This is a genomic window from Streptomyces sp. NPDC005794, from assembly GCF_042871445.1.
Lineage (GTDB): Bacteria > Actinomycetota > Actinomycetes > Streptomycetales > Streptomycetaceae > Streptomyces.
Window position 1 is genome coordinate 56,220 of record NZ_JBIAIN010000017.1, and the last position, 55,650, is coordinate 111,869.

Consider the following 55,650-nt stretch of genomic DNA (forward strand, 5'->3'; position numbering starts at 1 on the left):
CACCACTGCAAACCTTCCGGTAGTCGTCATCGGCGCCGGCCCTGCCGGGCTCGCAGCCGCCGCCCACCTCGTCGAGCGAGGCATCGAACCACTGGTCCTGGAAGCCGGGTCCTCCGCGGCCACCGCGGTGCGCGACTGGTCGCACGTACGGCTCTTCTCCACCTGGAATGAACTGACCGACCCCGCCGCCGAGAAGCTCCTGGCGCCGACCGGCTGGACCAAGCCCGCCGCGGAGATCTACCCCACTGGCGAAGACTGGGTCGAGCAGTACCTCCAGCCGCTCGCCGATGCCTTCGGGGACAAGGTCCGCTACGGCGCCACCGTCACCGGAGTCTCCCGCCTCGGCCGCGACCGGATCGTCGACGCCGACCGGGACCAGCAGCCCTTCACCATCCGCATCGAGCTCGCCGACGGCGCCGAGGAACGAATCATGGGCCGTGCCGTGATCGACGCGTCCGGCACCTGGTCCACCCCCAGCCCTATCGGCGCCGACGGCCTCCCCGCTCTGGGCGAACACTCCGCCTCCGCCCGCATCTCCTACCGCATCCCTGACCTCAAGGATCGTGCAGTCCGGGCCCGGTACGCAGGAAAGCGCACCGCCGTCATCGGTTCGGGGGCCTCCGCGTTCACCGCGCTGGCCACCCTCGCCGACCTCGCAAAGCACGAACCGGGCACGCACTCCGTGTGGGTCCTGCGCCGCGGCATCAGCGGCTCCACCTTCGGCGGTGGCAGCGCCGACCAGCTTCCCGCCCGAGGCGCCCTGGGCCTGGCCGCCAAAGCCGCCGTCGACGACGGGTACGCCGACGCCGTCACCGGCTTCCGCACCGAAGTCATCGAGCACACCGACAACGACCGCCTGACCCTCGTCGGTGAGGACGGCCGGCGACTCGACCCGGTGGACGAAGTCATCGTCCTGACGGGCCTGCGCCCCGACCTGTCCTTCCTGTCCGAGCTCCGCCTCGCTCTGGACGAGCGCCTGCAGGCGCCGGTGGAGCTCGCACCGCTCATCGACCCGAACCAGCACTCCTGCGGCACCGTGTACCCGCACGGCCACCGCGAACTGTCCCACCCCGAAAAGGGCGTCTACCTCGTCGGCATGAAGTCCTACGGCCGCGCCCCCACCTTCCTCGCCATGACCGGCTACGAACAGGTCCGCTCCGTCACCGCCGCCATCGCCGGCGACACCGAGTCCGCCGACCGCGTCGAACTCACCCTCCCCGAAACCGGAGTCTGCGGAGGCGCCGGACTCTTCGACGACCCTGCCGCCGGCCAGACCGACGAGGGCGGCTGCTGCGCTCCGGCACCCGCCCTCGTACAGATCGGCACCGGCATCTCCGTGCCGGTCGCAGCCGCCGAGGACACGGCGTCCGGTGGGTGCTGCGGGTCCTGAAACAGGGCGCCCCGGTCACTCCCGGCCCGGGCGCTTCCGCTCCGATTCTGGAGGAACGTCATGTCACGCATACAACTCGCCTTGCGCGTCCCCGACCTCCAAGCATCGATCGCCTTCTACAGCAAGCTCTTCGGCACCGAGCCGGCCAAACTGCGCGACGGGTACGCCAACTTCGCCATCGCCGACCCACCGCTCAAGCTGGTCCTCGTCCAGGGCACACCGGGCGCGGACACACGCATGGACCACCTCGGCGTCGAAGTCGCCAGCACCGAAGAAGTCCACTCCGCCACGACCCGCCTCCAGGACCAAGGGCTGGCGACCGACATCGAGAACGACACCACCTGCTGCTACGCCCGCCAGGACAAGGTGTGGGTCCACGGCCCCGGCAAGGAACCGTGGGAGATCTACGTCGTCAAGGCGGACGCCGACTCCATGGCCAAGCAGAAGAACAGCACCTGCTGCGCAGGCCCCGTCACCGAAGCAGGCCCGCCGGCGCCCGTCGAGGCTGGTGGCTGCTGCCCGTGACCAAGCTCGACGCCCACGGGGCCGCGACCGGAACAGGGGACCGGTCGCGGCCCCGCGCCGTGCTTCCCGCTCTGTGCGCCACACAGATCACCAGCTGGGGCATCATCTACTACGCCTTCCCCGTCCTGAACCCAGCCATCACCGCAGATACCGGCTGGCCCGCAGGCGCCACGACAGCCGCGTTCTCCGCAGCCCTGCTCATCTCTGCCTTCGCCGGGATCCGAGTCGGCCGGATCATCGACCACCGCGGCCCGCGCACCGTCATGACCGCTGGTTCCGTCCTCGGCGTGGCCAGCCTCCTCGTCATTGCCGCCGCCCCCAACCTGCCGGTGTTCTTCATCGGCTGGCTGCTGGCAGGACTGGCCATGGCGGCCACCTTCTATCAGCCTGCCTTCGCCGCACTGACCCGTTGGTGGGCACCCGACCACGTTCGCGCCCTTACCGTCGTCACCCTCGCCGGTGGACTGGCTTCGACCGTCTTCGCACCCCTGACGGCCATGCTCGCCGACCACCTGACCTGGCGGGCCACGTATGCCGTCCTCGCTCTCATCCTCGCCACAGTGACCGTGCCCGCCCACGCCCTGGCACTGAGAGCACCCTGGCCCGAGGCTCCGCCCGCACCAGCTCACGCCGGCGAATCCGCGACCGCCGTGTCGCGCAGCCGGCCATTCTGGATGCTGGCCACCGCACTGACCCTCTCCGCGTTCGCTGTCTACGCGGTCGTCGTCGCCCTGGTACCGCTTCTACTGGAGCGCGGGTACTCCACCAACCAAGCCGCCTGGGCGCTTGGCCTGGGCGGCGCGGGCCAAACCCTTGGCCGCACCTTGTACGCGACACTCGCCCGCCACACCAGGGTCATCGCGCGCACCACCACACTGATCGCGCTCAGCGGCGTCACCACAGCCACCCTCGCCTTCACGCCCGGCCCCTACGCCCTGTTGGTCGCCTTGTCGGTCGCGGCCGGGATGGTTCGCGGCAACCTCACCCTGCTGCAGGCGACCGCCATCACCGACCGCTGGGGCACCACCCACTACGGCCGCCTGTCCGGACTCCTCGCAGCACCTGCGACCACGGCCTCAGCCCTCGCCCCATTCGCCGGCGCGGCGCTGGCCTCACCACTCGGCGGATACCCGCTCCTGTTCGCACTGCTTGCCGCTGTTTCAGGACTTGCCGCTCTGATTGGACTGAGCACGGGCGCTGGCCATAGCCCTCTCCACCTCCGCTGCTAGGGCTTCCTCCATGCGTGGGCTGCGCCAGCACCGCCACACGCGCGGGGGCAACCGGCCAAGGGGGCGACTGCCCTGAGCCCAACTCTTGATCACCCGGCTGTTGCGCCGTCAGCTTCCTTGCCAGTCAGAAAAGTTGCGCAGCCGAACCCCGCCACCCTTAGCTTTTTCCGTGATATTTTCACGCGTGTGATTAAGGATGAGGTCGCGCACATCCGCGACGCCACCGCGCAGCTCTGCGAGCCCCTTCACGACGCTTTCGCGTGGGCCGTCCAACATCAGCGGGCCCAGTTACCCGAGATGGACGGGCCCTCCTACGGCTGGATCCGCACGCACATGACCCGCGCCTTCGTCCACTACCGTCTTGGGTCAGCGGTAGCCAGGTTGGGAAACTGGAAGCTCAGCGGTAATCACCGCAGGAACGGCGAGCTGTGGCTGACGAACGACGAGTACTGCACTCGGCTGCTCCACGCCTTCAGAGACGACCACGTCCCCGCCCCCGGCCCGAACCATCAGCGGCGAGCCTTCTACCAGAACCGCCCGCTGACAAAGTTCGGCCAGTCGACCCTGATGGGCCCGGAAGACAACGACCTGCTTATCCTCTGGCGTATCGATGCCGAGGGAGCGCCGTTGTTCCGCGTAGTACGGACCATCGGAACGTGGAGGTTCGGCAAGGAGCAGCGCGCCGACCTCGATTTTCCACTGCTCGCCAGCGCGTCCGACCTGCGAGACCTTCACTTCGAACCGCAAGATGAAGGTCTGGAACTCGAACTTCCGGATGAGGAGACAAACGATGCCGACGGCACTGGAGGCTTCCCCTGGTGAGCGGCTGCGGACGCTCCGCGACCTCCTCGGGCTCACTGGTGCCGATCTCCACCGTCTGACGGGAATCAGCCAGAGCTGGACGTCGCAGGTTGAGACAGGCGCACGTGAGCCGGCCGAGGACCGGCTTCGCACGATCGCTGAAGCCACCGACACACCCATGAGCTTCTTCTACGCACAGCCCTCCTCCGTGCCCCTGGACTCGTTGCGCTTTCGCAAGATGGCAAGTGCGAGCCGGACCGTCACACGCCGGATCAGTGCGTTCTACGGAGAGAGCTTCCGCGTGACGGAGGAGATCACCGGCAACGCCGGGTACCCAGCACCTCCGCTCCCGTTCGCCAGTTCACCGGACCTCTCCGAGAAGGACATCGAGGAGCTAGCCGCTCAGACGCGCGAAGCTCTGCGCCTGGCGCCGGACAAGCCCATCCCGCATCTAACTCGCGCGCTTGAGCGCGCCGGCATCTCTGTCGCACCCATCGTGCTACCCGACCCAACGGGCGACGCAGTCAGCCCGACCAACAAGCACTTCGGCGTCTCATATTGGGCAGGCATCGGAGAGACCGCGCTGATCGCGTACTTCCCCGGCGCGCAGGGCGATCGGGACCGCTTCACCCTCGCCCATGAACTCGGCCACCTGGTGCTTCATACCTTCCGGCCGCGTGCAGCAGACCCGGAAGGAGAAGCAAACCGGTTCGCTGGCGCCCTACTCGTCCCCTACGAAAGGGCGCGAGATGAAATCACTGACCGGCTGACCCTGGAGGGGTTCGCACGCCGAAAGCAGGCATGGGGAGTGTCCATCCAGGCGCTGATCCTTCGCGGTGCCGCAGTGGGAAACATCGACGACAGCCGGAAACGATCTTTGTACGTCCAGCTGACTCAGCGAGGCTGGCGGAAGGAGGAGCCCGTTTCAGTGGGGCAAGAAGCTCCCCTCCTCCTGTGGCGCCTCCTACAACGCCAGTACGGGGACAAACCGTACCTCCGCGCGTCCGACCATCTGGCGATCCACCCCACGATTCTGCGGTCCATCGCCCCACAACCAGTCTCGAACGCTTCATCCACAGGGCCCGACCAGCCAAGGGCTGATGGAAAGGTAGTCGCCTTCAAGCCACGGACAAGCCGGCGAAACGGCGACCTGCGCAGCACGGCACCCTGATCACCGCAACGCCGTACGAGAGAGTGAAGTCGTCGCTGGGCGCCCTCTCGCCACGCCGGACCAATAAGCCCCCAACCCCTCTCATGCGTGAGCGATGCGTGAGCGATGCGTGAGCGGACGGTCCAGCACAAGGCGTCACGAGCCGGACCGACTACGAAGCCGCGTGGCGCTGACCAGGCCGGACAGCACCACGCGGCAGGCTCAGGCACTACCCGGCAAGGATTCGATCCCACTCCTAAAGCGGGTGTCGCAGGTTCGAATCCTGCCGGGGGCACAAGGTCAAAGGCCACCTAGGAACGTTCCTAGGTGGCCTTTGACATCTGCTTCCGACATCAACGGCGGGTCAATCACGGCCGGGCGCGCCTCTTGAGCAGCCTGTCCATGTGGCTGATGGCTTCGCGCCGGGTGTCCTGGACGACGTGTTTGCAGACGTCCATCGTGATGCTGATCTGGCTGCGGCCGAGGATCTCCATCACGACGCGAGGAGCGACCCCGGCCGCAGTGAGGATCGTGGCGCAGTCGTGGCGAGCATCGTGCAGGCGGATCACCCGGAGGCCGGCTGCTTCGGCAACCAAGGTGAAGGAGCGGTGGACGTTCCGCGGCCCCACCGGGCGCCCGGTCCGTAGGGCCATACAAGTGCCCGTGCTGCCGGCTCATGACTCTGAAGACATCGGCCCCCCTCTGACCCCACACCTCACCGCCCCGCAGTCCACGGGATACGGCTCAGTGGAACAGCGCGTACAGGCGGTCTCCAGCAACATGACCGAGAAAGCGGCCGACGTGTTCCGGTGTCCGGACCACCAATGGTGAGGTCTCTGGCCGGTGCGCTCCCGGTGGAGGATGCGTTCCTCGGTCCGTACGAGCTGACCGCCCCAGCCAGCGGCAGGGCAGGGCAGGGGAATCAGAACACGCGATCGCGTCGGATGTGATGGGGGATGAGGTCCAAGAACACGTGCGACGCGCGTGGGTGAAACGCGTCGCTGACAAGACCACGCTGAGCGTCCAGGACAGTCGGTGTTCGCCAACGACACTGCGCGCGGCCGGTCCGGACGACGTCGCAGACTCGGAGCGCAGGAAAGCCACACCGAGACCGTGCGCCACCTGGTCCGGGATCGTGGTGACGCCGGACACCTCCATCAGGACGCGCGGCCGTCTCCGCAGTCCGGTATCGCGCTCACCCCGTGCAGTCCGGTATCGCGCTCACCTCGTCGCCTCCGGCGCGATCTCCCCGATCAGGCCCTCCACCAGCACCCTGGTCTCGTCCCGGATCGGGCGGACGGCCGCCACTCCCTGGCCGGCCGGGTCGTCCAGCTTCCAGTCGAGGTACCGCTTGCCCGGGAAGACCGGGCAGGTGTCGCCGCAGCCCATGGTGATGCACACGTCGGACTCACGGACGGCGTCGGCGGTGAGGATCTTCGGGGTCTCGGCGGAGATGTCGATGCCGACCTCGGCCATCGCTGCGACGGCGGCGGGATTGACGGAGGCACCGGGGTCCGAGCCGGCGGAGCGGACCTCGACGCGATCCCCCGCCAGGTGGGCCAGCCAGGCGGCTGCCATCTGGGAACGGCCGGCGTTGTGGACGCAGACGAACAGGACGGACGGCTTGCCGGAGGACTCGGCCATGGTGATCGTTCTCTCTCGTCGCACGGCGGGGCCAGCAGCCCATGACTTCAGCCCCTGCTGATATCAGCAGATGGTGATGTGACAGTATCCGCGCATGCTGCCTTCAGTCGATCCTGATCTGATCCGGGTGCTGGGCGATCCGCTCCGCCTCCGGATCGTGACCCTGCTGGCGCGCGAGACCCTCTGCACGACCCACCTGGTCGAGGAGACCGGCGCGAAGCAGACCAACCTCTCCAACCACATGAAGCTCCTGCGTGAGGCCGGTGTGGTGGAGACCGAGCCCTGCGGCCGCTTCACCTACTACAAGCTGCGCCCCGAGGCCCTCGCCGGCCTCTCCGAGCAGTTCGCGGCACTGGCCGAGTCCGCCCGCACCGCGGCCGAGAACAAGAGGGCCTGCCCGTGACCACCGAGCGCACCACTACGACACCCACTGCCGACCGGGCCGGGGGCGGGGACGACTCGATCGTCAGGAAGCTCTCCACCCTCGATCGCTATCTCGCGGTGTGGATCCTGCTCGCCATGGCCGTCGGCCTGGGAGTGGGCCGGCTGATCCCCGGGATGAACGACGCGCTGGCGAAGATCGAGGTCGGCGGCATCTCCCTGCCCATCGCGCTCGGTCTGCTGGTCATGATGTACCCGGTCCTGGCCAAGGTCCGCTACGACCAGCTCGACACCGTCACCGGCGACCGCAAGCTGATGGTGTCCTCACTGGTCATCAACTGGATCGTCGGACCCGCGGTCATGTTCGCCCTCGCGTGGATCTTCCTTCCCGACCTGCCCGAGTACCGCACCGGCCTGATCGTCGTCGGGCTGGCCCGCTGCATCGCGATGGTCATCATCTGGAACGATCTCGCCTGCGGAGACCGCGAAGCCGCAGCCGTGCTCGTCGCGCTCAACTCCGTGTTCCAGGTGATCGCGTTCGGTGTGCTGGGCTGGTTCTACCTCGACCTGCTGCCGCAGTGGCTCGGCCTGGGCGACGGACAGGGCCTCGACGTGCCCGTGTGGCACATCGCGCTGAACGTCGTCGTCTTCCTCGGCATCCCGCTGCTGGCCGGATTCCTCACCCGCCGCCTCGGCGAGAAGAAGATGGGCCGCGAGTCCTACGAAGCGACGTTCCTGCCGAAGATCGGGCCCTGGGCGCTGTACGGACTGCTCTTCACGATCGTCATCCTCTTCGCGCTCCAGGGGAAGACCATCACCTCGCAGCCGCTGGACGTCGTGCGCATCGCACTGCCGCTGCTCGTCTACTTCGCGATCATGTTCTTCGGCACCTTCCTCCTCGGCAAGGCCCTGGGTCTGGCCTACGACCGCACCGCGACCCTGGCCTTCACCGCCGCGGGCAACAACTTCGAGCTGGCCATCGCCGTCGCCATCGCCACCTTCGGCGTCACCTCGGGCCAGGCACTCTCCGGCGTGGTCGGCCCGCTCATCGAGGTCCCCGTCCTGATCGGCCTGGTGTACGTCGCGCTGGCCTGGCGCAAGAAGTTCACCCCCGCGGCACCGACCGCCTCAGGAGGGAACGCCTGATACGCGTTCCGTCGGCCCTCAGGCTGCGCACCCGACGTCAGCCACTCAGGTCGAGCATGGCTGACATGGCCGCCACGACGGACGGGGCGACCCGGTAGTAGACCCAGGTCCCGCGCCGCTCGGAGGTCAGCAGTCCGGCCTCGCGCAGCTTCTTCAGGTGGTGGGAGACGGTCGGCTGGGAGACGCCGACGTCGGAGATGTCGCACACGCACGCCTCACCGCCCGGGTGGGAGGCGACCTTGGAGAACAGGCGCAGCCGCACCGGGTCGGACAGCGCCTTGAACATCACGGCCATCTTCTCCGCGTCGCCCTGCGACAGCTCCCCGGCGGTGATCGGCGGGCAGCAGGGCACCACCGTTCCGGCGTCCGGAACCGACAGCTCGACCATTCCTGAATTCGACATGCGTCTATGTTGACATCCATCGATGCCGAGTGCCAGGCTTCATATATAGACAGCAATCGAAACAGCAACCCCTACCGGTCACCCGTTCCGAACGACGTCACCGCCATGACCGGCTACGAACAGGTCCGCTCCGTCGCCACCGGCCAGGCCGACGAAGGTGGCTGCTGCGGGTCCTGAACCGCCGCTTCCCCGGCCTGCCCGGCCGGGGTACCTCCACCCCGTGTCAGGAGGATCGTCATGTCCCGAGTACAACTCGCCCTGCGCGTCCCCGACCTCACCGCCTCGGTCGCCTTCTACAGCAAGCTCTTCGCCACCGAACCGGCCAAGCTGCGCGACGGATACGCCAACTTCGCCATCACCGATCCACCGCTGAAACTCGTCCTCGTCCAGGGCACACCGGATGTGGACACGCACATGGACCACCTCGGCGTGGAAGTCGCCACCACCGAAGCCGTGCACGCGGCCACCACCCGCCTCGCGGACGGAGGGCTGACGACCGACGTCGAGAACGACACCACCTGCTGTTACGCCCTCCAGGACAAGGTCTGGGTCCACGGCCCCGGCCGGGAACCGTGGGAGGTGTACGTCGTCAAGGCGGACGCCGACTCGATGGCCGGGCAGAACGGGCAGACCGAGCAGACCGGGCAGACCGGGCAGACCGGGCAGAAGGACGGCAGCTGCTGTCCGTGACCGGGCTCGACGCCCGCGCGCCGCGACCGGAACAGGGGACCGGTCGCGGCCGCCGCACCGTCACCCCGCACCGCCGTCCCGCCCCCGCTCCCCCAGGACCTCGCCGATCACATGCCGGGCCGTCTCCGCCATCACCGGGTTCGACGTCCGGTAGTACGACAACTCCATGAGCGCGACGGACAGGGCCCAGCCCCGGCCCCGTGCCCACTCCGCAGCGTCCGCCCCCACCCGCGTACGGAAGACCCGCCTCGCCCCGGCCGGCAGCAGGTACCAGCCCGCGAGCAGGTCGACCGCGGGGTCGGCCAGGCCCATGCAGCCGAAGTCGATGACCGCGCCGGGCCGGCCGTCCGAGACCAGGACGTTGCCGGGCTGGAGATCTCCGTGGACCCATACGGCCGGGCCCTGCGGGGCGGGGGCGCGCAGGGCGTCCGACCACACGGCTGACGCCGCCCCGGTGTCGATGACGCCGTGCAGCGTGTCCAGAGCGCCCCGGGTGGCCGCGTCGCGTGCGGCCAGTGGTTCGCTGCGGAAGGCGGGCGGACCGCCGGTGGTGTCGACGCCGCGCAGCGCGAGGACGAACTCCGCGATGCCGGCGGCGAACGCGGCGCTGCCCGAACCGACGGCCGGGTTGTCCCCGTCGATCCAGCAGCAGACCGACCAGGACCAGGGGTAGCCCTCGCCGGGCACGCCCTCGGCCAGCGGGACGGGGACGGCGAGAGGGAGGTGCGGGGCGAGACGGGGCAGCCAGTGCCGTTCCGCCGCCACGTCCTTCGAGCCGCCCTCGACGCGGGGCAGCCGCACCACCAGGTCCGCCCCCAGCCGGTAGATGGCGTTGACGGTCCCGTGGGAGCCGACCCGCTCCACGGGGAGACCCGCCCAGGCGGGGAACTGTGCGGCGAGCAGGCGTCGTACGAGCGCCGCGTCGGTCTTCGTCTCGTCGGCGTGCATCGGCCCATGCAAGCCGAACCCGGCACGGGCTGTCGAGCGAAATCCACTGGGACACCCCTGTCCGCTGCGGCAGGATTCGCGCCATGCCCCTCATACTCCCGCCGCGTCTCACCGCCTCCGCCCGGACCCTCCGCGACACCGCCCGGCAGCGGGGTCTGCGGACCGTGGAGCTGCCGGACCACGAGGTGCCCGAGGAACTGCGCGGCGGGAGCGCGCACCTGCACGCCGGTCCTTCCTTCGCCGACGCCGTGGCCCCGGCGCTGGGCATCGCACCGCTCGAAGCCCCCGCCGACTGGCTGGCCCGGCTGCCCATCGCGTTCGTCCGGCGTGAGATCCGCGCGGTGCCCATCCGCGAGGCGTACGGGCTGCGCCGCCCCGCCTTCGTCAAGTCACCCAACGACAAGGGCATTCCGGCCCTGGTCTACGCGGACGGGTCCCGGCTGCCGGGGCCGGACGCGGTCGATCCGGAGACGGTGGTGCTGGTCAGCGATGTCGTCGTGTTCGATGAGGAGTACCGGCTGTATCTGCTCGACGGGCAGGTCCACACCGGCAGCCGGTACGCCGCCTCCGGACGGCTGCACCTGGCTCCGCTGTCCCCTGCGGCGCACGCGTTCGGTACGGAGCTGCTCGCCGCCGCCGGGCACACCCTGCCGTCCGCGATCGTCGTCGACGTCGGGCTCACCGATGTCGGGCAGTGGGCGGTCATCGAGGCCAATGCCGCCTGGGCCGGCGGCTGTTACGAATCGTCCCCGGACCGTGCGCTGGATGTGGTGCTCAGGGCCGCCGGCCCCGCCGCACACCTGACGGAACGGGACAGCGCGTTCGTCCGGTGCGTCAGCGGCAGGAGGCCTTCAGCTGCGCCGCCGCGTGGCCGGCGCTAGGGGCGCAGTTCCTCGGGGCACGGGGTGCCCGGCTGCAGCTGGTACGGCGCCGCCAGGCGGTAGACCCCCGGGCGCGGTGCGAGGAGCTCGGTCCACTCGTCGCCGTCGCCGTCCTCCTCCACCCTGATCAGACAGCCGTGGGCGTTGGTGAAGTCCTTCGGCGCGCTCTCGTCCTCCGCCGAACGCAGCTTGGACGACTCCGTCTCCTGGGGCCGCTCCACGCCCTTGCCCTCGTCGTCCACGACGGCGAGCCACCGGGAGTACGGGATCCGGATCAGGACGCGGCCCGCCGACTGCACGTGGATCGTCAGCTCGTCGTCGCCGGCCCTCTCCACCGTCGCGGGCGGGTCCGCGAGCGGCACCGGGTCCAGGACCCGGAACAGCTTCCAGTTGGCGTCGCTCCAGACCGCCTTCAGATACGGCTGCCCCTTCTCGACGAGCGCCGCCTCCTGCTCGCCACCGGAGTCCGGCTTCCCGGTCGGCAGCACCACGTAGTGCACGGCCCAGCGGTCCAGCCACTCGCGGTAGTTCACTGCGTCGAGGGTGTCGTCGTAGAAGAGCGGGTTGCGCTTCAGGTCGGCCTGCCGGTTCCAGCCACGGGCCAGGTTCACGTACGGCGCGAGCGCCGAGGCCTCGCGGTGGCTGCTGGCGGGCACCACCTCGACCCGGCCCCGCTCCGCCCCGGCCTTCTGGAGCTGGTTGACGAGCGGGGCCAGTTCGCGGTTCCAGGACGCGGTGGGGGCGGTACGGACGATGTCGTCGACGCCCTTGAAGCCGATCCAGAAGTTCAGCCCCGCGAAGACGATGACCAGGGCGTACCAGCGCCGGGTGCGCGGCGCCGTGTACGGGAGCGCGGCGAGCAGGACGACACCGGCGAACAGCATCGCCATGCGCGACACGTTCGAGCCGATCTGCGAGTCGACCACATACGTCAGCAGCGTCCCCATGCCGTAGACCGCGGCGGCGGTCCGCACCGTATGCCAGTCGCGGGGCACCAGGAAGAAGACAAACACGGCGTACAGGAAGGGCAGCGACAGGGTTCCGAGTGCCATCGGCTGGGTGCCCGAGAACGGGAACAGCCAGGCGGACAGGACCACCACCGCGACGGGGGCCAGTCCCAGCGCGTACGCCCCGGGGCGCCGTTTATGCAGGAAGAGCGCCGCGGCGACCACGCCGAGGAACAGCCCGGCGACCGGGCTGCCCGCCGTCGCGAGTCCGGCCAGCGGCGCGGCGACGCCGGCCTTCGCCCACCGCTTGTAGCGCCAGCGGTGGGGCCAGCAGAAGACGGCGGCGACGGCGCCGAGCGCGAACATCATGCCGAGCCCGAACGTCACCCGGCCGGACAGGGCGTTGCACAGGTACGCGAAGACTCCGGCGAGCGCGCACGCGAGGGGGTTACGTACGGCGGGCACCCGCACCAGGATCAGGGCGGTGAGCGCCGAGGACACCGTACCGGCGACCATCATCGTCGTACGGACGCCGAGCACCGACATCAGATAGGGCGACACCACGCTGTACGAGACCGGGTGCATGCCTCCGTACCAGGCGAGGTTGTACGCCGTACCGGGGTGGCGGCCGACGAACTCCGCCCAGGCGTCCTGAGCGGCGATGTCGCCGCCGCTGTTCGCGAAGAAGAAGAACCACAGGAGGTGCACGGCCGCGGCGACCGCGGTCGTGAGAAGGACCGGGTGACGCCGGAGACGGCTCCGTATCGAACCGTCGGTGCCGCCGTTGTCTCCGGCGGCCTGGGCCGGGATCCGGACGGATGCGCGTTCGGCGGGCGGGCCGGTGTTCGCGCTCGTCGGCTCAGCGGTGGTCACTGCGACTCTCCCCGTCCTTGCCCGGGCCTGCCGAACCGTCCATGTGCCGCACGGGCCTCATCCGTACCCGGAAGGACGCGTCCGGGCGCCCGTCCGTTGCTTTCGGGACGCTAGCACGCAGCATTTTGTCCGCGCTGCCCAATCGACGGACGGCCCTGTCCCTGCCCCCGCGTGCGCGGGGGCAGGGGCCGGACCTGTCAGGTGATGCGGGTGAGCTTGTCGCCGAAGGACGGCTCGGCCAACGCGTCGCCCAGCGTGACCGCGACCTCCACCTGGCTCGCACCTTCTCCGACGGTCATCGTGCCGACCCTCGTGCCCGCCGCTGCCACGTTCGGAATCACCTTGCCGTCGTCGGTCAGTTCGAGCTTGACCGTGAGGCCGGGCCAGCCGACCGCCTTCACGTCCTCGGCCACGACCACCTCGGTGGTGTGGCCGAAGCCGTCGTCGACGACGCCGACGACCTGTCCCTTCTTCACGACGGTCCGGGTCTCCAGCAGATCCTGCGTGGCGACCACGGCCTCCTTGCTCACCGCGTTGACCGTGTCGATGATCGGCGGCTTGTGCTGGCCGAGAATCGCGCCGACGATGAGCTGGTCGGTGTCTCCGACCTTCTTGTGCGCCGCGAAGAGCAGGTTGCCGCCGGCCTTGGTGGTGGAGCCCGTCTTGATGCCGAGCGCGCCGTCGTACGGAACGAGGGTGTTGTAGTTCCGGTGGTCGTGCCCCGACGGGTCCGTCCAGGACGGCAGCTTGGTGATGTCCATCAGCGCCGGGATCTCGACCAGCTTCTCACCCAGCTTCACCTGGTCCTCGGCGGAGCTCACCGTGGTCGCGTTCAGCCCGGACGGGTCGGTGTAGGTGGTCTTCGTCATGCCGAGTTCCTTGGCGGTGTCGTTCATCTTCTTGACGAACGCCTCCTCGGAACCCGCGTCCCAGCGGGCGAGCAGCCTGGCGATGTTGTTCGCCGAAGGGATCATGATGGCCGAGAGTGCCTCCCGCTCCGTGAGCGTGTCACCGGCCTTGATCGTGTTGAGGGTCGACTCGCCGACCGAGTCCAGCTTGCCTTCCGCCTCCGCCTTGGCGTCGACCTTGACGGCCGGCCCGTCCTCGCCCTGCTTCAGCGGGTGCCCCTTGAGCACGACGTACGCGGTCATCGCCTTGGCCACGCTGCCGATCGGCACCGCCTCCTGCTCACCGAACGAGTCGACCGTGCCGAGACCTGTGGCCGCCATGAAGCCCTGGCCCTCGTCCGGCCACGGCAGGGAGGGCTTGCTTCCCTCGAAGTCGTACGTCTGCTTCGCCGTCAGTTCGAGGACCGGCTCGGGAAGCGAGCGCGAAGCCTGTGCGATCGCAAAGATGACCAGGAGGAGGAGTACCAGCGGCGTCCAGATCTTGACCCGCCGGACCGCGGTGCGGACCGGGGTCTCCGGGGGCGGCGGGGTGTTCGTCAGCTCGGCGAGCAGGTCGAGCGGCGGCCGGGGCGGCATGGGCTGCTGCCTGGTCCGCTCGGCCTCGGCGAAACCGGCCCCGGGGCTCGCGGGCGTACCGGGCCCTGCCGCGACGTCCGGGGTGACCGTGGGACCGACCACGGCCGCGGGGCGGACGTCGTCCGAGCGCAGCGGCACGAACGTGCTGGTCCGCTCGGCGGGAGTCTCGGTGGCTCCGGAGGCTCCGGCCGCCCATGAGGCGGGCTTCCGCCCCTCCTCCTTCGTCTCCTCCTTCGCCTTCGCCTTCGGCGGGAGCTTCAGCGCGGTCGTCGGCTGGTCGACCCGTTCGGCACGCGGAGCCTTGAAGACGGCGGTCGGATGATCGATTCCTCGCCCGTCGGACGCGGGGCCCGCATCCTCTGCCGGGGAAGCCTCCTCGCGGGTCTTCGGGACGCGGGGAGCGTCGTCGTCGGAGGCGCTGACGGCCGGTGCGTCGTCCTCGGCGCCGGCGGTCTCGTCGGTACCGCGACCGGCCGGGGTCTTGGCGTCGCCGCCGGCCGGGGGCGCGTCGTCGTCGTCGACCGCCGGGTCGTCGTCGGCCGACACCCCGTCGGCGTCGTCCGACGTCCTGCCGTCGGTGCTCTTCGCCTTCTCGTCGGCGACAGCCGGGCCGTCACCGACGTCGCCGGACGCGTCGCCGTCACCGTCGGACGGCTTGCCCACGCCTTCGGTCGCACCGCTCTGACCTGCGGCTTCGTCGTCGGGATCGGTCTCCACCCATGCCGCGACGACGGCGCGCAGCCGGGCGTCGGCCGGGGGCGCCTCGGCGTCCGAGCCGGAGCCGGACTCGGAGCCAGGCTCGGGCTTCGACCCGGACTTCGCATCAGACTTCGGCTCGGGGCCGGAATCGGAGTCAGCAGCGCCTCGGGGCCGCTCGTCGGGCTCGGCATCCGTATCCGCGCCGGCCTCGGCAGCGGAATCCGTACCGGCCTCGGCGTCCGTGGTGCCGGCCTTGTCCGCAGCCGCGCCGGGCCCGGGCGTGCCCGTCCCGGGTGCCGTGGTGCCCGCCCCGGGTGCCGTCGTGCCCGCGCCGGGCGCCGTGACGCCCTTCCCGGTCACGCCCTCCGCCTCCTCGGCCCCCTCAGAGGGCTTGGAGGCCCTCTGAGCGCCCTCTGCGCCCTCCGAGGCGCCGGAGGCGCCCTCGGGTGCGTCGGCCGCCGTGGAGGGCGGCACACGGAAGACCGCGGTCTCGCTGTCCGTCCCGCCGTCCGTCGCGGTGCCCGACACGCTCGTATTCGTGCCCGCCGCAGCGGACGATTCACGGAACACGGCGAGACGCGGATCGCGTTCCTCAGCCGTCCCCGACGACTTCCGCTGCTCCGATTTGCCGGGGGACTCGCCCGCCACCGATACCTCCTTGTTGCGCCGCGGGGACATGCCCGCACTGCCCGAACCATCTACCAGTGTCCTGTGTGAACCCTTGACCGAGCCGCTAGACGAGAACGACATACCTAACGGTTCCCTCACAAAGCACCCAGGCACCCTCGACAGACCATTGTGAGAGGGGTCACCCTGTCACTCATCCACGCGGGGAGGCATGGATGGGCAGGAGCCGCAGAACAATTCCGGAGGAGCTTCTGCTGCTCGCTCTGGACCCGACCACGGGTACCACAGCGCAGCCGCAGTCGCTCGACCTCGGCCTGGCCGGGGCACAGCTAGTGGAGCTGGCTCTGGCAGGACGGATAGCCCCTGACGGGGATCGTATCGCCGTGGTGATGCCACGGCCGACAGGAGATCCGACTCTGGACTCCGCACTGGAACTGCTGCGCCGTCGTGGCAGTCCGGTTCGGGCTGTCCACTGGATCGGCGGGCCCCGATTGGGACTTCGCCAGATCTATCTCGCTCATCTGGAGCGGTGCGGCATGGTTCATGCCGTGGCGGGCCAGATGTGCGGGGTGCTGCCGACGACTCGCTACCAGGCGACGGACACGGCGATCAGCCGGGACATCAGAACCCGGCTGGACAGTGCGATCCGCACCGGCGTACCGCCGGACCCGCGGACCGCGGCGCTCGCCGCACTGGCCCACGCGGTCGGACTCGGCAAGCACCTGTACCCCGGGAACGAGGGGCGCTCGTCGCGCTCCCGGCTCCGGGACCTGATCAGACACGACCCGATGGGCGGTCTCGTGGCGCATGCCGTGATGGACGTCCAGAACGGTGTGGCCGTCCAGCCACGCCGTAACCAGCAGACGGCGAGCGTGCCGTTGCAGCCGCAAGCGCAGACGCCTCGCGGCAGCATGGCGCACACCTCCGTCCACTGACAGCACGACCGCGCGGACACTTGCGCGGAGCACCGAATACCGCCGCACCGACGTCCCCATGACCCGGTTCGGGAGCCGCACCAGGCGCGGGGCAGCCGGATCCACCGGCTGCCCCGCGCTCTTGCGTGCCGTCATTGCGTGTAGTCATTTCCCAGCGCGCCCGGGCGCTCGGGTGGCAATCTGCTGAACAGCAGATACGCACAGCTACAAAAGCTGTATAGCCGGAGGTGCCGTTTCCGTGCCGACCAACGTCAATCCCACCGTCAGGCGACGCCGGTTGGGTCAGGAATTGCGCCGCCTCCGCGAGATCAAGGGCATGACGGCCGAGGAGGTGGCGGAGCGGCTGCTGGTCTCGCAGTCGAAGATCAGCCGCCTGGAGAACGGCCGCCGCTCCATCAGCCAGCGCGACGTACGCGATCTCTGCGGGGTGTACGAGGTCGAGGACCACCGCATCGTCGACTCGCTGATGCAGATGGCCAAGGACTCCCGCCAGCAGGGCTGGTGGCACGCCTTCGGCGACATCCCGTACAGCGTGTACATCGGGCTGGAAACCGATGCCGAATCCCTCCGGGTGTACGAACCCCAGGTCGTCCCCGGACTGCTGCAGACCCGGAGTTACGCGGAGGCTCTGATCAACGGCGCACTGCCCGAGACGCCGCCGTCCGACATCGAGAAGCGGGTGAACGTCCGGGCCCGCCGCCAGGACCGTGTCAACGCCCCCGAGCACCCCCTGCGTCTGTGGGCCGTCATCGACGAGTCCGCGCTGCGCCGGCTCGTCGGTGGCAAGCAGGTCATGCTCGAACAGCTCGAGCACCTCATCGAGCAGTCCCAGCTGCCCCATGTCACCGTGCAGGTGCTGCCCTTCGACATGGGTGCGCACCCCGGGATCAACGGCCAGTACGCCATTCTGGAATTCCCCGACGCAGCGGACTCCAGCGTCGTGTACATCGAAGGGGTCACCAGCGACCTCTACCTGGAGAAGGCGAACGACGTGCAGCGCTACAGCGTCATGTACGAGCATCTGCGGGCCCAGGCGTTGAACGTGGACCAGACCCGCCAGTTCATCGGTGACATCGCCAAGGGCTACACCCGCTGAAAAATCAGGCTATGTGAGGTGGGGGCGGCAAGATACACCGCCACCACCTCACGGCGGAAGACCCGCATGGAATAAGCCATCCGGTCGAGTGAACGGCCTCACCACCAAGCGATGTTGGCGAGTAGCGTCGATCACGCCAACAGGAACGAATTTGGTGCCACTCACATCAACTCTCTGAACCGGAGTGAACATGGCTATTCTTCAGGGTGCTACGGAAAACTGGACGAAGTCGTCGTACTCCGGCGGCAACGGGGCGTGCGTCGAAGTGAAGTCGCCCGTCACGCAGGCCATCGCCGTGCGTGACTCGAAGGCTCCCGAAGGCCCCTCGCTCTCCTTCGTGTCCGGAGCGTGGAACACCTTCGTGCGCGACGTCGCGTCGGGTTCGGTCAACGCCTGACCGGTACGCCGACTCGCACGCGCCGCACCACGTCCGGTCATCGCGCACGACCGCCAGGAGCCCTCTCGTCCGGTCCGCCGTCCTGGCCGAGGGGGCTCGGCCCGCCACCGGACCCGGCGCGGCCGATCGACGTACCGCACACCTCACGACCTCAGCAGTCAGCACCGACAGCGCGCTCGGCGCCATCAGTGCGTACGCATCACGTCGTGCAGCTTTCCCCCTTTTCCGGCCGCACGGGACCCGCATCCCGTGCGGTCGTTCTGCGTTCTCGGGCCTGCCTGCCTTGCACCGTTCGCTGCACAGCCTGACGAAGTGCCCGCTCATCGTGTGGCCGTGGTCACGTTCACGACAACGCCCCGCAGGGTCAAGAACATGTAAAATCGTTCGCCTTACTGATCTGCGTTCACATCCCTGACCGAGAAAACCTTGACCGTGAACCCGGACAGGCGGTTCAATCCCCGAAGCCCCCGTTCCCGCACGGGGCACCGCTGAACGGCCGTACCGACGAAGTGCGTTCCCGTTCACAAGGCGGACCCCTGGAGGGGGCACATGAACAGTCTCGACTGGGCCGTGCTCATCGGATACTTCGGTGTGATGGTCGCGATCGGACTCTGGTCGCACAAGCGCGTGGACAACGTGAGCGACTTCTTCACGGCCGGCGGCAAGATGCCGTGGTGGCTTTCGGGCATCTCGCACCACATGTCCGGTTACAGCGCGGTGATGTTCACCGGCTACGCCGGAATCGCGTATCAGTACGGCGTCACGTCCTTCGTGACCTGGTCGCTGCCGATCGCGATCGGCATCGGCATCGGCGCGAAGCTCTTCGCGCCACGGCTCAACCGGCTGCGCTCGCGACTGCACGTCGCCTCGCCGCTGGAGTATCTGAAGGACCGCTACAACGTCCCGACCCAGCAGGCCCTGGCCTGGTCCGGTCTGCTGCTGAAGATCGTGGACGTCGGCGCCAAGTGGGCGGCCATCGCCACGCTGCTCTCCGTCTTCACCGGTATCACCCTCACCCAGGGCATCTTCATCACCGGCATCATCACGGCCGTCTACTGCACGGTCGGCGGGCTGTGGGCCGACGCGCTCACCGAGCTCGGGCAGTTCATCATCCAGCTCTTCGCCGGTGTGGCCATGCTGGTGATCGTCATGAGCAAGCTCGGCGGCTTCAGCTCGCTGTGGACGGTCTGGGACAAGCTGCCGGAGGGCCACACGGAGCCGACGGCCGGCCCCTACACGGTGACCTTCCTCCTGGCGTACCTCTTCATCAAGACCTTCGAGTACAACGGCGGCATGTGGAACCAGGCCCAGCGCTACATGGCCACGGACTCCGCACGCTCCGCGACCCGTTCGGCCCGGCTGTCCGCCGTCCTCTGGCTGGTCTGGCCGGTCGTGCTCTTCTTCCCGATGTGGGTGGCCCCGCTGCTCGTCGAGGCCAAGAAGCCGGACGCCTCGGACAGTTACGCCCTGATGACCGAGCAGCTGCTGCCGCACGGGCTGCTGGGTCTGGTCGTCGTCGGTTTCTTCTCGCACACGATGGCCATGTGCTCCTCCGACGCCAACGCCATCTCGGCGGTCTTCACCCGCGACATCGCGCCGGTCTTCTCCAAGGCTGCCCGCACCTGGAGCAACCGCAGCGGACTCATGGCCGCGCGGCTGTCCACGCTCGCGTTCCTCGGCCTGTCCATGGCGCTGGCGACCCAGATCAACTCGCCGACGTTCAAGGACATCATCTCGGTCGTCATCAAGTGGGTGGCCGGGCTGATGGGCCCGATCGCCATCCCGTTCATGCTGGGCCTGCTGCGCAGGTTCCGCCGGTCCGGCCCGACGGCGGCGCTCGCCAGCTGGGCGGCGGGGCTCCTCGCCTTCTTCTTCACCAACTACAACCTCGACGGTTCGGTGAAGACGGACGTCGCCCTGCAGTACCAGGTGGCCCTGCCGCTGGCGATCTCCCTCGTGCTCTACATCGTCATCGGGTTCATCAAGCCCGAGGACACCCCGGAGCGCGACGCGCTCATCGAGAAGATCAACACGGACGACGGGGGCCCCGACGGCGGAGCCGCGGCGGCAGCCGTGCCCGCGCAGAAGCGCGGGCCGGAATCCACGGGAGTTCCGGAGGGCGTGAAGGACTGACCGCCCGCACACGGGGCGTACGGACGGCGGGCGGGCGCGGCGGCGCCCGCCCGCTTCCCTGTCCCGCTCAGCGCCCCTCAGTCCCGCGGATAGCGGGCCAGCCAGCCGGGGGCGGCCGCGCTCGGACTGTGCAGGGTCGGCCCCTGGGTCATCTCCATCGCGAAGTCGTCGGAGAGTTCCAGGAGCGTCGAGCGTCCCTCCAGTTCCGCCACCCAGGCCGGCGGCAGCGCCGTCTCGCCGTGCAGCGCCCCGAGAAGGGCCCCGCAGACGGCCCCTGTGGCCGCCGACGGCCCGGAGTGGTTCACGGCGAGCCGCAGCCCGTGGCGCACGTCCTCGCCGACCAGCGCGCAGTACAGCCCCACGGCGAGGACCTCCTCCGCGGAGTCGGTGTCACCGAGCGCCTCGATGAGGGCGGGCCCGGGGATCCCCTGCCGTACGGAGCCGAGGGCCTGCCGGAGCGCCTCGGTGACCTGCTCGTTGCCCGGACGTTCGGCAAGCAGGGCGAGCGCGTGCTGGACCGAGCCGTCCAGGGTCTCGCCGCGGGCCAGCCCGTGCACCAGGAGGGCGAGAGCTCCGGCCGCGAGCTGGGCGGTGGCATGGCCGTGGGTGTGGGCGGCGCACTCGACGGCCAGCTGGAGGACGAGCTGGGGCTCCCAGCCGACGAGCAGCCCGAAGGGCGCGGAGCGGGTGAGCGCGGCGGAGTCCCGCGCCGCAGGGTTCTTGGGCACGGCGAGCGTTCCCATCGTGGCGTCACCGAAGCCGGCCAGGCACTCCCGGGTGGGAGCGCGGCGGGTGTACAGCCACTCCTCCCTTGCCAGCCAGCCGTTGTCCTTACGGCGCTCGTCGGGCCCCCAGGCACTCTGGGTGGCCGCCCAGCGCAGATGGGCACGGTGTACGTCGGTGGGCGGATGCCAGGCGCCGGTGTCCCGGCGGACCTGGGCCCGGATGAGTCCGTCGACGGTGAAGAGCGTGAGCTGGGTGACGGCGGTGACGGCGCCCCGTCCGCCCTGTACGGGAATGAAGTCGGCCACCCCGTCGACGCCGTGGGCGGCGCGTATCGCCTCCAGGGTGAGCCCCGAGACACCCGCCCCGAGAGCGTCCCCGATGGCTCCGCCGAGCAGGGATCCCCGTACCCGGCCGCGGAAGTCCTGCTGCTGGGCACGGCCCCAGACAGCTGTGGTCCCTGTGCTCACCGTGCCCCTTCCGTCCGGCCCACCGTCTGCGACTGCGCAAGCACTGTAATCGAACGGGAAGAGCCGTCTCAGGGCCGGAACAGTATGTACGGACTGGTACGCGAGAGCACTTGTGCGCGGCATTCCTCATGGTTTCCGGCCCCTCTTTCCGGCCACGTCCCACGGACGTTCCGGAACCGCCCGGTGCCCCCGCGGCCGGGAGGGCCGCCCCGGCCACGGGAGGCGAGGTCAGCCGAACATGCCGGGCCGGTAGTCACCCGCCGGCTGCTGGACGATCACGTTCAGCCGGTTGTACGCGTTGATGACGGCGATCAGGGCCACGAGGGCGACGAGCTGGTCCTCGTCGAAGTGCTCGGCGGCCTTCCCCCACACCTCGTCCGGTACTCCGCCCGCCGCGTCGGCGATGCGGGTGCCCTGCTCGGTCAGCTCCAGGGCGGCGCGCTCGGCGTCGGTGAAGACGGTGGCCTCGCGCCACACGGCGATCAGGTGGAGACGGAGCGCCGTCTCACCCGCCTCCGTGGCGTCCTTGGTGTGCATGTCGGTGCAGAAGCCGCACCCGTTGATCTGGCTGGCCCGGATCTTGACCAGTTCCTGCGTCGCGGCGGGCAGGCCCGAGTCGGTGACCACCTTCCCGGCCGAGTTGATGTGCCTCAGGAAGGTGGCGGCGGCCTTGTTGCCGAAGAGGTTGAGACGAGCGTTCATCGTGCACTCCCATGCCGTTGCTGTGGTGCGGTCAGCGGTTACACCCCTTCGACGGAACGGGCCGGTCGGGATGTGACACGGGTGCGTGTGATCCAGGTCTCCCGGCCGGTCGTTCGTGACCCACAGGTCCACTGAAGGCGTGACGCCATGTGACGCCACCACCCCGCAGGACGCTCGGCAGGCGCCCCGGCCCTTCACCCGTCGGTGTCCAGGGCCGGATAGTCCGTGTAGCCCGTCGCCCCGCCCACGTACATCAGGTACGCGTCCCGGACCTGGTTCACCGGGGCGCCCGTGCGCATGCGGCGGACCAGGTCGGGGTTGGCCAGGAAGGGCCGGCCGAGCGCGATCACGTCGGCTCCGGCGGCCAGCAGCCGCTCGCCGTGGGCGAGACCGCCGTCGTCCGGGATGCCGTCCTTCGGCAGCACGGGGTTGGCGATCAGCGTGCCCGGCCAGTCCTTCCTGATCCGCTGGAAGACGGGGTCCTCCGGGTCGGCGTACCCGACGTGCAGATAGGCGGGACCACGGTCGGCCAGCGCGGCGAGGAGCGCCGGGTAGATCTCCTCCGTGTCACCCTCCTCGATGCCGTTGACCGTGTTGCCCGGCGAGACGCGCAGGCCGACCCGCTCGGGACCGATCTCCGCCGCCACGGCCTCGACCACCTCCACGACGAAGCGGATGCGGTGGGTCACGGGCCCGCCGTAGGCGTCGGTCCGCCGGTTGGTCCCCTGGGCCAGGAACTGGTGGAGGAGGTGGCCGTTGGCGCTGTGCACCTCGACTCCCTCGAAGCCCGCCTCGATCGCGTTGCGGGCCGCGGAGGCGAAGTCCGCCACGGTGCCGCTGATGTCCTCCACGGTCATCTCGCGGGGCACGACCGAGGGCACGCGCCCGGCCGGGGTGTGGATCGTCTCGGGCAGTGCGATCGGCGAGGGGGCGACCGGCGTCAGTCCGCTGGTGTCGGGATGGCCGGCGCGCCCGCCGTGCTGGATCTGGAGGAACATCCGCCCGCCCTCCGCACGGACCGCGTCGGTGACCCGGCGCCACCCGGCGACGTGGGCCGGGCTGTGGATCGCGGTGATGTTCGGGTACGTCTGCCCCACGGCGTTCGGCGTGGACGCCTCGGCGATGATCAGCCCCGCCGAGGCGCGCTGGGCGTAGTAGGTGGCCATGAGCGGGGTCGGGACGCCGTCGGCGGTGGCACGGTTCCGGGTCAGCGGTGCCATCACGAGGCGGTGGGGAAGGGTGAGGGGACCGAGCGCGACGGCCTCGAAGAGCTTCGGGGAGGAAGCGGGTGCGTTCGTCATGCCGGAACGATAAGAATTGACACTGATGTCAGGTTCAAGTCCGGAGGCGAGGAATTCCATGCGGATCGGCGAGCTTGCCCGGCGTACGGGCGTGAGCGAGCGCTCCCTGCGCTACTACGAGACCCAGGAACTGCTGACGGCCGACCGTACCCCCGGCGGCCACCGCGACTACCCGGAGGGCGCGGTCGACCGTGTGATCCGCATCCAGGAGTTCTACGCCGCCGGGCTGTGCAGCTCGAAGATCGCCGAGCTGCTGCCCTGCGTACGGGACGCGGACGGCGGCCCCTCGGAGATCGCCACCCCGCGTCTGGTCAGCGACCTGTCCTTGGAGCGCGACCGCATCGACCGGAAGATCGACGAGCTGCGCCGCTCCCGGGAGGTACTGGACGACGTGATCTCCACGGCGGCGGGCGGGACCGCGAGCGGCAGCTGAACCGGGCACCTCGCGAGTCGGGTGAAGAATCACGACACAAGGTGTCCGGTTTCACGTCGAACATGGTGTCACCGGTCGTCACCGATGACATACGTGGGTGGACCGGAGCGCACAGGCAGACAGACACCTCGAGGGGATTCATGTCCGACACATCGAAACCGGCACTCCACGGAAAGATCGCACTGGTCGCAGGCGCCACCCGGGGCGCCGGGCGCGGCATCGCGGTCCAGCTCGGCGCGGCGGGTGCGACCGTCTACGTCACCGGCCGCACGACCCGGGAACGGCGCTCGGAGTACGACAGGCCCGAGACGATCGAGGAGACCGCGGAGCTCGTCACCGCGGCGGGCGGAACCGGCATCGCGGTGCCGACCGACCACCTGGTGCCCGAGCAGGTCCGCGCGCTGACCGAGCGCATCGACGCCGAGCAGGGGCGGCTCGACGTGCTCGTCAACGACGTCTGGGGCGGCGAGCGGCTCTTCGCGTTCGACAAACCGGTCTGGGAGCACGACCTCGACGACGGACTGCGGATGCTCCGGCTGGGCGTGGAGACGCACGCGATCACCAGCCACTTCGCGCTGCCCCTGCTGGTGCGGCGGCCGGGCGGGCTCGTGGTCGAGATGACCGACGGGACGTCCGCGTACAACGGAGTGAACTATCGCAACTCCTACTTCTACGACCTGGTCAAGAACAGCGTGCTGCGCATGGCGTTCGTCCTCGCGCACGAGCTGGAGCCGCACGGCGGGACGGCGGTGGCGCTCACCCCGGGCTGGCTCCGCTCGGAGATGATGCTCGACTCCTTCGGCGTGACCGAGGAGAACTGGCGCGACGCGCTGGCCGAGGTGCCGCACTTCTGCATCTCGGAAAGCCCCTCGTACGTCGGACGCGCGGTCGCCGCCCTGGCCGGTGACGCCGACCTCGCACGCCGGAACGGCCGGTCGCTGTCCAGCGGGCAGCTCGCCCGGGAGTACGGCTTCACCGACCTCGACGGCTCCCGCCCCGACTGCTGGCGTTACCTGGTCGAGGTCGACGACGCCGGCAAGCCGGCCGACGCGACGGGGTACCGGTGACGGACCGCGTACGCCGGCCGGCGGGGCCTCAGCCCTCCAGCACCGGCAGCAGTTCCGGCAGGTGGCCGTCCGATGCCGCCGCGGCCGTGACGCGTTCCTCCGGGACCTCGCCGTACAGCGTCGTACGCGGCTTCGCCGGCCGGCCCGCGAGGTCGGCGATGGCGACGAGGTCCCGGATCGAGCGGTACGAGCCGTAACCGGAGCCCGCCATACGGGAGATGGTCTCCTCCATGAGGGTCCCGCCGAGGTCGTTGGCACCCGAGCGCAGCATCTCCGCCGCGCCCTCCGCGCCGAGCTTCACCCAGCTGGTCTGGATGTTGGTGATGTGCGGGTGGAGCAGGAGGCGGGCCATCGCGGTGACGGCCCGGTTGTCACGGTCGGTGGGGCCCGGGCGGGCGATGCCCGCCAGGTAGACCGGGGCGTTGGTGTGGATGAAGGGCAGGGTGACGAACTCGCTGAAGCCGCCGGTCTCCTGCTGGAGGCGGGCCAGCGTCCTGAAGTGGCCGAGCCAGTGCCGGGGCTGGTCGACATGGCCGTACATCATCGTGGACGAGGAGCGCAGGCCCGTCTCGTGCGCCGTCCTGATGACCTCCAGCCAGTCGGCCGTCGGCAGCTTGCCCTTGGTGAGGATCCAGCGGACCTCGTCGTCCAGGATCTCCGCGGCGGTGCCGGGGATCGAGTCGAGCCCGGCGTCCTTGGCGGCGGCCAGCCAGTCGCGGATGGACATGCCGGTGCGGGTCGCGCCGTTGACGACCTCCATCGGTGAGAAGGCGTGGACGTGCATGCCGGGGACGCGTTCCTTCACCGCCCGCGCGATGTCGAAGTACGCGGTGCCGGGCAGGTCCGGGTGGATGCCGCCCTGCATGCAGACCTCGACCGCGCCGACGTCCCAGGCCTGGGCCGCGCGGTCGGCGACCTGGTCCAGGGAGAGGGTGTAGGCGTCGGCGTCCGTACGCCTCTGGGCGAAGGCGCAGAAACGGCAGCCGGTGTAGCAGACGTTGGTGAAGTTGATGTTCCTGGTGACGATGTAGGTGACGTCGTCACCGACCACGTCACGGCGCAGGGTGTCCGCGATCCGGCAGAGCTCGTCCAGCGCCGGTCCGTCCGCGTGGAGCAGGGCGAGGGCCTGGTCGTCGGTGAGCTTCGTGGGGTCGTCGGCGGCCTGGCTCAGGGCCTGGCGTACGTCGGTGTCGATGCGGGACGGCACCATGCCGGGGGCGGCGGCCTCGCGCAGCGCCTCCCAGTCGCCGTACACCGCGTCGAAGTCGTCGCGCCGGTCGGCCGTGCGGCCCTCGGTGTCGATGGTGCGGTGCAGGTCGGTGCGGCCCGAGGCGTTGAAGCCCTCGTCGGGCTCCTGCCAGGGCAGTCCGGCCGGGATCGCGCCCTCCTTGGCCAGGCCCGTCTCCGGGTCGGCGAGCGCCCGCACGTGCGGGAGGAGGCGGGGGTCGAGCCAGGGCTCGCCGCGCTGGATGAACTCCGGGTAGATGGTGAGGCGTTCGCGCAGCTGGAAGCCGGACTCCGCGGTACGGGCCGCGAGCTCGTCGATGTGCGGCCAGGGACGCTCGGGGTTCACATGGTCCGGGGTGAGGGGCGAGACGCCGCCCCAGTCGTCGATGCCCGCGCCGATCAGCAGGGCGTATTCGGCGTCGACGAGATTCGGCGGGGCCTGGATGCGCGCCGAGGGGCCGAGGATGTGGCGGGCGACCGCGATCGCGGCGGCCAGCTCCTCCAGTTCGGCGTCCGGCATCCCGCGCATCGCGGTGTCCGGCTTGGCGCGGAAGTTCTGGACGATGACTTCCTGGATGCCGTGATAGGCGCGGGCCGTCCTGCGCAGCTCGAAGAGGGAGTCGGCACGCTCCTCGTACGACTCGCCGATGCCGATCAGAATGCCTGTGGTGAACGGCACGTTGGACCGGCCCGCGTCCTCCAGCACCCGCAGCCGGACGGCCGGCTCCTTGTCCGGGGACCCGTAGTGCGGGCCGCCCTTCTCCGACCACAGCCGGGTCGCCGTCGTCTCCAGCATCATGCCCATGGACGGGGCGACGGGCTTCAGCCTCTGGAGGTCCGTCCACGTCATCACGCCGGGGTTCAGGTGCGGCAGCAGCCCCGTCTCCTCCAGCACCCGGATCGCCATGGCGCGTACGTACGCCAGGGTGTCGTCGTACCCCTCGGCCTCCAGCCACTCCCGGGCCTCCGGCCAGCGGTCCTCGGGACGGTCGCCGAGCGTGAACAGGGCTTCCTTGCAGCCCATTTCGGCGCCCTCGCGTGCGATGTCGAGGATCTCGTCCGGCGACAGGAACATCCCGTGGCCCGCACGCTTGAGCTTGCCGGGCACGGTGACGAAGGTGCAGTAGTGGCAGGTGTCACGGCAGAGCCGGGTCAGCGGGATGAAGACCTTGCGGGAGTACGTGATCACTCCCGGTCGGCCCGCGGCGTCGAGGCCCGCGTCCCGGACCCGCGCCGCGGACGCGGTGAGGTCGGTCAGGTCCTCCCCCCGCGCCTGGAGCAGGACGGCGGCCTCGGCCACGTCGAGGGCGACACCGTCGCGGGCCCGCCGGAGGGCGCGCCGCATGGCGTTGGTCGTGGGGCGCTGAGGATCGGTCATGATTTGAGCATACGAGCGCGTCGATCCTCACGACCTGGGGCAGGTCGTTACGGACCAGGGCCTCTTCCCGGCGTAACCGCCCTCCACACACTGGCGCCTTGGCCGTTATGTCCCGCTTGCCCCGTAACCTCGGGGAGGTGATGGAAACGATCGTCTTCGACATCGGAGAAACCCTCGTCCGCGACGACCGGCACTGGTCCTCGTGGGCCAACTGGCTCGGGGTCCCGCCGCACACGGTCAGCGCACTGGTCGGCGCCGCCGTCGTACAGGGCCGCGACTGCGCCGACGCCCTGCGCGTCCTGCGCCCCGACATGGACGTCAGCGAGGCGTACCACGCCCGTGCGGCGGCCGGGCGCGGCGAGCACCTGGACGAGACGGACCTCTACCCCGACGTGCGCCCCGCCCTGGCCGAACTGCGCGCGCTCGGACTGCGGGTCGTCGTCGCGGGCGACCGGACGGCCCGGGCCGGAGAGCTGCTGCGGGCCCTGGACCTGCCGGCCGATCTGGTCGTCACCTCGGAGGAGTGGGGCGTCGCCAAGCCGGACCGGGAGTTCTTCACCCGTGTGCTGGAGGTGTCGGGCGCGTCGCCGGAGGCCACTCTGTACGTGGGCGACCATCCCGCCGACGACCTGTTCCCGGCGAAGTCCTCGGGGCTGCGGGCGGCCCACATCCGCCGTGGACCGTACGGTCATTGGTGGGCCGACCACCCGGACGTCGTGGAGACGGCGGACTGGCGCATCAGCGCCCTGACCGAACTTCCGGCGCTGCTGGGCGGGCGGCGGAAGGTGCTCACCGGCCCTCCGGAACAGCCCGCCCCTCCCGAGCGGTCTCCCGCCGCGTGCGAGCAGCCAGGGACCTGAACCGCCGAGAACCCCACGCCTCTACGCGTCGGGGTCGCTCAGCGAGAGCCTCAGCCGGTCGCTCGCGCGCTTCATGTGCTCGGCCATCGCCGCGTCCGCCCCCTCCGGGTCCCCCGCCCGGATCGCGTCGAGCACGGCCCCGTGCTCGTGCAGCGTCCCGCTGACCGTGCCCTCGATGTCCCCCGCCCGCTCCATCCACACCTGGAGCAGTGCCCGGATGGAGTGCAGGATGTCGCTGAGCACCGTGTTGCGCGCGATGTTCGCGGTCTCCAGGTGGAAGGCGATATCGGCGTCGACGAACGCCTTGACGTCCGTCCCCGCCTCCCGCATCCGCTCCAGGTGCGACTCCAGCCGCTCGACGTCCTCCTCGGACGCCCGGTCCGCGGCCAGCCGCGCCGACATGCCCTCCATGAAGGTGCGGACCTCGACCAGGTCCTGCGTACGGCGCTGACCGAGCATCAGACCCCAGTTGATGGCCCGCGGCAGGAACTCCGAGGTCCCCTCGCGGACGTACGAGCCCGAACCCGGCCTGATCTCGATGATGCCCAGGACGTCCAGCGCCGACAGCGCCCCGCGCACGCTGGAGCGCGCGACGCCGAGGGCGTCGGCGAGCTGCCGCTCGGCGGGCAGGCGCGTCCCCGGCTTCAGGTTTCCCTCGGACAGGTGATCAAGGAGTCGCTTGGCCACCTCACTGACCGAGGACTCCCGTACGACGGGGCGCAGAAGTGACGTGAAATCGGGCGCTTCGGGCTGCGTGGACACGCTGACCAGTACATCAGACGGGGCGGCGGAACCCCGGAGCGGGCGGACGATAACGCGCTCATCGGTCCAGGAGAAGAGCTCAGGGGAGCGACCTACGTCACTTTGGTAAATTGGTGACCAATTTAGGTTCCAGGGCTAGCTTGGAGTTGTTCACCGGCTGGAAACACGAGCTTCAACGGTTCGACTTCGCCTGCCGGAGTAGACACAGAACCGGACAAAGCGGTCCGCAAGCGAGGAGTCTTCCTATGGGCGCCACTGCGCATTCAGCCATCGAGAGATCAGCGATCAGGAAAGTCTCGATCCGGCTCGTCCCCTTCGTGGCCCTGATGTTCTTCGTGAACTACCTGGACCGCACGGCCGTCTCCTTCGCCGAACCGAACGGCATGGGGCAGGACCTCGCGCTCACCGCGGCGCAGTTCGGCTTCGCCTCGGGTGTCTTCTTCGTCGGCTACATCGTTCTCGAAGTGCCCAGCAACATGGCGCTGCACAAGTTCGGCGCCCGGCGCTGGCTGGCCAGGATCATGGTGACCTGGGGCGTCGTCGCCCTCCTCTTCACCTGGGTGCAGAACAGCGAGCAGCTGTACGCGCTCCGCTTCCTGCTCGGTGTCGCCGAAGCCGGCTTCTTCCCCGGTGCGATCCTCTTCCTCAGCCAGTGGGTGCCCTCCCGGCACCGCACGAAGGTGCTCGGCCTCTTCTACCTGGCGCAGCCCTTGACCACCGTCATCGGAGCTCCGCTGGCCGGCTGGTTCATCAACCAGCACGGGCTCTTCGGCCTCGAGGGCTGGCGCGTGATGTTCCTCGGCGTCTCCATCCCGGCGATCCTGCTGGGCGTCGTCGCCTGGTTCTACCTCATCGACAAGCCGGCCGACGCGAAGTGGCTGACCTCGGAGGAGCGGAACTGGCTGACCAAGGAGCTCGCCGCCGAGAACGCCGGCAAGACCGGCGCGGACGAGAAGACCAACCACGGCAAGGAGGCGCTGAAGGCCGCCTTCACCAACAGCCGCGTCTGGACACTCGCCCTCATCTACTTCGGCTTCGTCTACGGCCTGTACGCACTCGCGTTCTTCCTGCCGACGATCATCAACGGCTTCCAGGAGCAGTTCGGCACGACGTTCAGCGTGATGGACAAGGCGCTGATCACGGCCATCCCGTACCTCCCGGCCGCGATCGTCCTCTACTTCTGGTCCCGCAACGCCACCAAGCACGGTGTCCGCACCTGGCACATCGCGGGACCGGCCGTCGTCGGCGGGATCTCCATCCCCCTCGCCCTCTACATGGGCTCACCGGCCGCCACGGTCGCCGTCATCACCGTCACCGCCTGTGCGATCTTCGCCGCGCTGCCGGTCTTCTGGTCCGTCCCCTCGCAGTTCCTGACCGGCGCGGCAGCCGCAGCCGGTATCGCCCTGATCAACACCGCGGGCAACGTGGCCGGCTTCGCCGCCGGTTACGTCACCGGCTGGCTCAAGGACTTCAGCGGCACCTACTACCTGCCGCTGTTCCTCGTCGGGGCCTTCATGCTCATGTCCGCCGCGCTGATGCTGTGGCTCGCCAACCGGTCCAAGGGCCGGGACGCGCACCACGGCCGGCCTCTCGCAGAGGTTCGCTGATGACCCGCCTGTCCAACGACCCCGCCGCCTTCGCCGACGAAGCGCTCGAAGGCTTCGTCGCCGCCCACCCCCGCAGGGTCCGCCAGGTCCCCGGCGGGGTGGTCCGGGCCACCCGTACCGCCCCCGGCCAGGTCGCCGTGGTGGTCGGCGGCGGCTCCGGCCACTACCCGGCCTTCTCCGGTCTGGTCGGCCAGGGCCTCGCCCACGGCGCTGCGGTCGGGAACGTCTTCGCCTCCCCCTCCGCGCACCAGGTGCGCCAGGTGGCGCGGGCCGCCGAGACCGGCGGCGGCGTCCTCCTCGCCTACGGGAACTACGCGGGCGACGTCCTGCACTTCGGCCAGGCCGCCGAGCGGCTGACCGCCGAGGGCATCCCCACCCGCGCGCTCGGCGTCACGGACGACATGTCCAGCGCCTCCCCCGACGAAGCCCACAAGCGCCGCGGTGTCGCCGGGGACCTGGTCGTCTTCAAGACGGCCGCCGCGGCGGCCGAGGCAGGGCAGCCGCTGGACGAGGTGACCAGGATCGCCGAGCTGGCCAACGCCCGTACCCGCTCCTTCGGTGTCGCGTTCTCCGGCTGCACGCTGCCGGGCGCCGACCGCCCCCTCTTCACCGTGCCCGAGGGCCGCATGGCCGTGGGTCTGGGGATCCACGGCGAACCCGGCATGGGCGAGCGGCCGGTGCCGACCGCCGACGAGGCGGCCGAGCTCCTGGTCTCCACCGTCCTCGGCGAGCTCCCCGAAGGGGTCGGCTCGCCGCGCGGGCAGCGTGCCGCGGTGATCCTCAACGGCCTCGGCTCGGTGAAGTACGAGGAGCTGTTCGTCGTGTACCGCCGGGTCGCGCAACTCCTGGAGCAGGCCGGCGTGCAGGCGGTGGACCCCGAGGTCGGCGAACTGGTCACCAGCTTCGACATGGCCGGCGTCTCGCTCACCCTGTGCTGGCTCACCGACGAGCTGGAGCCCCTGTGGACGGCCCCGGCCGACGCCCCCGCCTACCGCAAGGGCGCCGTCGAGGCCGCCGACCTGTACGTCCCGGACCCGTCGGCGGAGACGGCCGAGGACACCGTCCCGCCGGCCACCGACGCCTCCCGCGAGGCGGCCCGCACGGCCCTGGCCGCCCTGCGCGTCCTCAAGGACACCGTCGGCCTCCACGCCGAGGAGCTCGGCCGGATCGACGCGGTCGCCGGTGACGGCGACCACGGCATCGGCATGCAGCGCGGCTCCACCGGCGCCTACGAGGCGGCGGCCCGCGCCGAAGCGCTCGGCGCCGGCGCGGAAACGCTTCTGCACCGGGCCGCCGATGCCTGGGCCGACCGGGCCGGCGGCACCTCCGGCGCCCTGTGGGGCGTCATCCTCCGGGCGCTCGGCAGCGCGCTCGGCGACACCGAGCGGCCCACGGCACCCGTGGTCGCCACCGGGGTCGCCCGGGCGTCGGCGGGCGTGATGGAGCTGGGGAAGGCGGAGGTCGGCGACAAGACCATGGTCGACGTCCTCGTCCCCTTCTCCTACGCGCTCACGGCAGCCACCGAGGCCGGCCAGCCCCTGGCCACCGCCTGGGACACGGCCGCGCACTCCGCGTCCGCCGCCGCCGAGGCCACGGCGGACCTGCTCCCCCGGATGGGCCGCGCCCGCCCGCACGCCGAGAAGAGCCTCGGCACTCCGGACGCCGGAGCCCACTCGCTCGCCCTGATCGTCCGTGCCGTGCACGGCGTGTTCGTACCCACTCTGGAGAACCACTGATGTCCGAGAAGCTCCGCATCGTCGTCGGCTCCGACGACGCCGGCCACGTGTACAAGGAAGCCCTCAAGAAGGACCTGGAAGCCAGCGGCCTCGTCGCCGCCGTCACCGATGTGGGGGTCGACGCGGACGGGCACACCGCCTACCCGAAGGTCGCCATCGCCGCCGCCGAGATGATCGCCCGTGGCGAGGCCGACCGCGCCCTGCTGGTCTGCGGCACGGGCCTCGGGGTGGCCATCGCCGCGAACAAGGTCAAGGGGATCCGGGCCGTCACCGCCCACGACTCCTTCTCCGTCGAGCGCGCGGTCCTCTCCAACAACGCCCAGGTCCTGACCTTCGGCCAGCGCGTCGTCGGCCTGGAGCTGGCCCGTCGGCTGGCCGCCGAGTGGCTGACGTACCGCTTCGACGAGGCGTCCGCGTCCGCCGCCAAGGTCGCGCTGATGGACGACTACGAGAACAAGAACGACGAGAACCAGCAGGAAGCCGCAGCCTGATGTTCGCCGCGCAGAACGCCGCGCAGAACCACCCCCGGGTCACGATCGGGGTGAGCCTGAAGATGTACTTCGGCCACCACCAGACCCTCAACTGGGCCCGCAGCATCGCGGATCTGGCCGCCCGGCACCCCGCCGTCACCGGCGGCACGGCCGAGCTGTTCGTGCTGCCCGCCTTCCCCGCGCTCGTCCCCGTCACCGGCATCCTCGCCGGTACGGAGGTACGGACCGGGGCGCAGGACCTGGCCACCGAGGACTCCGGTCCGTACACCGGCGAGGTCAGCGGCGCCCACCTGCACGAGATCGGCGCCCGCTACGCCGAGGTCGGCCACGCCGAGCGCCGCCGGCTCTTCGGCGAGGGCGACACGGTCGTCGCCGCCAAGACGGCCGCCGCCCTGCGCAACGGGCTGACGCCGGTGCTCTGCGTCGGTGAACTCGACCAGGTGTCCCCCTCCGAGGCCGCCGCCCGCACGGTCGCCGAAGCCGAACGCGTCCTGGCCACGGCGGCCCACGACGGCCCGCTCGCCCCGGTCGTCCTCGCGTACGAGCCGCAGTGGGCCATCGGCGCTCCCCGGCCCGCCTCACCCGAGCACATCCGTACGGTCTGCGAGGCCCTCACGGCCTGGCTCACCACCCAGCCGTCGCTGGCCGGAAGCCGCGTGATCTACGGCGGCAGCGCGGGCCCCGGTCTGCTCACCGACCTGGGTACGGGCGTCGACGGGCTGTTCCTCGGCCGCTTCGCCCACGACCCGGCAGCGGTGGAACGCATCCTCGACGAGACGCTGGAAGGAGCCCTCCCGTGTCCTACGGCCTGAGCACCTACGCCTTCTTCTGGCGCATCTCGGACAGGGCCCCGCGTCCCCTCACGCTCGACGAGATGCTCGCGCAGACCCGGGAGATGGGCGGCGAGGTCTTCCAGATCTGCGACTACCCGCTGATCGAGACGTACGACGACGAGCGGCTCGACGCCCTGCGTGCCACGGCTGCCGGCCACGGCATCACGCTGGAGCTGGGCACCAGGGGCGTACGCACGGAGCACCTCGCCACCTACCTCCGCGTCGCGCGGCGCCTGGGCGTCACCCTGGTCCGCTCGATGCTGAACACGGCGGACCACCGTCCGACCGTCGCGGAAGCCACCGCCCTCCTGCGCGAGGCCGTCCCCGCCTACGCGGCGGCAGGCGTCACGCTCGGCCTGGAGACCTACGAACAGGTCTCCACCGACGACCTGTTGTCCGTCGTGCGCGGCGTGGACAGCCCGCACCTCGGCGTCGTCCTCGACCCGGGCAACAGCGTCGCCCGGCTGGAGCGTCCGGTGGACGTCGTCGACGCCACGGCTCCCTACGTGGTGAACATCCACGTCAAGGACTTCTCGTTCTCCCGCCGTGACGGCTGGGTCGGCTTCACCTTCGCCGGCTGCCTTCTCGGCGAGGGCCTTCTCGACTACCGCCACATGATCGACACGGTCGGGCCGGACGAGCGGGGCATCAACCAGATCGTGGAGCACTGGCTCCCCTGGCAGGGCGATTTCGAGGAAACCGCCCGCCTGGAGGACCAGTGGACCCGGCACAGCATCAACACCCTTTTGAGGAGCAAGTAATGGCCACCGGATCCAAGACCGTCGCCGTCATCGGGGCCGCAGGCAAGATGGGCCAGCGCGTCTCCAACAACCTGGTCGAGAGCGACTTCCGGGTGCTCTTCAGCGAGGCGTCCCCCAAGGGCCAGGAGCTGATCCGCGACCTCGGCCGCGAGCTGACCGAGTCCGCCGACGCCGCCGCCCAGGCCGACGTGGTCATCCTCGCCGTCCCCGACGTCGTCCTCGGCAAGGTCTCCGAGGAACTGGTGCCGCTGATGAAGCCGGGCACCGTGGTTCTCACTCTCGACCCCGCCGCCGCCTACGCCGGTCTGCTGTTCTCCCGCGACGACATCCACTACGCCTGCGCCCACCCCTGCCACCCGTCCGTCTTCCTGGAGCGCACCACCAAGGAGGAGTGGCAGGACACCTTCGGCGGCATCGCCGCCCCGCAGGAGGTCGTCGCCGCGTACGAGGGCGGCGACGCCGCCAAGCAGGAGCTGGCCGACTCGGTCATCCGCGTGATGTACGCGCCCGTGATCGACGTCCACTGGGTCACGGTCAAGCAGCTCGCGGTCCTGGAGCCGACCCTCGTCGAGACGATCGCCTGCATGGTCGGCGCACTGCTGACCGAGGCCCTCCACGAGACGGTCCACACGGTGGGCGTCCCGGAGAAGGCGGCCCGCGCCATGCTGCTCGGCCACACGCAGGTCGCGCTGGCCAACACCCTCAAGGGCTCGAACCCGTTCTCCGACGCGTGCCTGATCGCGATGGACTACGGGCGCGAGTCGATCGTCCGCGACGACTGGAAGAACGTCTTCAAGGACGAGGAACTCGACAAGGTCATCACGCGGATGCTCAAGATCAAGGAGATCAAGCGCTGACCCGGTCCTGACACCGGCACCACCGCTCAGGTCTCTGCGAAACGGGCCGGGCTCTCCATCAGGGGTGGAGGGCCCGGCCCTTTCGCGTGACGCGGGCGAGCGTCACTGTCTCCGCGTGTTCCAGTTCGCGAGCACCGCATCTGCCCCGGCGTGCAGGTCCCTGGCCGGCACACCGTCACACACCTGCACCGAAACGCCGAGCAGGAAGCCGTGAATCATCGAGGTGACGCCGTCCACATCGGCATCCTCGGCGAGTTCCCCCGAGGCGACCCCGCGTACGACGAGCTCCCGGATGCGCGCCCGGTCCCCCGCCCGGCGCGCCACTACGGCCTTGTGCGGCCCGGCCTCCCCCTCTCCCGGCGCCCGCACCGTCCCCGAGAGGGCGACGAGGCATCCGCGAGGGTGAGAGGAGTCGGTCTGCATGTCGATCGACCCGTGCAGCAGGCGGGCGACAGCCGCGCGAGGGCTCGCCGCCTCGTCCGCCACGACATCGGTGACGCTGCCCGGCCCGGCGATGTAGTGCTCGACAGCCCTCTCGAACAGCCCCTCCTTCGAGCCGAAGGCACCGTACAGGCTGGCTGAGGACAGGCCCGTGGCCTCGCGGAGCTGGGCCAGCGATGTCGCCTCGTAGCCCTGTTCCCAGAAGAGCAACATCGCAGCTTCCAGGACGGCCTCCTGATCGAAAGCGCGGGGACGGCCGACAGGGGACACGGCGAACCTCCTCCATTGCGGACTGACTGATCCAGTTTGACACCTCCCGCCACCTCGATCAATATCGGATCAATCAATCCAGAACTATGGAGGGGTCCGTCCGATGACCACAACCAGCCCCACGCCGATCCGCGAGCGGGCGTCCGACTCGTTCCCCGTCCCGGCGCTGGTGGTGATGGCGTGTACCGGATTCATCGTGATCATGACCGAGACGCTGCCGGCGGGACTGCTCCCGCAGCTCGCGGCCGGACTCGACGTCTCCGAAGGCGTCGCCGGTCAGCTCGTGAGCGCCTATGCGATCGGAACGGTCCTGGCGGCCGTCCCCGCGATCATGCTGACGCGCGGGGCTCGGCGGAAGCCGCTCCTCGTCATCGGTCTGTTCGGGTTCCTCGTCGCGAACTCCGTCACCGCGGTAGCGCCGTCGTTCGCCGTCGCACTTGTCGCCCGGTTCATCGCGGGAGCCTTCTCCGGCCTGCTGTGGGGCATGCTCGCCGGGTACGCCCGCCGTATCGTCGCTCCCGAGCGCGCCGGCCGCGCCCTCGCCATCGCCATGACCGGAACCCCGGTCGCACTCGCCGTCGGAACGCCTCTCGGCTCCTGGCTTGGCTCGACGGCCGGATGGCGTTGGTCCTTCGCCGCGATGTCACTGCTCAGCGTCATCGTCGTGATCTTCGCCAAGTTCCTCGTGCCTGACGCACCCGGGCAGTCGGCACGGACACAGGCTCCGCTCGGCCGAGTGCTGCGCCTCGCCGGTGTGGCGACCATCCTCGCCGTCGTGTTCATCTGGATGCTCGCCCACAACCTGCTCTACACCTACATCGCTCCCTTCCTGCGCCAGATGCACCTGACGCTCCGGCCGGACATCGCGCTCCTCGTCTTCGGCGTCGCCGCACTCGGAGGTATCTGGGTCACCGGTCTGTTCATCGACCGCACACTGCGCGGGCTCACCCTGGCGAGCGTGGCCCTGTTCGTCGTCGCCGGCACGTTCCTGGTCGCCGCGCAGCAGTCCACCGTGCTCGCGCTGCTCGGAATCGTCCTGTGGGGCCTGGCATTCGGTGGCTCGGCGACCCAGTTGCAGACGGCCATGGGGGAGGCCGCGGGCGAGGACGCCGATGCGGCGTACTCGATGCTGACGACCGTCTTCAACCTCGCGATCTTCGCGGGCGGGGCCGCAGGAGCTGTGATCGTGGAGAGTGCCGGCGCACGGGTTCTGCCGGTGGCTGTGATCGCTCTCGCACTCGTCTCGCTCCTCACTGTCGGCCTCGGCCGACGCGCGGCATTCCCCACAGGGAGATGACCAGGGCGTGACCCGCGGCTCGCGCGGGCTCCGCCCTGTTCCGCCACGCCGGTTACTTGGGGTCGCGGTCGTACTGGTTCTTGGACCAGCGGTAGCCGAGGAGGGAGAGGGCGAGGCACCAGGCGAGGGTGATCCAGCCGTTGTTGCCGATCTCGGTGCCGAGGAGCAGTCCGCGCAGGGTTTCGATGGCGGGGGTGAAGGGCTGGTACTCGGCGATGGGCTGGAACCAGCCGGGCATCGAGTCCAGGGGGACGAACGCGCTGGAGATCAGGGGCAGGAGGATCAGGGGCGTGGCGTTGTTGCTGGCCGCTTCGGCGTTGGGGCTGCTCATGCCCATGCCGACGGCGATCCAGGTGTACGCCAGGGAGACCAGGACCAGCAGCCCCAGAGCCGCGATCCACTCCAGCAGGGTGGCATTCGTGCGGAAGCCCATGGCGACGCCGACCGCGCCGACCACGACGACGCTCAGGACGGCCTGCATGACGCTGCCGGCGACGTGTCCGAAGAGGACGGAGCCTCGGTGGATGGCCATGGTGCGGAAGCGGGCGATGATGCCTTCGCTCATGTCCGTGGATACGGAGACGGCGGTGCCGACGACGGTGGAGCCGATGGTCATGAGCAGGATGCCGGGGACGAGGTAGGCGATGTAGGCGGAACGGCCCGCGCCGCCGCTCATGGTGTCGCCGAAGATGTAGACGAAGAGCAGCAGGAGCATGACCGGGGTGAGGAGCAGGTTCAGGGTGAGGGAGGGGTAGCGCCGGGCATGCAGGAGGTTGCGGCGCAGCATGGTGGACGAGTCGCGTACGGCGAGGGAGAGGGTGCTGCTGCTCATCGGGCGTCCTCCTTGGACTGGGCGGACTGGGCGGACTGGGTGGGGATGGTGGTGGTGAGGGCGAAGAAGACGTCGTCGAGGTCGGGGGTGTGGACGGTCAGTTCGTCGGCCTCGATGCCCGCCGAATCCAGCCGGTCGAGGAGGGAGCGCAGTTCGCGCTGGCTGCCGTCGCTGGGGATCTGCAGGGCGAGTGCGTCGTCGTCGGTGGTGGCGTCGTGGAGGGCGGAGGCTGCCGACCGGTAGGTGTCCGGGTCGGTGAAGCGGAGGCGGATGTGTCCGCCGGGGATCATCCGTTTGAGTTCTTCGGCGCTGCCCTCGGCGGCGATCTTCCCGTTGTTGAGGACCGCGATGCGGTCGGCGAGTTCGTCGGCCTCTTCCAGGTACTGGGTGGTGAGGAAGACCGTGACGCCTGTGGCGACGAGCTCGCGGATGATGGTCCACATGGTGTGGCGGGAGCGGGGGTCGAGGCCGGTGGTCGGCTCGTCGAGGAAGATGATCCTCGGGTCCCCGACCAGGGTCATCGCGATGTCCAGGCGGCGCTTCATCCCGCCGGAGTAACCGGCAGCCGGCTTCTTCGCCGCGTCCACCAGATCGAACCGTTCCAGGAGTTCGGCCGTGAGCCGCTTCCCCTCACCGCGGGAGAGGTGGTGCAGGTCGGCCATCAGGAGCATGTTCTCCTCCCCCGTGATCAGGCCGTCCACCGCCGAGAACTGCCCGGTGACACCGATCGCCGCACGCACCGCCTGCGGCGCGGCGGCCAGGTCGTGGCCCGCCACCTGGGCCTGTCCGCCGTCGGCGGAGATCAGCGTGGAGAGGATCTTCACGGCGGTGGTCTTGCCTGCACCGTTCGGGCCGAGCAGCGCGAACACGGACCCGGCCGGGATGTGCAGATCGATGCCGTCGAGGACGGTCTTGTCTCCGTAGGACTTACGCAGCCCGATGGCGGAGACGGCGGCAGGCGGCTGGGGGCCGTCACCCTGACTGGACATGGGCATGACAGAAAAAGGCATGGAGTACCCCGTTCGATGACTGAAGTGACTGATGGGCGGGCGCGTCGAGGTGACGGGTTCTTCCGGTTCAGGCCTTGGCGCGGTGGACGTCGATGTTGCCGTGCCGGGTGCGGGCGCGGACCGTGACGGCGTCCTCGGACTCCTCCGGGGAGTCGGACGCGGTCAGCGTGCTACGCACCTGCCCGGAGCGCGAGTCGACGTCGAGCCAGGCGGCCGTGCCCTCGCGGACACCGATCTCGATGGCGCCGTAATTGGTCTCCAGCTGGACGGTGCCGCGCGCCACTTCCCCCACCCGCAGGGTGCCGTGAGCGGTGGTGGCGGTGACCGAGTCCTCGGCGCGGACGATGTCGATGTCGCCGTTGGCTCCGCTCACCCGCAGCTCACCGGTCACGCCCCCGACGGTCGTGGAGCCGTGCGAGTTCTTCAGGACGGCGGGGCCGTCGACGAGGCCGACGCGCAGACTGCCGGAACTGGTGGTGATCTCGGCCGCGCCCTCGACCCGGTCCACGGTGATCGAGCCGTGCGACGCGGTCAGATGCAGCGGGCCGGTCGTGTCGAGGCGGACGTCACCGGCCGAGGTCTTCACACGGACGTCGCCGAGCCGGCCCTCGCCGAGCACCTGGGCCCAGGCGCCGGTGATGTCGATGTGCGAGCCGGTGGGCAGGTCGACCGTCACGTCGAGGACGCCGGTGCGGCCGAACAGATTGGACTTGGGCGTCCGGACGGTCAGGACACCGTTGGCGTAGGTGACCTCGGTCTGGCCGGCCGCCCGGACGTCCAGGTCCTTCTTCGGGTCGCGGGGCCGTACCTCGACGACGGTGTCGAGGCGGTCGCCCGCGGTGAACTGGATGGAACCGGCCTCCACACGCGCGGTGACCGAGATCGCTTCGGAAGTGTCGAAAGAAGGCATGGCTGTCCCGTCCTCTTGGGTCTTCAGGGCGTCCCCGCTGGTGGGACGTGGTGTGGGTGAACAGTGGTGCGGGTGAAGGGGGGTGTGGCTAGCGCACCCAGCCCGTGAAGCTCTGCCCGATGGTCCGGGTCCTCTCCGCCGTACGCGGCCGGGTGTCGCCGTCGACCGCGGCCGACACGGCGCGCACCAGCCACGCGTTGACCGACAGCCCCTCGCGGGTCGCGGCCTCCTCGGCACGGGCCTTGAGGTGGGCCGGCAGGCGCAGGTTGACGCGCGCGGTGCCACCCTCGTCGCCGTCGGCCGGGACCGGGGCCCTGAGCGGCCCGACGGGCGCGGCCGACTCCGTGGGGACGCCACCGTCGGTGGACGGCGGCGTCACCACGAAGTCGGGGTCGAGCCCGCGCAGCCGCACGTCGACCGAGCCGGGGGCGAGCTCCCGGGTGATCTCGTCCGCCGCGGCGGAGAGCGCACTGAGCAGCGTCAACCGGGTCGCCGACTCCAGCGGAGCGGTGAGCCTCTCCGCCAGCTCGCGGGCATCGTCCCCGCCGGCTTCGGCGGCCACCGCGAGTTCACGGCGGAGAGTGTCGACATACGGGGTGAGGTCCATGACGTCATCATGGCGCCATCATGGCACCATGCGCAAGTCGCGCGACTGAATTTCCTGGGCAGCACGCAACCAGACCGCCCTGACCTGCACACATGCATGGACACCCGTGGGAGCAGCGGTGGCACCACCCACACTCAGGCGCGTTCAGCGGACCTGAGATGGCACCGAATGGCACCGCGTGGCACCAAGCCGTGCCACGCGAGGCGGGCGCGGCCCGCCCCCGGCTCCCGGACCACCACCGGGCCGAGTCCGCCCACCCCGTAATCTCCAGCCGGTCAGGAGATCGACGGACTGCGATCAACAGCGGGGGACGTTCATGACATACCGGCGCGCGGCGATACCGGCACTGGCCGGAGGGCTGCTGCTCACGGCACTGCTGTGGTGGGCGGGGGCGAGCGCGAACGCGCTGCGCCTCCAGGGGGCCACCGACGCACTCGGCGGCCGGCTGGTCGCCGACCTCCAGTCCTGGCTCACGCCGTGGTCGTACGATCCGCCGGACTCGGTCCGGTTCGGCACCGGGGCGCTGGGGGACATCGAGGGTCCCGCCTCGGCAGACCCCGGCCGCTATCTCTCGCTGTACGAGACCGGCATGCAGATCCGGTTCGCCGCGGTCTTCGCCTTCTTCGTACCCGGGGCACTCCTCCTGGTCCGCAGACTGCCGCCGGTGAACCGCCGGATACCGGCCACACTGCTCGCGGTGTGGGCCTGGGGCCTGGTGGCCGGGACCCTGGCGGTGACCGTCTCCACGCCGTGGCTCATCGCCTCGCACGGGAACGGCAGTTACCGTCTCCTGCCCCAGCTCGCGGCCTCGGGCGGGCGGCAGATCGTGGTGGTGACCGCACTCGTCGCGGCGGCCGTCACCGTGCTCGCGGCGCGGATCACGGTCAAGGGTGCCGGACCGCTGCCGCTCAACGACGTTTCCGTGCGGGCCGCCCGTCCGGCCGCCACCGCCGGTACCGCCGTGGTGGCCTTCTCCTTGGTCGTCCTCTCCCACCAGTCGGTGGCCGCTTCCCTCCAGAGGGTCTCCCTGTCCGACGGTCTGCTCTCCGAACCGGGCGACCTGCTGCGCCAGTGGCTGCTGCTCGGCGGCTGGGCCGGCCCGGCGGGCGGTTCGCTCGGCCACTGGCTGCTGTACCGCGTCGGCGACGTGCTGCTGCTCGCCGTGGTGTGGTGGGCGCTGCGGCTGCTGCCCGTGCTGCTCACCCGGGCCACCGTGACGGCGACGGCGGTCGGGGCGGTCTGCGCGACCGTCGTCGGGCTCCTGGCGAACCAACTGTTCCGGTCCACGGTGACCGTGGTGGACTCGGGAGAACAATGGGGCTGGCAGCACCTGTCCGGCGGCCTCGGCCACGGCGTCCCGGCCGCCCTGGTCTGGGGCCTGCTGGCGGGTCTCACGACCGCGGCCGTCCTGCGGGCGGCCGGGGGGCGCACGGGGACCGGATGACGGCGGCGGCCCCCGTCCGGCGCATCGCCGGGCGGGGGCCGCCGTACTTCGGGTGCTCGAAGGGCCGTCCTACTTCCCGAGGGCCGCCTTCATCACTTCCCTCGCGATCGGGCCACCGAGGCCACCACCCGAGATGTCGGAACGGGAGATCTCCATCGCGGTCGGGTCGATGAACACCGCGACCGCCACCGCCTGGCCGTCGGACTTCTTGCCGTACGAGACGAACCAGCCGTACGGGACTTCCTTGCTCACGTCGTCACCACGCTGAGCCGTACCCGTCTTGCCGCCCACCGTCACGCCGTCGATCAGGGCGCGCTTCGCGCTGCCCTCCTTGGCGGTGAACTCCATCATCTCCTGGACCTTCTTCGCCGTCTCCTCGGAGACCGCCTGGCTCTTGACCTGCGGCTCGTGCTCCTCCAGGGTCGACAGGTCCGGGCCGAGCAGCTTGTCCACGAGGTACGGCTGCATCAGCTTGCCGCCGTTGGCGAGGGCCGCCGTGACCATCGCCATCTGCATCGGGGTGCTCGTGAGGCTGCCCTGGCCCATGCCGGTGAGGGCGGTGCCGGGCTTGTCCAGCTCCTCGGGGTAGAGGCTCTTCGTGGCGAGCATGTCGCCGAAGGCCTCGGAGTAGACGTCCTCGTTGAAGCCGAACTTCTCGGCCGTCTCACGCATCCCCTTGTCGCCCACCTTGAGGGCGGCGTCCAGGAAGACGTTGTTGCAGGAGTACTGCATGGCCGTCTTCATCGACGCCTTGTTGCACGTCTGGTCGCCCGCCTCACTGCTGATCGTGCTCGACGACAGCGGCAGCGGGTACGGGGAGACCGCGTCGGTCCGCGCGTCGACGTCCGTGACGACGCCGTGCTCCAGGGCCGCGGCGGCCGTGAGGATCTTGAAGGTGGAACCGGGCGGGAAGGTCTCACGCAGCGGGCGGTTGGCCAGCGGCTTGCCCTTCTCGTCGACCAGGGCCTGGAACTTGTCGCCCTCCTTGAAGGAGTTGCCGGCGAAGACCGAGGGGTCGTACGAGGGCGTCGAGACCAGAGCGAGGACCTTGCCGGTCGCCGGGTCGAGGGCGACGACCGCGCCCCGGGCGTCGAGGTCGGTCAGGCCCTTGTAGGCCGCCTCCTGCGCCTTCGCGTCGATGGTCGTGACCACGTCCCCGCCGCGCCGCTCCTCACCGGTGAGGATGTCCTTGGCGTGCCGGAAGGCGAAACGCTCGTCCTGGCCGCTGAGGATGCTGTCGTACGTGTTCTCCAGGAGGGACATGCCCTGTGCCTGGGAGGCGTAGCCGGTGACGGGGGCGTACATCGCGCCCTGCTTGAAGGTGCGCTGGTACTTGAAGTCGGTCCCCTCGACCTCCTTCGACCCCGTGATCGCCTTGCCGCCCACGATGATGTCCCCCCGCGGGGTGGCGAACTGGGTGATCTTGACCCGGCGGTTGTGCTCGTGGGTCGCGAGCTCCTCGCTCTTGGCGTACTGAAGCCAGTTGGTCCGTATCAGCAGAGCCAGCATCAGCAGCCCACAGAAAATGGCTATATGCCGCAACGGCCTGTTCATCGTGCTCCTGCTCCCAGGCAGCCGGGCACACACGCACACGGGCCGCACCATCGATGTCCGGAGGTGATAGATGCGATTTTAGCGTTGATGGTTCCACCGGAAGATCGCCCCGGCAGGTTCACGGACACGGGTTCCTCACACATACGCCGCATACGCGTCCAGCGCGCGCAGTACCTCGGCCTCACCGGCCGGGGGCAGTTGCAGGACGACCTCGTCGACGCCCAGATCCGCGTAGTACGCCAGCTTCCCCGGAGACGGCTGGACGGCGTAGGGCACCACCTGGAGGTGCTCCGGGTCGCGGCCCGCCTCCTCCCAGGCCGTGCGCAGCTTCGGCACGGACTCCGACAGGCCGCGCCCGCCGATCGGCAGCCAGCCGTCCGCGTCCTGGGCGATCTGCGCGAACAGCTTCGGTCCGGCCGCCCCGCCGATCAGGGTGCGCGGGCCGCTCACCGGGCCGCGCGGCCTCTGCACCGGCTTCGGATAGGCGTCGCTCGCCCGGACCGAGCCGAACTCACCCTCGTACGCCGTCGGTTCGTCCGCCCACAGGGCTCGCATCAGGGCCAGCCTGTCGCTGCCGAGCGCGCGCCGGGTCGGCCACTCCACACCGTGGTCGGCGGCCTCCTCCCTGTTCCAGCCGAAGCCGATGCCGAGCGTGAGGCGCCCGCCGGAGAGGTGGTCGAGCGTGGCGGCCTGCTTCGCCAGGTCGATGGGGTCGTGCTGGGCGATCAGCGTGATGCCGGTACCGAGGGCCAGCCGCTCGGTGACGGCGGCGGCCTGCCCCAGCGCGACGAACGGGTCGAGGGTGCGGCCGTATTCGGCCGGCAGCTCGCCGCCCGCCGGGTACGGGGACTCCCGGCTCACCGGGATGTGGGTGTGCTCGGGCAGATAGAGCCCGGCGAACCCCCGCTGTTCCAGCTCGCGTGCGAGCCGGACCGGCGTGATCGTCTCGTCGGTGAGGAATATCGTTATGGCGATCCGCATGCGAGGCACCTCCGTCGTCGTCCGTGACGGCACCACGGTATGCGGTCGAGCGGGCCGCCGAGTCCACTCCGTGGGGCCCGACGTGCCCGGTACGCGAAGGCGGCCAGCAGTATCGGGAGGAACACGGCGGGCATCTGCACATCGGCCTCACCGGCGTGGAGCCGAGGGTGGAGGTCAGGCAGTACACCGGTGCGACGGTGGAGATCCCGGGGACGGCGCTGCCCATCAACCCGACGGAGTTCCCGCCGAGGCCCTTCTCGCGTACGCCGCCGTCGGCCGGGGCGCTTCCCCGTACCGTGTCTCCGGCCCGCGGCCCCGCGTCCAGCTCGGTCAACACCCGCTGGACGCGGCAGCGACTCCTCGGCGGCGTGGGCCGCCGCGAGGTCCGGGCGGATGCCGTGACGGTTCCTTCCGCCTCCTCACCCGGCCGCACGGCCTCGTCCGCGGCCTCCTGGTTCCGGGCGTGGCCGAGCACCACGTCGGAAGCGGACCCGGCTACTGCTTGCGGTACAACTCCTCGATCTCGGCGTCGAAGTCCCGCGTGATCGCGTCCCGCTTCAGCTTCAGCGACGGGGTGAGGTGACCGCTCTCCTCGGTGAAGTCCTGCGGCAGGACGGTGAACTTACGGATGGACTCGGCGCGCGAGACGAGCCGGTTGGCCTCGTCGACCGCACGCTGCAGCGCGGAGCGCAGCTCCTCGTCGTGGACGAGCTCGGACAGCGGGACGTCCGTCTTCTTCCGCATCCGGCGCCAGTGGGCGAGACCGTCCGGCTCCAGGGTGATCAGCGCGCTGATGAACGACCGGTTGTCCCCGACCACCATGCACTGGCTGACCAGCGGGTGGGCGCGCAGCCAGTCCTCCAGCGGGGCGGGAATGACGTTCTTGCCGCCGGACGTGATGATGATGTCCTTCTTGCGGCCGGTGATCGTCAGGTAGCCGTCCTCGTCCAGCGCTCCCAGGTCACCCGTCGGGAACCAGTCGCCGCCCGGATACGGCGTGGCCTCGCCGCGCTCGGTGTCCCAGTAGCCCTGGCAGACCTGGCCACCGCTGAGCAGGACCTCGCCGTCGTCCGCGATCCGCACGGCCGCGCCCGGCAGCGGCCAGCCCACCGTGCCCAGGCGGGGCTTGAGGGGCGGGGTGACCGTGGCTGCCGCGGTGGTCTCGGTCAGGCCGTAGCCCTCGAAGATCTGTATGCCCGCCCCCGCGTAGAACGCGGCGAGCCTCCTCCCCAGCGGGGATCCCCCGCAGATCGCGTACCGGACGCGGCCGCCCAGCGCGGCCCGGATACGCCGGTAGACCAGCGGGTCGTACAGGGCGCGGGCGGCGCGGAGCCCGGGGCCGGGGCCGGGGCCCGTGCCGTGTTGGGCGGCCTCGACCGCCTCGCCGTAACGCTGCGCGATCCGGGCCGCGCGGTCGAAGGACGAGACACGGCCCATCTTCTCGGCCGTGGCGCGGCCGGTGTTGAAGACCTTCTCCAGGACGTACGGAATGGCCAGCAGGAACGACGGCTTGAAGCCGGCCAGATCCGCGAGCAGGTCCTCCGTCCGGATGGACGGCGCGTGACCGAGCCGGACCCTGGCGCGCATGCAGCCGATCGCCACCATCCGCCCGAAGACATGGGAGAGCGGCAGGAACAGGAGGGTCGACGCGGGGTACTTCGACAGGGACGTGAAGACCGGATGGAGCAGCTCTATGGCGTTGTCGACCTCGGCGAAGAAGTTCCCGTGGGTCAGGACGCAGCCCTTGGGCCGGCCCGTGGTGCCCGAGGTGTAGATGAGGGTGGCGGGGCTGCCCGGTTCCAGGGCGGCGCGACGGGCGGCGACGGCCGCGTCGGGTACGTCCTTGCCGAGCGTCTTCAGCCGGCTCACCGCACCCGTGTCGAACGTCCAGAGGTGCGTGAGGTCTCCGAGCTGCTGCCGCTCGTGGCTGACCAGCCGCTCCTGCTCCTTCGTCTCCACCGCGCACGCGACCGCTCCGGAGTCCTGGAGGATCCAGCGTGTCTGGAAGGCCGAGGAGGTCGGGTAGATCGGCACGGTGACCAGCCCGGCCGTCCAGGACGCGAAGTCGAGCAGCGTCCACTCATAGGTCGTACGGGCCATGATCGCGACCCGGTCACCACTCTGCAGGCCCTCCGCGATCAGGCCCTTGGCGACGGCCTGGACCTCGGCGGCGAATGCGGCGGCGGTCACGTCCTGCCAGCTGTCGTCGGCCTGCTTGCGGCTGAGGACCGCCTCGGAGGGGGCCTCACGGGCGTTGTCGAAGGGGATCTCGGCGAGCGAGCCGCTCCGCACGGTCGGCGCGAGCGGCGGCACGGAGACTTCCCGTACGGTGCCGTCGGCCGACCTGACCTTGGTCGGTTCGACCAGGACGGGAACGGCGGGTACGGCGGCGGGGGCGGGCGTGGACACGAGCGGCTCCTCGACGTGGGGTCCGGCGGCGATGCTGGGTGCGTGAGGTCGTTCACATACGGATGGGTGGCGGGTGGCGGGGGGATCCCGGCTGCGGTCAGGGACGTTCCAGGATCGCGGTGACTCCCTGGCCGCCCGCGGCGCAGATCGAGATCAGGCCCCGGCCGGGCACGCCCCGCTCCGCGAGGAGCTTGGCCAGGGTCGCCACGATCCGGGCGCCCGTCGCGGCGAAGGGATGGCCGGTGGCGAGGGACGATCCGACCACATTCAGCTTGTCCCTGTCGACGGGTGCGAGCCCCTGCTTCTCCCAGGACGCCAGGGTGGCGAGCACCTGGGAGGCGAAGGCCTCATGGATCTCGAAGAGGTCGAAGTCCCCGACGGTCAGCCCGGCCCGCTCCAGCATGCGCGGTACGGCGTACGCGGGCGCCATCAGCAGCCCGTCCTCACCGTTGACGTAGTCCACGGCGGCCGTCTCGTACAGCGACAGGTACGCCAGCGGTTCCAGCCCCCGCGCCTCCGCCCACTCCTCGCTCGCCAGCAGCACGGTCGCCGCGCCGTCGGTGAGCGGGGTCGAATTGCCCGCGGTCATCGTCGCGTCGGCGTGCCCGGCGCCGAACACCGGCTTCAGCGTGGCGAGTTTCTCCACCGTGGAGCCGGGGCGCAGATTCTGGTCCCGGTCCAGGCCGAGATACGGGACGACGAGGTCGTCCAGGAAACCGCGCTCGTACGCCGCGGCGAGCCGCTGGTGGCTCGTGGCTGCCAGCAGGTCCTGGTCCTCGCGGGCCACGCCCCACTTCCGGGCGGTGACCGCCGCGTGCTCGCCCATCGAGAGACCGGTGCGGGGCTCGGCGTTGCGCGGGATGTCCGGGACGAGATGGCCGGGCCGGACAGCGGCCAGCGCCTTGATCCGGGCGCCTGCCGACTTGGCGCGGCGGGCCTCCAGCAGGGTCCTGCGCAGCCGGTCGTTGACCCCGAGGGGTGCGTCGCTCGTGGTGTCCGCGCCGCCCGCGATCGCCGAGTCGACCGCGCCGAGCGCGATCTTGTTGGCCGCGGCGACGACGGCCTGCAGCCCGGTGCCGCACGCCTGCTGGATGTCGTACGCCGGAGTGCGCGGGTCGAGGGCCGATCCCAGGACGGTCTCGCGGGCCAGGTTGAAGTCCCGGCTGTGCTTGAGGACCGCACCGGCGACGAACTCGCCGACCTGCTGTCCCCGCAGGCCGAAGCGCTCGACGAGTCCGTCCAGTGCGGCGGTCAGCATGTCCTGGTTCGACGCCCGCGCGTACGGGCCGTCGGAACGGGCGAACGGAATACGACTGCCACCGATGACCGCGACCCGGCGCGGCTGCGGAAGTGCGAGGGGAATCAACTCGACCAGCTCATCTCGACAACTCCTGACCCCTGAGTAACCTTACTCTGGAGTAAATCTACGACCGAGCAGGAGTCCAGACAATGGCCGACCGCTATCTGCACTTCACCGGCACCGCACCCGGCCGCTTCCTGACCCGAAGGCTCGGCCTGCCGCAGCCCACGCCGCTGCGCCGCTGGACGCTGGAAACCCCGTCCCTCGACGGGCCGTTGCTCCACCTCACCGCAGGTAGCTCCGACCGCTCCGACGCGCTCGGCCCGGTACTCGCGGCAACCGGGCTGAAGGTCACCGACCAGGCCGAACGCCCGGCCGCCGTCGTCCTGGACGCCACCGGCGTCACCACGGCCGCCGGACTCGCCGCCGTACACGCCGCTCTCCACCCCGTCGTACGGTCGCTGGCCACCGGTGGCCGCGTCGTCGTCCTCGGCACCACCCCGTCCCCCGACGACCACCACCAGGCGGCGGCCCAGCAGGCACTCGAAGGCTTCGTACGCTCGCTCGGCAAGGAGATCGGACGGGGCGCCACCGCGCAGCTGCTGCGGCTCGCCCCCGGGGCGGGCGCCGCCTCGGCCGAGTCCACCCTCCGCTTCCTGCTGTCCCCCCGCTCCGCGTACATCAGCGGCCAGGTCGTCGAACTCACCGCGGACGCACCCGGCGAGGTGGCCGACTGGGCGGCACCCCTGTACGGGCGCACCGCGCTGGTCACCGGCGCGGCCCGCGGCATCGGCGCGTCCGTCGCCTCCGTCCTCGCCAGGGACGGCGCCCAGGTGATCTGCCTGGACGTCCCGCAGGCACAGGAAGAGCTCGTCCGCACCGCCGACCGCCTCGGCGCCACCGCCCTGCCGCTGGACATCACCGCGTCCGACGCCGCCGAACTGATCGCCGCGGCCGTCCCCGACGGTCTCGACGTCCTCGTCCACAACGCGGGCATCACCCGGGACCGCCGGCTCGCCAACATGCCGGCCGACCGCTGGGCCTCGGTCATCGACGTCAACCTGGACAGCGTCCTGCGCACCACGGACGCCCTCATCGAGTCGGGCACCGTGCGCCGCGGCGGACGGATCGTCGCCACCGCGTCCATCGCCGGGATCGCGGGCAACAACGGTCAGACCAACTACGCGGCCAGCAAGGCGGGCATCATCGGCCTGGTCCGCTCCCTGGCCCCGCGCGCGGCCGCCGAGCACGGCATCACCGTCAACGCCGTCGCACCCGGCTTCATCGAGACGAAGATGACGGCCGCCGTGCCCCTCTTCATCCGGGAGGCCGGGCGCCGGATGAACTCCCTGTCCCAGGGCGGCCTCCCCGTCGACGTCGCCGAGGCCACCGCCTGGTTCGCCCAGCCCGCTTCCGGCGCGGTCAACGGCCAGGTCGTACGGGTCTGCGGCCAGAGCCTGCTGGGGGCGTGAACCATGACCGGCCTGAGCCTGTCCCTCGTCCGCGGAGCCGTCACCTCGCCCTTCAAACGGGCCGGGCGACCCGGCGCCACACTGCCCGCCGGCCGTGCGGTGCTCCCGCCCGCACGTATGGAGGTCGGGCCCCTCGCCGCGTACAGCAGGATCTGCGGCTACGCCGAATCCGGCCCGCTGCCGCTCACCTACCCGCATGTACTGGGCTTCCCCCAGGCCATGCGGGTGATGACGGGCCGCGACTTCCCGCTGCCGGTACTGGGACTGGTCCACACCTGGATCGAGATCACCGCGCACCGGCCACCGCAGCCGACGGACGCGTTCGAACTCACCGTGTACGCCGCTGAACTCACACCCCACCGGCGCGGCACGGAGGTCACGATGGTGACCGAGGCGCGGCTCGCGGGCGCGCTCGTCTGGGAGTCACGCAGCGGCTACCTGTCCCGGCACGCGACGGAAGCACCGGAGGCCCCTTCCCCGGCCCCGGCCCCGGCCCCACCCCCGGAGCTGCCCGCCGTGGCCGAGTGGCAACTGCCCGCCGATTTGGGACGGCGGTACGGGGCCGCTTCGGGAGACCGGAACCCCATCCACCTCCACCCCGTGACGGCACGGCTCTTCGGCTTCCCCCGGCCCATCGCACACGGCATGTGGACCGTCGCCCGCTGCCTGGCGGAAGCCGGGAGCGGGAACGACGCCGACGGGCCGGAGGGCCGGATCGTGGCCATGCGGGCGGACTTCAAGGCGCCCGTCCCGCTGCCCTCCACCGTCACGTACGCCGCCGACGACACCGCCTTCCAGGTGCGCGGCGGCGGCCGCGTCCACCTCACCGGCAGCCTGGTCCGGGAGGGCTGAGCCCCTCAGTCCCCCCGGGACTGCCAGCCGCGCCCGTGCATGAGGTTCTCCAGGCCCGCCCACGAGAAGTTCATCAGGGTGGTGGCGGCCTCCTTGGCCGAGACGCCAGGAGTGACGTTCGCCCACCCGGCGAGCGCCTCCGCCGCCCCCACCAGCGCCTGCGCGAGCCCCGCCACATCCCGGTCGGGCAGCGCGGGATCGCTGTGCGCCTCCCGCGCGGCCGCACCGATCAGACCCGTCACGAACGCAACGATCTCCTTCCGCAGCGCCCCGACCTCACTGACGAACGGCTCCCCGTGCGAGCTCGCCTGCTGGTGCAGCACCGCCCAGCCGTCCGGGTTCTCCGCGGTGTGCGTGAAGAACGCCCGCAGCCCCGACCACAGTTGCCCGTCCGCCGGAATTCCCGGCTCCACCCCCGCCTGCACGGCTTCCATCAGCGCTTTCGACTCGCGGCGGATGCACGCGGTGAAGAGCTCCTCCTTGGAATTCAGATACAGATAGACCAAGGGCTTCGACACACCGGCCAGTTCCGCGATCTCATCCATCGAGGCGGCCCGGTATCCGCGCTGCGCGAAGATCCGTACGGCCGCGTCCATCATCTGCTGCTCACGCACCGCGCGCGGCATCCGTTTGCTCTTCACTGCACTCACGTCAGACATCCCTCCCGCCCCCGCTGCGCTACTCCTCGGTAAGAGTACGGCGCGGCCTCGTCCGCCATCGTACGGACGGGAGATGGCCCGGCCACGATGGCCGGTTGTCGTCGTCCACCAGCCCCCGGGCACACAGGAGCGCCCCCGGACACGGAGTCCGGGGGCGCTCGGGTGCACGAAGGTTACGCCGTGACGGGAACGCCCTTCGTCTCCACGTCGCGCACCTCGGTCTCGGGCTCCTCGACCGGGGAGGCCGACGCCGAGTCGTACATGTCGTGGTCGAGGATCTTCTCGCGGGAGGCGACGATCACCGGGACCAGAGCCTGTCCCGCCACGTTCGTGGCGGTGCGCATCATGTCCAGGATCGGGTCGATGGCGAGCAGCAGGCCCACGCCCTCAAGCGGAAGACCCAGGGTCGACAGGGTGAGGGTCAGCATGACCGTGGCGCCGGTGAGGCCGGCGGTGGCCGCCGAGCCGATCACCGAGACGAACGCGATCAGGATGTAGTCGCCGATGCCCAGCTGCACGTCGAAGATCTGCGCGATGAAGATCGCCGCCAGCGCCGGGTAGATCGCGGCGCAGCCGTCCATCTTGGTCGTGGCGCCGAACGGCACGGCGAAGGACGCGTACTCCTTCGGGACGCCGAGACGCTCGGTGACCTGCTGGGTGACCGGCATGGTGCCGACCGAGGAGCGGGAGACGAAGGCCAGCTGGATCGCGGGCCAGGCGCCCTTGAAGAACTGCAGCGGGCTGACCTTGGCGACCGTGGCGAGCAGCAGCGGGTAGACGCCGAACATCACCAGGGCGCAACCGATGTAGACGTCCGCGGTGAACGTGGCGTACTTGCCGATCAGGTCCCAGCCGTAGTCGGCGATCGCGTAGCCGATGAGGCCGACGGTGCCGATCGGGGCGAGGCGGATGACCCACCAGAGGGCCTTCTGGAGGAGCTCCAGGATCGACTCGCTGAGGGCGAGGATCGGCTTGGCCTTCTCGCCGAGCTGGAGCGCGGCGATGCCGGCGACGGCGGCCATGAAGACGATCTGCAGGACGTTCAGCTCGGTGAACGGCGTGATGACGTCGGTGGGGATGATCCCGGTGAGGAAGTCGAGCCAGGAGCCGGCGTTCTCCGGCTTGGCGCCGTCCTTCGGGGTGAGGCCGGTCCCGGAGCCCGGGTTGGTGATCAGGCCGATCGCGAGCCCGATGGCCACGGCGATCAGTGAGGTGATCATGAACCAGAGCAGCGTGCGGGTGGCCAGCCTGGCGGCGTTGTTGACCTTGCGCAGGTTGGTGATCGACACCAGGATCGCGAAGAAGACGAGGGGCGCGACGGCCAGCTTCAGGAGCTGGACGAAGATGTGGCCGACCTGGTCGAGCGTGGTGTAGAGCCAGCTGACCTCGTAGCTGCGGGTGATCCAGCCGAGCAGGACACCGAGGACGAGACCGGCGACTATCTGCACCCAGAACGGGATGCTGGGCAGGCGGAAACCGGAACCGGACGGCTTACCGGCTTCGGTCTCGGCGGTGGGCGCGGGATTCGCGGACACGGGCACACTCCAGATGTGACGCATCGGGACGTACGGGAACAGACGTACGGTCGTGCGGTCGAACAGGGACGGGGTGCGGCGCCCGCGTCAAGGGCGGCGCCGCTGCATGATGCCGGTTCAGACGTTGCGGCAACAGGCCGCGGACATACAGCGGCAGAGATCGACATGCAGGCGCACCACGAGCGGGACGCCCAAGGCGTGGTGGGTGCGCACTGCTGTCATCATGTCGAATACGTTAACACTGCAACTTTGAGAACCTCAAAGGTCCACTTCTCGATCAACTCGGTCGACGGGACCCCCGGACACACCGAAACCCCGGTACGGGAGCGTCTGCTCCGGTCCGGGGCCTGGTTCGTACGGGTGCGGGTGTGAGGAACCTTACGCGGCGCCTACTGGGTGACGCTGTCCTCGCGGGTGCGGTTCGCCTCGAGCCTGACCTTGGTCCGGTCGACCGTCGAGACGAGCTGCTGGGACATCTCGTCGCGCTGCTTGCGCAGCAGGACGAAGCTGAGGGGCGCGGAGAGCAGCAGGCCGAGAAGGATGACCCAGACGGCGTTGGAGCCGCCGACGCCCGAGGGCAGGAGGCCGAAGTGGACCGCCACGCCGGCGATGAAGAAGCAGCCGACGAAAATCAGCAGGCGCATGGCGGTGTACCGGATCGTTGCGCTCGGCTTGGCAGCGGACACGGCTGGCCTTCTCTCTACGTCCGGCATTTCCTGCGGTCGTGCAGTCTGGGTTCGTGCCCGACCAGTGAAGCATGCCCCGAATTCGATCAGTTCGCAGGGTTGCCGTGGCGCCTCCGCCGAAGGCCGTGGCGCTTCTACCGGAAGAGCGGGAGCAGCATGATCACGTCGTCGCGGTCGTCGCCCTCGGCGACTCGGATGGCGTCCGGGACCCGGCCCACCTCCTTGTATCCGCAGGAGGTGTAGAAGCGGTCGGCCCCGGTGCCGCCGCGGCAGGTGAGCCGGATGGCCTCGATGCCCTCGATCGCCTTGGCGGCGTCGGCCGTGGCCGCCATCAGCGCGCGCCCGTAGCCCTTGCCCTGGTGGCGCGGGTGAACCATCACCGTGTAGGCGCCGATCCAGTGCCGCATGAGCCGGTGGGTGTTGCGGGTGAGGAAGGCGGTGGCGGCCACCGTGCCGTCCTCGTCCCGTCCGACGATCAGGTGGGTGCGGCCCTCGGCCATCCCCGCGAGGTGCTTGACGAGCTCGGGCCGGACCTCGTCATCGGTCACGGGCGGCAGGAAGCCGACGGCCCCGCCGGCGTTGCTGACATCGACCCAGAGCGCGGTGATGCCGTCCCGCAGGGCTCGGTCGAATGCGGGATCCACGTCAAATGTAAGCGCCATATGCGCAGATTAACCATTACGAGGAGTGTCCTTCAAGCCAGTGCCCTTCAAGCCGCGTCCACCACGCGAGAAAGCCCCGGCCGGGGACGGCGGGCCGGGGCTTTCCTACAGCGGGGCACCCGGGGCACCCACGACGGGCGCGGGGTGCCGGACGGGCGCTGCGCCTCAGACGCGCATCGGCTGGGGCGTCTCGCGCCGCCCGGCCTCGGGGCCCGGGTACTCGCGGAGGATCTCGTACCGGGTGTTGCGCTCCACGGGCCGGAAGCCCGCGTCCCGGATGAGGTCCAGCAGGTCCTCACGGCCGAGCTTGTTCGGGGTGCCGTAGTCGTCGGCGTCGTGCGTGATCTTGTACTCGACGACCGAGCCGTCCATGTCGTCCGCACCGTGCTGCAGCGCGAGCTGGGCGGTCTGCACACCGTGCATCACCCAGAACACCTTGACGTGCGGGACGTTGTCGAAGAGCAGCCGCGAGACCGCGAAGGTCTTGAGGGCCTCCGCGCCGGTCGCCATCGACGTCCGCGCCTGGAGGGTGTTGCGGACCTTGCCGTCCTTCATGTCCACGAAGTCGTGCTGGTAGCGCAGCGGGATGAAGACCTGGAATCCGCCGGTCTCGTCCTGCATCTCCCGCAGCCGCAGCACGTGGTCGACGCGGTGACGGGGCTCCTCGATGTGCCCGTACAGCATCGTCGCCGGGGTCTTGAGACCCTTCTCGTGCGCGAGACGGTGGATGCGCGACCAGTCCTCCCAGTGGGTGTTGTGGTCGACGATGTGCTGGCGGACCTCCCAGTCGAAGATCTCCGCGCCGCCGCCGGTCAGCGACTCCAGACCGGCCTCGATCAGCTCGTCGAGGATCTCGGAGGCCGAGAGCCCCGAGATCGTCTCGAAGTGGTGGATCTCCGTGGCGGTGAACGCCTTGAGCGCCACCTCCGGCAGGGCTTCCTTGAGCGCACTGAGGGAGCGCGGGTAGTAGCGCCACGGCAGGGTCGGGTGCAGCCCGTTGACGATGTGCAGCTCGGTGAGGTTCTCGCCCTGCATCGCCTTCGCGAGCCGGACGGCCTCCTCGATGCGCATCGTGTACGCGTCCTTCTCGCCCGGCTTGCGCTGGAACGAGCAGTACGCGCACGACGCGGTGCACACGTTGG

52 protein-coding genes and 2 pseudogenes (2 of these 54 running past the window's edge) are annotated in these 55,650 nt (G+C 70.2%); 28 read left to right on the forward strand and 26 right to left on the reverse strand.

The window, feature by feature from the left end; all coding sequences use genetic code 11:
* The 5 genes from ACFYQ5_RS25645 to ACFYQ5_RS25665 form a co-directional block, all read left to right on the forward strand.
* Positions 1 to 1,390 carry the 3' portion of an NAD(P)-binding domain-containing protein gene (locus tag ACFYQ5_RS25645; RefSeq protein WP_389200776.1) on the forward strand. The gene continues 5 nt to the left of window position 1, outside the view, so the window shows 1,390 of its 1,395 coding nt (coding positions 6-1,395); its start codon lies off the left edge, out of view; its stop codon occupies positions 1,388 to 1,390.
* 60 nt (positions 1,391 to 1,450) lie between these two features.
* Positions 1,451 to 1,915, forward strand: a complete 465-nt coding sequence (locus ACFYQ5_RS25650; RefSeq protein ID WP_389200777.1) for an ArsI/CadI family heavy metal resistance metalloenzyme — start codon at positions 1,451 to 1,453, stop codon at positions 1,913 to 1,915.
* Complete coding sequence (locus ACFYQ5_RS25655) at positions 1,912 to 3,144, forward strand: MFS transporter (RefSeq protein WP_389200778.1); 1,233 nt, start codon at positions 1,912 to 1,914, stop codon at positions 3,142 to 3,144. Before ACFYQ5_RS25650 ends, ACFYQ5_RS25655 begins: the two co-directional genes overlap by 4 nt.
* Before the next feature lie 186 nt (positions 3,145 to 3,330).
* Complete coding sequence (locus tag ACFYQ5_RS25660; RefSeq protein WP_389200779.1) at positions 3,331 to 3,966, forward strand: hypothetical protein; 636 nt, start codon at positions 3,331 to 3,333, stop codon at positions 3,964 to 3,966.
* Positions 3,935 to 5,116 carry an ImmA/IrrE family metallo-endopeptidase gene (locus ACFYQ5_RS25665; protein WP_389200780.1) on the forward strand — a complete coding sequence of 394 codons (1,182 nt, stop codon included), beginning with the start codon at positions 3,935 to 3,937 and terminating at the stop codon, positions 5,114 to 5,116. Before ACFYQ5_RS25660 ends, ACFYQ5_RS25665 begins: the two co-directional genes overlap by 32 nt.
* 347 nt (positions 5,117 to 5,463) lie before the next feature.
* Here the strand turns inward: ACFYQ5_RS25665 and ACFYQ5_RS25670 are convergent.
* Positions 5,464 to 5,742, reverse strand: a pseudogene (locus tag ACFYQ5_RS25670) (tyrosine-type recombinase/integrase); the annotation flags it as partial.
* A 574-nt stretch (positions 5,743 to 6,316) separates the two neighbouring features.
* On the reverse strand, positions 6,317 to 6,739 hold the full coding sequence (locus ACFYQ5_RS25675) for an arsenate reductase ArsC (protein ID WP_389200781.1): 423 nt from the start codon (positions 6,737 to 6,739) through the stop codon (positions 6,317 to 6,319).
* Between the two features lie 94 nt (positions 6,740 to 6,833).
* Between ACFYQ5_RS25675 and ACFYQ5_RS25680 the strand changes: the two genes are divergently transcribed.
* Together ACFYQ5_RS25680 and arsB are read left to right on the forward strand one after the other, a co-directional pair.
* Positions 6,834 to 7,142 (forward strand): ArsR/SmtB family transcription factor, encoded by a 309-nt coding sequence (locus ACFYQ5_RS25680; RefSeq protein WP_389200782.1) that lies wholly within the window; start codon positions 6,834 to 6,836, stop codon positions 7,140 to 7,142.
* A complete protein-coding gene (gene arsB, locus ACFYQ5_RS25685; RefSeq protein ID WP_389200783.1) occupies positions 7,139 to 8,266 on the forward strand; it encodes an ACR3 family arsenite efflux transporter in 1,128 nt (375 codons plus the stop codon). Before ACFYQ5_RS25680 ends, arsB begins: the two co-directional genes overlap by 4 nt.
* 37 nt (positions 8,267 to 8,303) lie before the next feature.
* Here arsB and ACFYQ5_RS25690 read toward each other — a convergent pair whose 3' ends face one another.
* Entirely contained in the window at positions 8,304 to 8,669 is a 366-nt protein-coding gene (locus ACFYQ5_RS25690; protein ID WP_389200784.1) for an ArsR/SmtB family transcription factor, read from the reverse strand.
* A gap of 6 nt (positions 8,670 to 8,675) precedes the next feature.
* Between ACFYQ5_RS25690 and ACFYQ5_RS25695 the strand changes: the two genes are divergently transcribed.
* Positions 8,676 to 8,846: a hypothetical protein gene (locus ACFYQ5_RS25695; protein WP_389200785.1), complete on the forward strand. Its 171-nt coding sequence runs from the start codon at positions 8,676 to 8,678 to the stop codon at positions 8,844 to 8,846.
* A gap of 60 nt (positions 8,847 to 8,906) precedes the next feature.
* Positions 8,907 to 9,359, forward strand: coding sequence for an ArsI/CadI family heavy metal resistance metalloenzyme (locus ACFYQ5_RS25700; protein WP_389200786.1), 453 nt, complete (start codon positions 8,907 to 8,909; stop codon positions 9,357 to 9,359).
* 60 nt (positions 9,360 to 9,419) lie between these two features.
* Here ACFYQ5_RS25700 and ACFYQ5_RS25705 read toward each other — a convergent pair whose 3' ends face one another.
* Positions 9,420 to 10,307, reverse strand: a complete 888-nt coding sequence (locus tag ACFYQ5_RS25705) for an aminoglycoside phosphotransferase family protein (protein WP_389200788.1) — start codon at positions 10,305 to 10,307, stop codon at positions 9,420 to 9,422.
* 83 nt (positions 10,308 to 10,390) lie between these two features.
* On the opposite strand from ACFYQ5_RS25705, the gene ACFYQ5_RS25710 reads away from it, so the two are divergent.
* Positions 10,391 to 11,188 (forward strand): ATP-grasp domain-containing protein, encoded by a 798-nt coding sequence (locus tag ACFYQ5_RS25710; protein WP_389200790.1) that lies wholly within the window; start codon positions 10,391 to 10,393, stop codon positions 11,186 to 11,188.
* Here ACFYQ5_RS25710 and ACFYQ5_RS25715 read toward each other — a convergent pair.
* Both ACFYQ5_RS25715 and ACFYQ5_RS25720 read right to left on the reverse strand, forming a co-directional pair.
* Positions 11,185 to 13,008 carry an MFS transporter gene (locus ACFYQ5_RS25715; RefSeq protein WP_389200791.1) on the reverse strand — a complete coding sequence of 608 codons (1,824 nt, stop codon included), beginning with the start codon at positions 13,006 to 13,008 and terminating at the stop codon, positions 11,185 to 11,187. The genes ACFYQ5_RS25710 and ACFYQ5_RS25715 overlap by 4 nt on opposite strands.
* A 197-nt stretch (positions 13,009 to 13,205) precedes the next feature.
* The gene (locus tag ACFYQ5_RS25720) at positions 13,206 to 15,869 is read right to left on the reverse strand and encodes a D-alanyl-D-alanine carboxypeptidase (RefSeq protein ID WP_389200793.1); all 2,664 of its coding nucleotides are present in this window, start codon (positions 15,867 to 15,869) and stop codon (positions 13,206 to 13,208) included.
* A gap of 164 nt (positions 15,870 to 16,033) precedes the next feature.
* On the opposite strand from ACFYQ5_RS25720, the gene ACFYQ5_RS25725 reads away from it, so the two are divergent.
* The 4 genes from ACFYQ5_RS25725 to ACFYQ5_RS25740 all read left to right on the forward strand — a co-directional run bounded on the left by ACFYQ5_RS25725 (position 16,034) and on the right by ACFYQ5_RS25740 (position 20,379).
* The gene (locus tag ACFYQ5_RS25725) at positions 16,034 to 16,753 is read left to right on the forward strand and encodes a GPP34 family phosphoprotein (protein ID WP_389200794.1); all 720 of its coding nucleotides are present in this window, start codon (positions 16,034 to 16,036) and stop codon (positions 16,751 to 16,753) included.
* A gap of 238 nt (positions 16,754 to 16,991) precedes the next feature.
* On the forward strand, positions 16,992 to 17,849 hold the full coding sequence (locus ACFYQ5_RS25730; protein WP_389200796.1) for a helix-turn-helix domain-containing protein: 858 nt from the start codon (positions 16,992 to 16,994) through the stop codon (positions 17,847 to 17,849).
* A 190-nt stretch (positions 17,850 to 18,039) separates the two neighbouring features.
* Positions 18,040 to 18,246, forward strand: a complete 207-nt coding sequence (locus tag ACFYQ5_RS25735; protein ID WP_389200798.1) for a DUF397 domain-containing protein — start codon at positions 18,040 to 18,042, stop codon at positions 18,244 to 18,246.
* 549 nt (positions 18,247 to 18,795) lie between these two features.
* Entirely contained in the window at positions 18,796 to 20,379 is a 1,584-nt protein-coding gene (locus ACFYQ5_RS25740) for a sodium:solute symporter family protein (protein ID WP_389200799.1), read from the forward strand.
* A gap of 77 nt (positions 20,380 to 20,456) precedes the next feature.
* Here ACFYQ5_RS25740 and ACFYQ5_RS25745 read toward each other — a convergent pair whose 3' ends face one another.
* The 3 genes from ACFYQ5_RS25745 to ACFYQ5_RS25755 all read right to left on the reverse strand — a co-directional run bounded on the left by ACFYQ5_RS25745 (position 20,457) and on the right by ACFYQ5_RS25755 (position 23,575).
* Positions 20,457 to 21,572, reverse strand: a complete 1,116-nt coding sequence (locus tag ACFYQ5_RS25745; RefSeq protein WP_389200801.1) for an ADP-ribosylglycohydrolase family protein — start codon at positions 21,570 to 21,572, stop codon at positions 20,457 to 20,459.
* Positions 21,573 to 21,800: 228 nt separating this feature from the next.
* Complete coding sequence (locus tag ACFYQ5_RS25750) at positions 21,801 to 22,274, reverse strand: carboxymuconolactone decarboxylase family protein (protein WP_389200803.1); 474 nt, start codon at positions 22,272 to 22,274, stop codon at positions 21,801 to 21,803.
* A gap of 194 nt (positions 22,275 to 22,468) precedes the next feature.
* Complete coding sequence (locus tag ACFYQ5_RS25755) at positions 22,469 to 23,575, reverse strand: alkene reductase (RefSeq protein ID WP_389200805.1); 1,107 nt, start codon at positions 23,573 to 23,575, stop codon at positions 22,469 to 22,471.
* Between the two features lie 58 nt (positions 23,576 to 23,633).
* Between ACFYQ5_RS25755 and ACFYQ5_RS25760 the strand changes: the two genes are divergently transcribed.
* On the forward strand, positions 23,634 to 24,008 hold the full coding sequence (locus ACFYQ5_RS25760) for a MerR family transcriptional regulator (RefSeq protein ID WP_389200807.1): 375 nt from the start codon (positions 23,634 to 23,636) through the stop codon (positions 24,006 to 24,008).
* 140 nt (positions 24,009 to 24,148) lie between these two features.
* Positions 24,149 to 25,075 carry an SDR family oxidoreductase gene (locus ACFYQ5_RS25765; RefSeq protein ID WP_389200809.1) on the forward strand — a complete coding sequence of 309 codons (927 nt, stop codon included), beginning with the start codon at positions 24,149 to 24,151 and terminating at the stop codon, positions 25,073 to 25,075.
* Between the two features lie 28 nt (positions 25,076 to 25,103).
* Here ACFYQ5_RS25765 and ACFYQ5_RS25770 read toward each other — a convergent pair whose 3' ends face one another.
* Positions 25,104 to 27,680: a bifunctional FO biosynthesis protein CofGH gene (locus ACFYQ5_RS25770; RefSeq protein WP_389200811.1), complete on the reverse strand. Its 2,577-nt coding sequence runs from the start codon at positions 27,678 to 27,680 to the stop codon at positions 25,104 to 25,106.
* Positions 27,681 to 27,820: 140 nt separating this feature from the next.
* On the opposite strand from ACFYQ5_RS25770, the gene ACFYQ5_RS25775 reads away from it, so the two are divergent.
* Positions 27,821 to 28,540: an HAD family hydrolase gene (locus ACFYQ5_RS25775; protein WP_389200959.1), complete on the forward strand. Its 720-nt coding sequence runs from the start codon at positions 27,821 to 27,823 to the stop codon at positions 28,538 to 28,540.
* A 21-nt stretch (positions 28,541 to 28,561) separates the two neighbouring features.
* On the opposite strand, the gene ACFYQ5_RS25780 is transcribed toward ACFYQ5_RS25775, so the two are convergent.
* A complete protein-coding gene (locus ACFYQ5_RS25780; RefSeq protein WP_389200813.1) occupies positions 28,562 to 29,302 on the reverse strand; it encodes a FadR/GntR family transcriptional regulator in 741 nt (246 codons plus the stop codon).
* A gap of 245 nt (positions 29,303 to 29,547) precedes the next feature.
* Here ACFYQ5_RS25780 and ACFYQ5_RS25785 point away from each other — a divergent pair, with 245 nt between their 5' ends.
* The 6 genes from ACFYQ5_RS25785 to ACFYQ5_RS25810 are packed head-to-tail and all read left to right on the forward strand — an operon-like array spanning position 29,548 to position 35,587.
* A complete protein-coding gene (locus ACFYQ5_RS25785) occupies positions 29,548 to 30,909 on the forward strand; it encodes an MFS transporter (protein ID WP_389200814.1) in 1,362 nt (453 codons plus the stop codon).
* A complete protein-coding gene (locus ACFYQ5_RS25790) occupies positions 30,909 to 32,645 on the forward strand; it encodes a dihydroxyacetone kinase family protein (RefSeq protein WP_389200816.1) in 1,737 nt (578 codons plus the stop codon). The genes ACFYQ5_RS25785 and ACFYQ5_RS25790 overlap by 1 nt, the downstream gene beginning before the upstream one ends.
* Positions 32,645 to 33,136: a ribose-5-phosphate isomerase gene (locus ACFYQ5_RS25795; RefSeq protein ID WP_389200818.1), complete on the forward strand. Its 492-nt coding sequence runs from the start codon at positions 32,645 to 32,647 to the stop codon at positions 33,134 to 33,136. The genes ACFYQ5_RS25790 and ACFYQ5_RS25795 overlap by 1 nt, the downstream gene beginning before the upstream one ends.
* A complete protein-coding gene (locus ACFYQ5_RS25800) occupies positions 33,136 to 33,948 on the forward strand; it encodes a triose-phosphate isomerase family protein (protein WP_389200819.1) in 813 nt (270 codons plus the stop codon). The genes ACFYQ5_RS25795 and ACFYQ5_RS25800 overlap by 1 nt, the downstream gene beginning before the upstream one ends.
* Positions 33,933 to 34,730 (forward strand): sugar phosphate isomerase/epimerase family protein, encoded by a 798-nt coding sequence (locus ACFYQ5_RS25805; protein ID WP_389200821.1) that lies wholly within the window; start codon positions 33,933 to 33,935, stop codon positions 34,728 to 34,730. The genes ACFYQ5_RS25800 and ACFYQ5_RS25805 overlap by 16 nt, the downstream gene beginning before the upstream one ends.
* A complete protein-coding gene (locus ACFYQ5_RS25810; RefSeq protein WP_389200823.1) occupies positions 34,730 to 35,587 on the forward strand; it encodes a phosphogluconate dehydrogenase C-terminal domain-containing protein in 858 nt (285 codons plus the stop codon). The genes ACFYQ5_RS25805 and ACFYQ5_RS25810 overlap by 1 nt, the downstream gene beginning before the upstream one ends.
* A gap of 102 nt (positions 35,588 to 35,689) precedes the next feature.
* On the opposite strand, the gene ACFYQ5_RS25815 is transcribed toward ACFYQ5_RS25810, so the two are convergent.
* The gene (locus ACFYQ5_RS25815) at positions 35,690 to 36,298 is read right to left on the reverse strand and encodes a TetR/AcrR family transcriptional regulator (RefSeq protein ID WP_389200825.1); all 609 of its coding nucleotides are present in this window, start codon (positions 36,296 to 36,298) and stop codon (positions 35,690 to 35,692) included.
* Positions 36,299 to 36,401: 103 nt separating this feature from the next.
* Between ACFYQ5_RS25815 and ACFYQ5_RS25820 the strand changes: the two genes are divergently transcribed.
* A complete protein-coding gene (locus tag ACFYQ5_RS25820; RefSeq protein ID WP_389200827.1) occupies positions 36,402 to 37,595 on the forward strand; it encodes an MFS transporter in 1,194 nt (397 codons plus the stop codon).
* A 52-nt stretch (positions 37,596 to 37,647) separates the two neighbouring features.
* Here the strand turns inward: ACFYQ5_RS25820 and ACFYQ5_RS25825 are convergent, their stop codons facing one another.
* The 4 genes from ACFYQ5_RS25825 to ACFYQ5_RS25840 all read right to left on the reverse strand — a co-directional run bounded on the left by ACFYQ5_RS25825 (position 37,648) and on the right by ACFYQ5_RS25840 (position 40,954).
* Positions 37,648 to 38,427 (reverse strand): ABC transporter permease, encoded by a 780-nt coding sequence (locus ACFYQ5_RS25825; protein ID WP_389200828.1) that lies wholly within the window; start codon positions 38,425 to 38,427, stop codon positions 37,648 to 37,650.
* Complete coding sequence (locus ACFYQ5_RS25830; protein ID WP_389200829.1) at positions 38,424 to 39,437, reverse strand: ATP-binding cassette domain-containing protein; 1,014 nt, start codon at positions 39,435 to 39,437, stop codon at positions 38,424 to 38,426. The genes ACFYQ5_RS25825 and ACFYQ5_RS25830 overlap by 4 nt, the downstream gene beginning before the upstream one ends.
* A 67-nt stretch (positions 39,438 to 39,504) precedes the next feature.
* Positions 39,505 to 40,347, reverse strand: a complete 843-nt coding sequence (locus ACFYQ5_RS25835; RefSeq protein ID WP_389200830.1) for a DUF4097 domain-containing protein — start codon at positions 40,345 to 40,347, stop codon at positions 39,505 to 39,507.
* 88 nt (positions 40,348 to 40,435) lie between these two features.
* A complete protein-coding gene (locus tag ACFYQ5_RS25840) occupies positions 40,436 to 40,954 on the reverse strand; it encodes a toxin-antitoxin system HicB family antitoxin (protein WP_389200831.1) in 519 nt (172 codons plus the stop codon).
* Between the two features lie 316 nt (positions 40,955 to 41,270).
* On the opposite strand from ACFYQ5_RS25840, the gene ACFYQ5_RS25845 reads away from it, so the two are divergent.
* Complete coding sequence (locus ACFYQ5_RS25845; RefSeq protein ID WP_389200833.1) at positions 41,271 to 42,398, forward strand: hypothetical protein; 1,128 nt, start codon at positions 41,271 to 41,273, stop codon at positions 42,396 to 42,398.
* A 69-nt stretch (positions 42,399 to 42,467) separates the two neighbouring features.
* On the opposite strand, the gene ACFYQ5_RS25850 is transcribed toward ACFYQ5_RS25845, so the two are convergent.
* From ACFYQ5_RS25850 to ACFYQ5_RS25870, 5 genes and pseudogenes are all read right to left on the reverse strand, one after another.
* Entirely contained in the window at positions 42,468 to 43,952 is a 1,485-nt protein-coding gene (locus ACFYQ5_RS25850) for a peptidoglycan D,D-transpeptidase FtsI family protein (protein ID WP_389200835.1), read from the reverse strand.
* Positions 43,953 to 44,087: 135 nt separating this feature from the next.
* On the reverse strand, positions 44,088 to 44,933 hold the full coding sequence (locus tag ACFYQ5_RS25855) for an LLM class F420-dependent oxidoreductase (RefSeq protein ID WP_389200837.1): 846 nt from the start codon (positions 44,931 to 44,933) through the stop codon (positions 44,088 to 44,090).
* Between the two features lie 86 nt (positions 44,934 to 45,019).
* Positions 45,020 to 45,267: pseudogene (locus ACFYQ5_RS25860) on the reverse strand (amino acid transporter); the annotation flags it as partial.
* Between the two features lie 161 nt (positions 45,268 to 45,428).
* Positions 45,429 to 47,342 (reverse strand): AMP-dependent synthetase/ligase, encoded by a 1,914-nt coding sequence (locus ACFYQ5_RS25865; protein WP_389200838.1) that lies wholly within the window; start codon positions 47,340 to 47,342, stop codon positions 45,429 to 45,431.
* A 97-nt stretch (positions 47,343 to 47,439) separates the two neighbouring features.
* Positions 47,440 to 48,717: an acetyl-CoA C-acetyltransferase gene (locus ACFYQ5_RS25870; protein ID WP_389200961.1), complete on the reverse strand. Its 1,278-nt coding sequence runs from the start codon at positions 48,715 to 48,717 to the stop codon at positions 47,440 to 47,442.
* Between the two features lie 74 nt (positions 48,718 to 48,791).
* On the opposite strand from ACFYQ5_RS25870, the gene ACFYQ5_RS25875 reads away from it, so the two are divergent.
* Positions 48,792 to 50,114, forward strand: coding sequence for a 3-oxoacyl-ACP reductase (locus tag ACFYQ5_RS25875; protein WP_389200840.1), 1,323 nt, complete (start codon positions 48,792 to 48,794; stop codon positions 50,112 to 50,114).
* Positions 50,115 to 50,117: 3 nt separating this feature from the next.
* Entirely contained in the window at positions 50,118 to 50,966 is an 849-nt protein-coding gene (locus tag ACFYQ5_RS25880; protein ID WP_389200841.1) for a MaoC family dehydratase, read from the forward strand.
* Positions 50,967 to 50,971: 5 nt separating this feature from the next.
* On the opposite strand, the gene ACFYQ5_RS25885 is transcribed toward ACFYQ5_RS25880, so the two are convergent.
* Complete coding sequence (locus ACFYQ5_RS25885; protein WP_389200843.1) at positions 50,972 to 51,616, reverse strand: TetR/AcrR family transcriptional regulator; 645 nt, start codon at positions 51,614 to 51,616, stop codon at positions 50,972 to 50,974.
* Positions 51,617 to 51,798: 182 nt separating this feature from the next.
* Positions 51,799 to 53,160: a dicarboxylate/amino acid:cation symporter gene (locus ACFYQ5_RS25890; protein ID WP_389200844.1), complete on the reverse strand. Its 1,362-nt coding sequence runs from the start codon at positions 53,158 to 53,160 to the stop codon at positions 51,799 to 51,801.
* A 249-nt stretch (positions 53,161 to 53,409) separates the two neighbouring features.
* Here ACFYQ5_RS25890 and ACFYQ5_RS25895 point away from each other — a divergent pair, with 249 nt between their 5' ends.
* Entirely contained in the window at positions 53,410 to 53,532 is a 123-nt protein-coding gene (locus tag ACFYQ5_RS25895) for a hypothetical protein (RefSeq protein WP_389200845.1), read from the forward strand.
* 17 nt (positions 53,533 to 53,549) lie between these two features.
* Here the strand turns inward: ACFYQ5_RS25895 and ACFYQ5_RS25900 are convergent, their stop codons facing one another.
* The 3 genes from ACFYQ5_RS25900 to mqnE all read right to left on the reverse strand — a co-directional run.
* Entirely contained in the window at positions 53,550 to 53,846 is a 297-nt protein-coding gene (locus tag ACFYQ5_RS25900; RefSeq protein ID WP_389200847.1) for a DUF4229 domain-containing protein, read from the reverse strand.
* Between the two features lie 134 nt (positions 53,847 to 53,980).
* Positions 53,981 to 54,508, reverse strand: coding sequence for a GNAT family N-acetyltransferase (locus ACFYQ5_RS25905; RefSeq protein WP_389200849.1), 528 nt, complete (start codon positions 54,506 to 54,508; stop codon positions 53,981 to 53,983).
* Positions 54,509 to 54,673: 165 nt separating this feature from the next.
* Positions 54,674 to 55,650: the 3' portion of an aminofutalosine synthase MqnE gene (mqnE, locus tag ACFYQ5_RS25910; RefSeq protein ID WP_104786756.1), read on the reverse strand. 187 nt of this gene lie beyond the right edge of the window; only the last 977 of its 1,164 coding nucleotides appear in the window; its start codon lies beyond the right edge, outside the window — the gene reads right to left on this strand; the stop codon is at positions 54,674 to 54,676.

Bases quoted from the DNA above. Each gene is read 5' to 3' on its own strand.
- ACFYQ5_RS25700 (WP_389200786.1), top strand. From the start codon at position 8,907: ATGTCCCGAGTACAACTCGCCCTGCGCGTCCCCGACCTCACCGCCTCG.
- ACFYQ5_RS25905 (WP_389200849.1), bottom strand. From the start codon at position 54,508: ATGGCGCTTACATTTGACGTGGATCCCGCATTCGACCGAGCCCTGCGG.
- ACFYQ5_RS25675 (WP_389200781.1), bottom strand. From the start codon at position 6,739: ATGGCCGAGTCCTCCGGCAAGCCGTCCGTCCTGTTCGTCTGCGTCCAC.
- ACFYQ5_RS25880 (WP_389200841.1), top strand. From the start codon at position 50,118: ATGACCGGCCTGAGCCTGTCCCTCGTCCGCGGAGCCGTCACCTCGCCC.
- ACFYQ5_RS25710 (WP_389200790.1), top strand. From the start codon at position 10,391: ATGCCCCTCATACTCCCGCCGCGTCTCACCGCCTCCGCCCGGACCCTC.
- ACFYQ5_RS25775 (WP_389200959.1), top strand. From the start codon at position 27,821: ATGGAAACGATCGTCTTCGACATCGGAGAAACCCTCGTCCGCGACGAC.
- ACFYQ5_RS25765 (WP_389200809.1), top strand. From the start codon at position 24,149: ATGTCCGACACATCGAAACCGGCACTCCACGGAAAGATCGCACTGGTC.
- ACFYQ5_RS25790 (WP_389200816.1), top strand. From the start codon at position 30,909: ATGACCCGCCTGTCCAACGACCCCGCCGCCTTCGCCGACGAAGCGCTC.
- ACFYQ5_RS25795 (WP_389200818.1), top strand. From the start codon at position 32,645: ATGTCCGAGAAGCTCCGCATCGTCGTCGGCTCCGACGACGCCGGCCAC.
- ACFYQ5_RS25690 (WP_389200784.1), bottom strand. From the start codon at position 8,669: ATGTCGAATTCAGGAATGGTCGAGCTGTCGGTTCCGGACGCCGGAACG.
- ACFYQ5_RS25680 (WP_389200782.1), top strand. From the start codon at position 6,834: ATGCTGCCTTCAGTCGATCCTGATCTGATCCGGGTGCTGGGCGATCCG.
- ACFYQ5_RS25830 (WP_389200829.1), bottom strand. From the start codon at position 39,437: ATGCCTTTTTCTGTCATGCCCATGTCCAGTCAGGGTGACGGCCCCCAG.
- ACFYQ5_RS25810 (WP_389200823.1), top strand. From the start codon at position 34,730: ATGGCCACCGGATCCAAGACCGTCGCCGTCATCGGGGCCGCAGGCAAG.
- ACFYQ5_RS25820 (WP_389200827.1), top strand. From the start codon at position 36,402: ATGACCACAACCAGCCCCACGCCGATCCGCGAGCGGGCGTCCGACTCG.
- ACFYQ5_RS25695 (WP_389200785.1), top strand. From the start codon at position 8,676: ATGTTGACATCCATCGATGCCGAGTGCCAGGCTTCATATATAGACAGC.
- ACFYQ5_RS25720 (WP_389200793.1), bottom strand. From the start codon at position 15,869: ATGTCCCCGCGGCGCAACAAGGAGGTATCGGTGGCGGGCGAGTCCCCC.
- ACFYQ5_RS25850 (WP_389200835.1), bottom strand. From the start codon at position 43,952: ATGAACAGGCCGTTGCGGCATATAGCCATTTTCTGTGGGCTGCTGATG.
- ACFYQ5_RS25665 (WP_389200780.1), top strand. From the start codon at position 3,935: ATGCCGACGGCACTGGAGGCTTCCCCTGGTGAGCGGCTGCGGACGCTC.
- ACFYQ5_RS25735 (WP_389200798.1), top strand. From the start codon at position 18,040: ATGGCTATTCTTCAGGGTGCTACGGAAAACTGGACGAAGTCGTCGTAC.
- ACFYQ5_RS25845 (WP_389200833.1), top strand. From the start codon at position 41,271: ATGACATACCGGCGCGCGGCGATACCGGCACTGGCCGGAGGGCTGCTG.
- ACFYQ5_RS25855 (WP_389200837.1), bottom strand. From the start codon at position 44,933: ATGCGGATCGCCATAACGATATTCCTCACCGACGAGACGATCACGCCG.
- ACFYQ5_RS25760 (WP_389200807.1), top strand. From the start codon at position 23,634: ATGCGGATCGGCGAGCTTGCCCGGCGTACGGGCGTGAGCGAGCGCTCC.
- ACFYQ5_RS25750 (WP_389200803.1), bottom strand. From the start codon at position 22,274: ATGAACGCTCGTCTCAACCTCTTCGGCAACAAGGCCGCCGCCACCTTC.
- ACFYQ5_RS25740 (WP_389200799.1), top strand. From the start codon at position 18,796: ATGAACAGTCTCGACTGGGCCGTGCTCATCGGATACTTCGGTGTGATG.
- ACFYQ5_RS25875 (WP_389200840.1), top strand. From the start codon at position 48,792: ATGGCCGACCGCTATCTGCACTTCACCGGCACCGCACCCGGCCGCTTC.
- ACFYQ5_RS25835 (WP_389200830.1), bottom strand. From the start codon at position 40,347: ATGCCTTCTTTCGACACTTCCGAAGCGATCTCGGTCACCGCGCGTGTG.
- ACFYQ5_RS25800 (WP_389200819.1), top strand. From the start codon at position 33,136: ATGTTCGCCGCGCAGAACGCCGCGCAGAACCACCCCCGGGTCACGATC.
- ACFYQ5_RS25755 (WP_389200805.1), bottom strand. From the start codon at position 23,575: ATGACGAACGCACCCGCTTCCTCCCCGAAGCTCTTCGAGGCCGTCGCG.
- ACFYQ5_RS25770 (WP_389200811.1), bottom strand. From the start codon at position 27,680: ATGACCGATCCTCAGCGCCCCACGACCAACGCCATGCGGCGCGCCCTC.
- ACFYQ5_RS25650 (WP_389200777.1), top strand. From the start codon at position 1,451: ATGTCACGCATACAACTCGCCTTGCGCGTCCCCGACCTCCAAGCATCG.
- ACFYQ5_RS25840 (WP_389200831.1), bottom strand. From the start codon at position 40,954: ATGGACCTCACCCCGTATGTCGACACTCTCCGCCGTGAACTCGCGGTG.
- ACFYQ5_RS25785 (WP_389200814.1), top strand. From the start codon at position 29,548: ATGGGCGCCACTGCGCATTCAGCCATCGAGAGATCAGCGATCAGGAAA.
- ACFYQ5_RS25705 (WP_389200788.1), bottom strand. From the start codon at position 10,307: ATGCACGCCGACGAGACGAAGACCGACGCGGCGCTCGTACGACGCCTG.
- ACFYQ5_RS25725 (WP_389200794.1), top strand. From the start codon at position 16,034: ATGGGCAGGAGCCGCAGAACAATTCCGGAGGAGCTTCTGCTGCTCGCT.
- ACFYQ5_RS25825 (WP_389200828.1), bottom strand. From the start codon at position 38,427: ATGAGCAGCAGCACCCTCTCCCTCGCCGTACGCGACTCGTCCACCATG.